This window comes from Kribbella sp. NPDC051770 (assembly GCF_040681455.1).
In the GTDB taxonomy this organism is placed as follows: Bacteria; Actinomycetota; Actinomycetes; order Propionibacteriales; family Kribbellaceae; genus Kribbella.
Genome location: NZ_JBFAYT010000007.1, coordinates 331595 through 386066, shown reverse-complemented (window position 1 = coordinate 386066; position 54472 = coordinate 331595). Strand labels below are relative to the sequence as shown.

The window sequence follows — 54472 nt, the reverse complement described above, 5'->3', positions numbered from 1 at the left end:
CGGGTAGTGGATCTCGACCCGGTTCGCCAGTACGCCGTTGATCTCCTGCCGCTCGTCGCCGTACGTCGGCTCGTTCTTCGACCAGCCGGTCACCGCGCCGTCGGCGCGCACCTTGCAGTGCTGCGGGCCCTCACCGGTGCACTTGGTCACCGGGGTCTCGTACGTCACGAACACATCGACCCGCGCCCCGCCCTTGCCGTCGTTGGCGACGTACGCCGCGCCGTTGAAGCCTTCCTCGCCGCCGCCCCAGGTCTCGGGCCTGGTGAGCTGGAGGTTCTTCGGCAGGACACTCTTCAAGGTCTGCAGCGTCTGCTGCAACGGCACGGCCGGCCTGCCATCACCCTGCTGGGGAGGCCGGGGAGCGGCCGGTGGCGCGGCCGGGTAGACCCAGGTGTTGCTGGTCGCGATGGTGGTCAGCTGGGCGACCGTGAGCAACGGGTCGGGCCTGGTGTGCTGGGTGATGCTCAGCGAGGCGTTGAAGTGCTGCAAGCTGATTGTTCGGCCGTCGGGGCGGTAGATCTCCACAGCGGAGCGCTTGATGCCCCCTGGGTTGCGCCGCGGGTCCTTGATCGACTGGTTCGCGAAGGACCGTACCACCGATCCGTCGGGCTGGACCTTGCAGTGATCCATGCCGTCGCAGCTCGTGATCGGCTTGCTGGTCGCGATCGTGAGCGAGAGCAGTGACTCGCCCTTGCCGTCGTTGAGCACCACATCGGCCCGGTACTGCCCGCCACCGTCGTTGTAGGACTTGGCTGCGCTCTGCTGGAGGTTCTCCGGCAGCAGGCCGCGCAGCGTGGCCAGTGTTCCGGCGGGTGTCGCCGGCTTGCTGACGGGCGGCTTGGCATTGGGAGCCGCTGCGGCCGTCGTACCGGCGACCGGTGCTTCCGGCGTACCGGCGAACACGTGGGTGCCGCCGACGATGATGCCGGCCGTGGCCAGCGCCGCACCGGCGCCGCTGAGGCTCAGCAACGCCGTACGGCGGCGGCGTAGCGTCACGCCGCGGCGGATGCCGCGTTCCACCAGGTCGTTCGACTCCGGCGCGAGGTCGTCGGTGGCCCGGCGCATCAGGTCGGGCAGGCTGTCGTTCAGGTTGTTCATCGGGTGTCTTCTCCTGCGTGTCAGAGAGCGATCAGGTGGACGTCGTCGCCGAGCACCGCGCGCAGGCGGTCCAGGGCTCTGGAGGTCCGGGTCCGGATCGCGCCGGCGTTCTTGCCCAGATCGAGCGCGACCTGTTCGACGCTGCGATCTTCGAAGAACCGCAGGACGAGCACCGCACGATCGAGGGGAGCGAGTTCGGCCAGGGCGTCGCGCAGGGCGACCCGCAGCTCGAGGTCACCGGAGTGGTGAACGGTCTCGGGCAGCGCGTCGGTCGGCTGCTCGCTCCAGCTCCGGCGGCGGCGTTGCGAGATGAAGGTCCGGGCCAGCACGGTCTGCGCGTACGCCGAGGGGTTCTCGACGCGCTGCATCCGCCACCAGGACCGGTACATCTTGGCCAGCGTCTCCTGGACCAGGTCCTCGGCGTGGTGCCGGTCCCCGGCGAGCAGCCAGGCCGTCCGGTACAGCTGCGGGGTCCGCGCTCTGGCGAACTCCTCGAAATCGTCCGTCGTCGATCCCATCACTGCCCTTCGTCGTGGTCTCACTGGGTACGACGCCACGAGGCGCAGGTTTGGTTACAGCGCACTCCCGCCCGCCGGTTTCTGCAACAAGCTGCAACCGGGGTGGACCCGTCCGTGAGCGGACAGTTACCGTCGGGCGGCCTTTGCCCAGCGGCTGGTTATCCACAGCCTGGGCGGATCGGGTTGGCGCGGGTGCCCTCCGGGTTGGGACAATGGTCGCGCAGGGTGACGAGACGGTCGCCGCCGGAGAACCGACGAACACGGGGAGACGATGACAGCGGACAGGGTCGCCGCGCGCCGCAACGGGTTCGACCGGGGCGGGGCGGTCGAGCTGATCGACGCGCAGGTCCGCGACGTCGTCCGGCGCGAGGGCATCGACCCGCTCCGCGACCCCGGTGCGGTCAGCACCATCGTCGCGACCGTCGTCCGCGAGTACGACGAGCGCAGCCTGACCGGGATCGTGCCGCCGATCGGCGACGTCGAGGCGGTCAGCCGCGAGGTGCACGACCGGGTGGCCGGCTTCGGCCCGCTCCAGCGGTACCTGGACGACCCGAAGGTCGAGGAGATCTGGATCAACGAGCCGTCCCGGGTGTTCATCGCCCGCGACGGCCGGCACGAGCTGACCACGACGGTGCTGACCGAGGAGGAGGTCGCCGACCTGGTCGAGCGGATGCTGAAGACGACCGGGCGGCGGATCGACGTCTCGCAGCCGTTCACCGACGCCCGGCTGCCCGACGGCAGCCGGGTGCACATCGTGCTCGGTGGTATCACCCAGCGGTACGCCGCGATCAACATCCGCAAGTTCACCGTCCGGGCCAGCAAACTCGCCGACCTGGTGTCGCTCGGTTCGCTGACGCCGCACGCGGCCGCCGTACTGGACGCGTCCGTTGCCGTCGGCCTCAACATCTTGGTTGCCGGAGGCACCCAGGCAGGCAAGACCACGATGCTGAACGCGCTGGCCGGGTCGATCCCGGGGCGGGAGCGGGTGATCAGCTGCGAGGAGGTCTTCGAGATCAAGCTGCCGATTCCCGACTGGGTGTCGATGCAGACCCGTCAGGCCGGCCTGGAGGGCACCGGCGAGGTGCGGCTGCGGGACCTGGTCAAGGAGTCGCTGCGGATGCGGCCGTCCCGGCTGATCGTCGGCGAGGTCCGTGGCGAGGAGTGCCTCGACCTGCTGCTCGCGTTGAACAGCGGTTTGCCCGGGATGTGCACGATCCACGCGAACTCGGCGCGCGAGGCGCTGACCAAGATGTGCACGCTCCCACTGCTCGCGGGCGAAAACATCGGGTCGAGGTTCGTGCTGCCGACGGTGGCCGGCTGCGTCGACCTGGTCGTGCACCTCGGGATCGGCAGCGACGGGCAGCGCCGGGTCCGCGAGATCGTCGCGGTCAGCGGCCGGATCGAGGACCAGACGATCGAGACCGAGACCCTCTTCAGCACGTACGACGGGACGCTGCGCCGCGCCGAAGGCCAGCTGCCGCATCCGGAGCGCTTCCAGCAGGCGGGGTACTCGCCGTCGGGTCTGCTCACCGAGCTGCCGCGCGGGGTGAACTGATGGGACTGCTGCTCGGGCTGTTCTTCGGGATCGGGCTGCTTTTGGTGGTCTGGTCGTTCGTCGCGCCGTACGAGGAGAAGCCGAAGACCGACGGCCGGTTGACGGCGCGGAGTCGCGACCTGCTGGCGCGGGCCGGGGTCGAGGGCGTGACGCCGGGTGCGTTCATCGGGGCGTGCGTGGTGACGGGGTTCTTGGCGTTCGTGCTGATGTTCCTGGTGTCGGCGGCGCTGCCGGTCGGGGTGGTGTTCGGCCTGATGGCCGGTGGGGTGCCGGTCGCGTTGCTGAAGAGCCGGGCGCGGAAGCGGCTGGCGGAGTTCCGGGAGCTGTGGCCGGACGTGGTGGACAACATCGCTTCCGCCGTACGGGCTGGGTTGTCGCTGTCGGAGGCATTGGCGCAGGTCGGGGAGCGTGGGCCTCTGCCGCTGCGGGACGCCTTTCGGCGGTTCGGAGCGGACTACGCGTCGACCGGGCGGTTCGCTGACTCGCTGGACCGGTTGAAGGCGCGGCTGGCGGATCCGGTCGGGGATCGGGTGGTGGAGGCGCTGCGGATCGCGCGTGAGGTGGGCGGTGGTGATCTCGGGCGGTTGCTGCGGTCGCTGTCGAGCTTCCTGCGGGACGACGCGCGGACGCGGTCCGAACTGGAGGCGCGGCAGTCGTGGTCCGTGAACGGTGCGCGGGTCGCCGTGGCGGCGCCTTGGCTGGTGCTTGGGTTGCTGTCGTTCCAGGGGGACGTGATCCAGCGGTACAACTCGCCGGTCGGGGCACTGATCATCGGGATCGGCGCGGTGGTGTGCGTGATCGCGTACCGGGTGATGCTGCGGATCGGTCGGCTGCCGGAGCCTGAGCGGGTGCTGCGATGAGTCCGGTGGTGGTTGGTGGGCTGCTCGGGGCGGTGTTCGGCGCCGGGCTGTTGCTCGTCGTACGGCGGTTGCCGTTCCTGCGGAAGCCGACGGTCGACGACCGGATCGGGCCGTACCTGCGGGATCTCGCCGGGGCGGACGTGTTCTCCGGAGTGGTCGACTCGGGGTCGCCGTTCCACGCGATCCTGCGGATGTTCGGGCCGTCGCTGCGCGCGGGGGCTGCTCGGTTGGAGCGACTGCTCGGGGGAGCCGCGTCGATTCGGCGGCGGCTGGCGCGGGCGGGGATCGAGCGGAGCGTGGAGGAGTTCCGGGTCGAGCAGGTGCTGTGGGGGACGGCTGGGTTCGGGGCGGGGTTGTTGTTCGCGCTCGTGGCGTTGTCGCTGGGGTACGGGAATCCGGTCGGGTTGTTGGTGTTGTGTGCGGTGCTTGGCGTCCTGGGAGTGCTCTCGCGGGATACCTATCTGAGTACTCAGGTGCGTAATCGCGAGCGGCGGTTGCTGGCCGAGCTGCCGACGGTGGCGGAGCTGCTGGCACTGTCGGTCGCGGCCGGGGAGGGACCGGCGGCGGCGCTCGACCGGGTGGCGCGGTCGTGCAAGGGGGAGCTGGCCGACGAGCTGCAGCGCGTGCTCGCGGAGACCCGGGCGGGGTCGACGCTGGTGCGCGCGCTCGACGGACTGGCGGATGGGACCGGGCTCGTGGCGCTGTCGCGGTTCGCCGACGGTCTGGCGGTCGCGCTCGATCGCGGGACGCCGCTGGCCGACGTACTGCGTGCGCAGGCCGGCGACATCCGCGAGGCCGGCCGGCGTGAACTGATCGAGTCGGGCGCCCGTCGCGAGGTCGCGATGATGGTGCCCGTCGTGTTCCTGGTGCTGCCTGTCACCATCGCGTTCGCCTTCTACCCGGGCGCAGTCGGCATCCGGCTGATCGCCGGATGAAACGAGGAGAAACCATGTCCCTGTTGATGACCAGACTCTTCCTGACGCTGGTGCTGAAGCCGCGTCCTGCTGAGCGAGAGCGGGGTGATGTGCCTGGGTGGGTGCTGATCACGGTGATGACCGCTGGGATGGTGGTCGGCATCTGGGTGCTCGCGGAGGAACAGCTGAAGGCGATGCTGCAACGCGCCCTGGATTCCGTCACGGGCAAGTGATCGGGGCCCAGGGCAACTTCAGCGCGGTCACCAGCAGGTCGACCTCGGCCGGTGACGCAGTCGGTCCGGAGAACGGCCACCACGACTCGACCACCGTGAAGCTGCGCCGGCCTGCTGCTGGCGGCATGCGGGCCGGACGAGGTCGGGCAGCGGTCGCCCGGCTCGGCTCGCCTGGGCTCGCCCGGCGAGAGTGGGCGCGCTCAGAGCAGGCGTGGCCAGAGCGGGCGCGGCCAGAGCAGGCGCGGCGAGAGCAAGCGCCGCGAGAGCAGGCGCCGCGCGTTGCTCGCTCGGCTGGTGGTGACGCGGTGGGTGAGCGATGCCGCTCGCGGGATCAGCGTGGGGCAGCGGTTGTCGACTTCGTACTGGTGTCGGTGATCGTGGTGCCGTTGTTCCTGGGGATCTTGCAGGTTGGGCTGTTTCTCTACATCCGGAACACGATGACGGCGGCGGCGTCCGAGGGAGCTTTGTACGCCGCTGTCCTCAACCGGGACGTCGCCGACGGGGAGGCTCGAACGCGGGAGCTGGTCGACGGGGTGGTGCGCGACGAGCTGGTCGAATCGGTGACGGCGGAGCAGACCGAGGTGAACGGGCAGCCGGTGGTGCGCGTGGTCGTGTCGGCACACATGCCGGCGCTCGGGTTGTGGGGACCGGGGATCGACTTCAGCGTCGAGGGCCACGCGGTGAAGGAGACCGGGGAGTGAGCGCGCGGTGGGCTCGGATGGTGTGGCGAGGGTCGGCCGCGGCCTGGGCTCCGGCGGTGCGGCGAAGGTCGGCCGCGACGCGGGCTCAGGTGGTGTGGGCCCGGGTGGTGCGGCACGGGTCGGTCGCGGCGCGGGCTCGCGGGGAGCATGGGAGTGCGGTGGTCGAGTTCTCTTGGTTGGCGCTCTTGTTGCTGGTGCCTTTGATCTACGTGATGTTGGGGGTGTTCGACGTGCAGCGGGCGTCGTACGGGGCGACGGCGGCGACTCGGGCGGCGGGGCGGGCGTTTGTGATCGTGCCGGCTGGGTTGACTGAGGATGACGCGCGGGCCCGGGCGTTCGAGGCGGCTCGGTTGGCGATGCAGGATCAGGGGATCGAGTTGGAGTCGGGGGATTTGCGGATCAGTTGTGAGCCGGAGTGTCTGCAGCCGGGGTCGACGGTGACGGTTCAGCTGGATTACCGGGTGCCGTTGCCGTTCATTCCGGAGGCGCTGGGTGGGGAGCGGCCGGCGGTGCATGTGTCTGCTTCGCACACGGAGCCTTACGGGGACTATCGGGAAGCGAAAGGTACGCCGTGAGGGGCGGGCGGCTTGAGGGCGCGGGCGGAGTGCGTGGACGGGGGGCGGACAAGTGCAGGCGGGTGCTGGACGAGCGCGCGCAGGTGGGTAACGGGCGCGGGCGGGTGGGAGACGAGCGCAGGGGGCTGCGGGACGAGCGCGCGCGGGCGGAAGATGAACGTGCACGGGTGGGGGACGAGCGCGGGCGGGTGCGAGGCGAGTGCGGACTCTTGCAGGGTGTGCGTGGGCGGGTGCGGGGCGAGCGTGGACTCCTGCGGGGTGTGCGTGGGCGGGTGTGGAACGAGTGCGGACTCCTGCGGGGTGAGCGCGGGCGAGTGCAGGAAGGGCGCCGGCGGGTTCGCGACGAGCGCGGGCAGATGACTGTGCTGATCATCGGGTTCGCGGCGGTGATCTTGCTGATGGTTGTGGTGGTGACTGACATCTCGAAGGTGTTTCTGGTGCGGCGGGATCTGGATTCGACGGCGGATGGAGCGGTGCTGGCGGCGGCCAATGGGCTGGCGGCGATCTATGCGCAGACCGGGGACGGTGGGAATGCGCAGATCGATCCGGAGGAGGCTCGGCGGTTGGCTGCTGACTATCTCGACACGGTGTCGGCGAGTGAGCGGTTCGACGGGTTGGACTGGTCGGCTGAGGTGAGCGGTACGACGGTGACGGTGGAGTTGTCGTCGAGTGTGGAGCTGCCGTTCACGCCGCCGGGGTGGCAGGAGGATGCGGAGATCGCGTCGAGCGCGTCGGCGATCGTGCCGGTGCGCTGAACCGAGCGGACCCGTGCGCTGAACGGCGAGATCCCGAGCGGTGATCCGAGCGCACACGCCCGTTCCGTGAGTGGCGAGCAGACTTGTGCGCTGAAAGGCGCGCTCACGCGTATGGTGATCGGCCGCTCACCCGTGCGGTGATCGGCGCGCGGGCCCGTGTGGTGAACGTTGTCTGGGGCAACCTCGGATGGGCACCATGAAGCCATGCAGATTGATCTGACGGGACGACGGGCTCTGGTGTCGGGATCGAGCCAGGGGATCGGGCAGGCGATTGCCACCGAGTTGGCGCGGGCCGGGGCGAGTGTGGTGGTGAACGGGCGGGACCAGGACAAGACCGAGCGGGCCGCCGCGGCGATCGCGGAGGAGGTGCCGGGGGCGGAGCTGGTCGCGGTCGGGGCCGATCTTGCGTCGGCTGAAGGTGCCGAGGTGCTGAAGGAGCGGGCGGGGGAGCTCGACATCCTGGTGAACAACCTCGGGATCTTCGGGGCGAAGCCGGTGCTGGAGATCGACGACGACGAGTGGCGGCGGTACTTCGAGGTCAACGTGCTGTCGGCGGTGCGGCTGATCCGGATGTACCTGCCGGGGATGATGGAGCGCGGGTTCGGGCGGGTGATGAACATCGCCAGCGACTCGGCCGTGGTGACGCCGTTGGAGATGGTGCACTACGGCGTGACCAAGACCGCGCTGCTGGCGGTGACGCGCGGGTTCGCGAAGGCGGCTGCCGGGACGGGGGTGACCGTCAACTCGGTGATGGCCGGGCCGACGCACACGCCGGGGGTCGAGGACTTCGTCGCCGAGCTGGTCGGGGACGACAAGCCGTGGGACGAGGCACAGCGGCAGTTCATGAAGGAGCACCGGCCGTACTCGCTGATCGAGCGGCTGATCGAGCCTGCGGAGATCGGCAACATGGTCGTGTACCTGAGCTCCGAGCAGGCCTCGGTCACCACCGGCGGAGCCGTTCGCGTGGATGGCGGCTACATCGACTCGATCCTGCCGTAGAAGAACCGGGAAGCGGGGAGGCTCAGAATGCGTCGGCGTGGTCGCGCAGCCACGTGCGGAACGTCCGACCCGGCTGTGCGGTCAGCTTTTCGACCGTTGGCTCGATCGGGTGTGGCGTGCCGACGCGTGAAGCCCAGTACGACAGCAGCGCTTCGAGCTGGGCCGGTCGGCGCATCACCGCGCCCATCTCGACGCGTGCCTCGGACGGCGTGAGGTCCACGGCCTCGAAGGCGACACCAGTGACCGACGCGACCTGCGCGAGCTGCGCGCGGCGCGTCATCGACTCCGGGCCGGTGAGCGGGTAGCCGCGGCCGTCGTGGTCGCCGCCGGGGCCGTCCAGCAGGACGCGCACAGCGACGTCGGCGATGTCCTGCTCGTGGATCGGCGCCTCTTCGGCGTCCAAGTAAGGCAGCCGGACCTGACCAGTCGCGCGGATCGCGTGCGACCAGAACAGCGCGTTCGACATGAACGCCCCCGGCTGCAGGTACGTCGTCGCGTACGCGCCGCTCCCGACGATCAGCTCGGTCTCCGCGTGCGGGTCTCCGGCCGCGTCGTCGTTGTCGGCGTGTGACGACATCGACGACAGCAGCACGACCTGCTGTACGCCGGCGGCGTCGGCTGCCGCGGCGAAGAGGCCGGCGGTCGACGGTTCGGCGTACAGGAAGACCTGGCTGATGCCGTCGAGGGCGGCGGCGACCGATGCGGGGTCGGTCGCGTCGAAGGCGACGGCGCCTGGGAGGTCCTGCGGGGACCGGCTCGCGATCCGGACGTCGCGGCCGGCCGACACCAGTCCAGTGGCGACGGCGCGGGCGATCTTGCCGCGGCCGCCGGTGATCAAGATGGTCATGGATTAACTCCAAAGATGTAGTGACTACAAGATTGGAAGAAGTAAAGCATGCCGCAGTAGAGTGCGTCCATGGAGATCGGCCGGCGGGAGCGCAAGAAGCAGCAGACCCGGCAGTTGATCTCGGACGTCGCGACGCGGCTGTTCCTGGAGCGTGGGTTCGACGCGGTGACGGTGGCCGAGGTCGCGAAGGCGGCGGACGTCGCGGTGCAGACCGTGTTCAACCACTTCCCGACGAAGGAAGATCTGTTCTTCGACGAGACCGGTTGGTGGGCGGGTCCGGCGCAGGCGATTCGTGAGGCGCCGGCCGGGCAGGACCCGATCACCACACTGGAGGAGCAGTACCTGACGGTGGTTAGGGGCCGGTTGGCGTCGGGGCACTTGGCGACTTGGCGGGAGTTCAGCCGGACGATGACGGAGAGTCAGGCATTGCTCGCGCGCCGTCGGCAGATCGCCGAGGAGATGGAGCAGACGATCGCGGCCGCGCTGCTCGAGCGGGACCCCGGGCTCACGTCGCTGCGGGCCCGCTTCGCGGCGGCGCAGTTCGCGGCGGCGCAGAAGGTGCTGGAGGACGAGCTGGCCCGGCTGATGCCTGCCGACGCGACCGAGGAGGAGCTGACGCAGGCCAACGCGGAGCTGGAGCGGGCCACCGCGGAGGTCTTCGACCTCGTACGCCGGGGATGGCCGGCGACGCACGGTGAGGACAGCCGCGGCTGATCGGACGGCAATGGATTCCCGGCGAAGCACCACGACCGGGTACGCTGCTTGGTTGTGGCTGGACTGGACTTTGACGCGGAGCTCAAGCAACTCGACACGACGTTGACCTCGATCGAGAAGGTGCTCGATCTGGACACGATGCGCCGGGAGATCGCCGACCTCGGAGAGGCGGTGGCCGCGCCCGACCTGTGGGACGACCAGGCGAACGCGCAGAAGGTGACGTCGCGGCTGTCCAGCCTGCAGGCCGACCTGGAGCGGGTGACCAAGCTGCGCAGCCGGATCGACGATCTCGGCGTGCTGATCGAGCTGTCCCGCGAGGAGAACGACGCCGACAGCCTGGCCGAGGCGGAGAAGGAGATCGCCTCGCTGGCCAAGTCGATCCAGTCGCTCGAGGTCCGCACCCTGCTGTCCGGCGAGTACGACGAGCGCGAGGCGCTGGTGACGATCCGTTCCGGCGCCGGCGGCGTCGACGCGGCCGACTTCGCCGAGATGCTGCAGCGGATGTACCTGCGCTGGGCCGAGCGCCACGGGTACCCGAGCGAGGTCTACGACACGTCGTACGCCGAAGAGGCCGGGATCAAGTCGACCACCTTCGCCGTCAAGGCGCCGTACGCCTACGGCACGCTGAGCGTCGAGTCCGGTACCCACCGGCTGGTCCGGATCTCGCCGTTCGACAACCAGGGCCGCCGGCAGACGTCCTTCGCCGCGGTCGAGGTCGTGCCGGTGCTCGAGCAGACCGACGAGATCGACGTACCGGACGAAGAGATCCGGGTCGACGTGTACCGGTCGTCCGGCCCCGGTGGGCAGAGCGTCAACACGACCGACTCCGCGGTCCGGCTCACCCACATCCCGACCGGCACGGTCGTCTCCTGCCAGAACGAGAAGTCGCAGCTGCAGAACAAGGCCAGCGCGATGGTGATCCTGAAGGCCAAGCTGCTGGCGCTGAAGAAGGCCGAGGAGCGGGCCCAGATCGACGCGCTGCGCGGTGACGTGCAGGGCTCGTGGGGTGACCAGATGCGCTCCTACGTGCTGCACCCGTACCAGATGGTGAAGGACCTGCGGACCCAGTTCGAGTCCGGCAACACCTCGGGGGTGTTCGACGGCGAGATCGACGAGTTCGTCGAGGCGGGTATCCGCTGGCGCCGGACCGGCCAGACGGTCGCCGACCAGAACTGACGTGCGGGACGGGCTCCGCGCGGACTGCGGTAGCTGCTTCGGGTTGTGCTGCGTCGCGCTGACGTTCGCCCGGTCGGCCGACTTCGCGATCGACAAGCCGGCCGGGGAGCCCTGCCCGAACCTGCAGCAGGACTTCCGGTGCGGCATCCACCAGAAGCTCAGGCCGTCGGGCTTTCAGGGGTGCACCGTCTACGACTGCTTCGGCGCCGGGCAGAAGATCTCGCAGCAGGCGGGGACGAGCTGGCGCGAGCAGCCCGGGCAGGAGATGTTCGCGGCGCTGCCGGTGATGCGGCAGCTGCACGAGCTGCTCTGGTACCTGTACGACGCCCTGGAGCGGCCCGAAGCGAGCTCGATCTCCGAAAGCCTCCGGCAGGCCGTACGCCGGATCGAAGCACTCACCGAGCAACCGGTCCTGAACGTTGACCTCGGCAACGAACGCGCGCAGGTCAACGAGCTCCTCCTGACCACCAGCGAGCTCGTCCGCGGCCGGCAGCCCAAGAAGAAGAACCGCCGCGGCGTCGACCTCGTCGGCGCCAAGCTGCGCAAGGCCGATCTGAGCCGGGCCAACCTCCGCGGCGCCTACCTGATCGCGGCCGACCTGGCCGGCGCCGACCTCCGCCAAGCGGATCTGATCGGCGCCGACCTGCGGGACTGCAACCTCACAGGAGCAGATCTGACCGGCGCGCTGTTCGTCACGCAGTCCCAGGTGAACGCGGCGCAGGGTGACAGCAGGACCAGGATCCCCAGCAGCCTGCTGCGCCCCACCCACTGGAGCTAGCGCAACGCCCGAGTCACCGGCGTCATCAGCAACGAGATCGCCGTGATAGCCAGCGCCACAGCCGCCAGCGACCCGCCCTGGCCCCACGACGTCCCCGACAGCGACAGGTACGCCGTACCAACCGTCGCCGCCCCCAGCGCCAGACAGGTCTGCTGGCTCGTCAGCAGGATCCCGCTACCGAGCCCAGCCTGAGCCGGCGGCACCTGCCCAACGACAACACCCATCAGCGGCACCATCACCAGCCCACCGCCAAACCCGGCGACCAGCATCGGCACAGCCAGCGTCCACGGAGTCACGTCCGGCCAGAGCGCCAGCGCAGCAGCTGCCAGTACGGCGTACCCGACGGCCTGGATCAGCCAGCCGCGCAGGATCACGCCAGCGCCGTACCGGGCCTGCAGCCGCGGGCCGTAGACAGAGGTGATCAGGAAGCCGACAGCCATCGGCAGCAGGCTCAGACCGCCTTCCAGCGGGGACATCCCGGCCTCGCCCTGCGTAGCCAGCGCGAAGACGAACATGAACCCACCGAACGTCGTGAAGAACCCCACGGCGAGCAGCAGCCCGATCCGCATCGCCTTCAGCCGCAGCACTGTCGGTGGGATGAGCGGAGCACGCCCAGCCTTCTCAGCTCGGTGCTGGTGGAGGCCAAGCAGCGCAACAGCCGGTACGACGGCCGCCAGCGACAGCCACGTCCACAGCGGCCAGCCCAGCGGTCGCCCCTCGGTCAGAGGCAGCAGCAGGAGCACCAGAGCGAGAGCCAGCAGCGCTGCTCCCACCAGGTCGACCCGGTGAGCCTGGGATGCCCGCGTCTCGGGCAGCAACCGCACCGCCAGAGCAAGAGCGATCAGCCCGACCGGCACGTTCACGAGGAACACCGCACGCCAGCCAAGCCCGAAGACATCTGCCTCGACCAGTACGCCGCCCAGGATCTGGCCGAGCGCAGCAGCAGCTCCACCGGCGACGCCGAACATGGCCATCGCCCGTCCCCGGTGCTGCCCGGAGAGCAGGCTGCTGATCGATGCCAGCACCTGCGGCGTCATGGCAGCAGCGGCAGCACCCTGCAGGACGCGGGCCGCGAGCAGCAGGCCGATCGAAGGAGCGATCGCACAGAGCAGGGACATCACGGTGAACCCGACCAGACCGGCCAGGAACAGCCGCTTGCGGCCGAAGCCGTCGCCGAGGCGGCCGCCGACGACGAGCAGTGTGGCGTTGGCGATGCCGTAGCTGCCGACGACCAGCTGGAGCTCGCCGGGCGTGGCGTGCAGGTCGGTCCCGATCGCCGGGAGCGCGACGTTGATGATGAAGAAGGAGAGCATCGGCAGGAAGGCGCCGAAGAGCAGGGTGGTGAGCGCCACCGGTCCGAGCGGCGACTTCGTCGGTACGCCGATCGGCGGAGCGGAGGTTTGGGTCATACGAACAGCGTGCCCGCGAGCGCATCCAGGTAGTGAGAGCCTGGTTATCCTGGTACCGACAGCACCTGGCACCAGCCTTTCGCGGGCTCCCGCGCCGGACCACCATGGAAAGGTGAGCGTCCTGAGCAGAATGCCGGCGGCCCGGCCCGACGAAGCTGTGTCCAACCACCGGCCCAACCGCCCCGACGAGCGCCGGCGCGAGCTGGCGATCTTCCTGCGCAGCCGCCGCGAGCGGATCCAGCCCGAAGAGGTCGGCTTCGCACCGGGCGGCCGCCGCCGTACGCCGGGCCTGCGACGCGAGGAGGTCGCGCAGCTCGCAGGCGTCGGCATCACCTGGTACACCTGGCTCGAGCAAGGCCGCGACATCAATGTCTCGGCGCAGGTCGTTGAAGCGATCGCCAGGACGCTGCGGCTGGACAGGTTGGAGCGCAACCACCTGTTCACGCTGACCGGCGTACCGATCGGCCCGGTGAGCGGTGACTGCGCTGACCTGCCGCCGTCGGTGCAGCGGATGCTCGACAACGTCTCGCCGTACCCGGCGCTCGTGCTGAACGCCCGGTACGACGTGCTGGCGTTCAACGACGCGTACTGCAAGGTGATGCTCGACCTGAGCCAGATCCCGGTCGAGGACCGCAACCTGCTCTGGCTGAGCTTCGTGTCGAACCGGTGGCAGTGCTCGTTCACCGACCAGGAGTCGATCAAGATGCACATGGTGGCGGGCTTCCGGGCCGCGTCTGCCGACCACCTGGGCGAGCCGAGCTGGCACGACCTGATCCAGCAGTTGCTGACCCACTCGACGGAGTTCGCCGAGCTCTGGAACCGGTACGACGTGGCCGCGCCCAGCAACAAGGTGAAGCTGGTCGACCACCCGCGGGCCGGGCTGATGCGGATCGAGCCGGTGAACCTGTGGCTGACCCGCTCGGGCCAGGGCCGGGCGACCGTCTACACCCCCGTGGACGACGAGACCGAGGCGAAGTTCCGGCTGCTGGTCGGCCAGTAGGTTGCCGGGGGCGTCCAGGGCGCCCCCGGCAACTCAGCTCACTGGATGGCGGACCGGAGCAGCCGGTCGCCGTTGGTGTTCGAGGTGCTGATCCAGATCGCGTTCGCGCCCGGCACCTTCACGATCGACCGGAGCCGGCCGAAGGTGTTGGTGAAGTACGCCTGGGTCGCGCCGGCGCTCTCGCCGTTCAGCTCGACCCGCCACAGCCGCTGGCCGCGCAGCGCGGCGACGTACGCCGTGTCGTTGACGATCGCGAGGCTGCTCGGTGAGGCCTCGGCCGTCGTCCAGGTGCGCTTGGGGTTGTCCATGCCGGGCGTGCTGCAGTTGCCCTGGCAGGTCGGCCAGCCGTAGTTGTGGCCGCTGACGATCAGGTTGAGCTCGTCGAACTGGGTGTCACCCAGCTCGGCGGACCACATCCGGCCGGCGGAGTCCCAGGCCAGTCCCTGCGGGTTGCGGTGGCCCTTGCTGTAGACCAGGTTGCCGAAGGGGTTGCCCGGCGCGGCCTGGCCGCTGGTGGTGAACCGCAGGATCTTGCCGTTCAGCGAGTTGTTGTTCTGCGACGTCGAGGTGTCCTGGGCGTCGCCGGTCCCGGCGTACAGGAAGCCGTCGGGGCCGAACTTGAGCTGACCGCCGTTGTGGAAGGTGTTGCTGCGGATCCCCGACACGATCACCGTCCGGTTGGACAGGGTGGTGCCGTTGAAGTTCATCCGGACGATGCGGTTCTGGGTCTGACCGCCGTCGTTGGAGGTGTGGAAGATGTAGACGGCCTGGTCGCTGGTGCCGTTCCAGGTCGGGGAGACCGCGATCCCCATCAGGCCGCCCTCACCGTTGGTGGTGACGGAGTTGGGGACGGTACCGACCGTCGTCCGGGTCCCGTTCAGCGTGACCCGGGAGACCCGGAAGCTGTTCCGCTCGGTCATCAGGGCGGATTGACCGTCGGGCAGGAACGAGGTGGCCCAGGGCAACGACAGGCCGGTGACCAGGTCGGTCGGCTGCTGCGGTACCCCGCGCACCGGCGCGGGCGCGGTGTCCACGTCGACGGCGTCCAGGTTGGGCAGGCCGTCGGCGGTCGCCGAGGTGGCGCGGATGGTGTTGGTCCCGGCGGTCAGGTTGACGGTGATCACCCGGTCCTGCCAGGTGGTCCACGCACCGGTACCGGTGAACGACAGGTTGTCGGAGACCAGCGCGCCGTTCACCGTGATGTCGGCGGCCCGGTTGGCCGCCGTACCGTTGGCGAAGCGGAACGAGACGCGGGCCTGGCCCGCGGCGGAGACCGGGACGCTCCACTGGACGTAGCTGCCGACGACGTTGTCGCCGTTGACGAAGCCGCTGCCGGTGAAGCCGGCGTGGTTGGACTCGACCACGCCCTGGGAGATGGTTGCCGACTCGGCCTGGTAGCGGACCGGGGCGGCGGCCGCCTGGGTCGCGGGCACCAGGCCGGCGACGAGGGCGATCGGGAGTGCTGCTCGGAACAGGCGTCCCATCATGCGTGTCCTTTCGAGGGGGCGGTCAGGACGCAGGGGAAGGACCCGGGCCGGTCCTAGGGGGCGCAAGAACCGGCCCGGGCGTGTGTCAGCTGGTCGGGAAGTCGTCCGCGGAACGGATCCGGTCCCGGATCCAGACCCCGGCCGGCTTCAGCACCGACGTACCGGAGAAGTTGTTCCCGGCGCAGGTGCCCTCCTTGAAGACGGCGCCGGAGCGGAAGTCGTCGGAGAAGTTCCAGTTGGTCCAGCCGATCTTCTTGCTGGCCAGGAAGTCCAGGTACTTCTGCGAGTTGGTGAAGTCGTTGCCGCCGTCACCGCTGGCGGTCTGGGTGCCGAACTCGGTGATGAACAGCGGGATCCGGTCGGCGGCCCGGGAGAGGGCGTTGAAGTACTCGTTCTTGTGCGAGGCGGCGTAGAAGTGGAACGTGTACATGAAGTTCGTCGCGTTGATCGGGTTGTTGATCACGTCGGCCTCGGAACCGCCGTCGGAGATCCCGAGCGAGGCCCAGCCGTGGGTGCCGACGAAGACGACGCCGTCCGGGTCCTGCGCGCGGATCACCGGGATCATCTGCTCGGCGTACGACTTGATCCGCGACCAGGAGACGTTGTTCGGCTCGTTGGCGATGTCGTAGATGATGTTGTTCTTGTTCTTGTGCCGCTGCGCGATCTCGGTGAAGAACGTCTTGGCCCGGGCCAGGTTCGCGTTCGGGTCACCGGGGGTCAGCTGGTGCCAGTCGACCAAGGCGTACATGCCCCGCCGGGTGGCCTCCTCGATGTAGTTGTGCACCATGTCGGTGAAGCGCCGCGGGTCGGTCTCGTAGCCACCCTCCTGGATGTACATCGAGATCCGCAGGACGTCGGCCTTCCAGTCGTTGGCCAGAGCGTCCAGCGAAGCGGTCTTGACGCACTGGCTGTACCACTGGATGCCGTGCGTGCTCATGCCGCGGAGCTGGATCGGCTTGCCGTACTGGTTGCACAGCTTCACGCCGCAGACGCGGAGCTGGCCGTTGATCGAGACCGGGGTGGCGGCGGCGTTGACCGTGTCGACGGTCAGCGAGTCGGCGTTCGGGCCGCCGTCGGCGATCACCGACGTGGTCTTGATCTTGTTGCTGCCGGCACTGAGGTTCGCCGTGGTGGTGACGGTCTGGTACGACGTCCAGGCGCCGGTCCCGGGGAAGCCGAGGTCGTTGGCGACCTGCGTGCCGTTCACGGAGACGTCGAGCGGGCGGTTGGTGGCGGTGCCGTTGGCATACCGGAACGCCAGCGAGTACGCGCCGGCCGATGGCACGGTCACGGTGTACTCGAGCGAGCTGGTGGTGTTGTTGTCGTAGTTGACGAATCCGGAGCCGGTGAACCCGGCGTGGTTGGACTCGACGACGCCTTGGGAGATCGTGGCGTTCTCGGACTCGTAGCGGACGGGGGCGGCCGAGCTGGTGCTCGCGCCTGTGGTGACCAGGGCAGTGGCGGCCAGTGCGGTACTGGCGGCCAGCGCTGACCAGCGGCGGGTACGCGTCATCGCGAATTGCCTCCTACTTCGCCGGGGGCGGTGGACGGAGTGGGGGATTACATCGGAACCTAATAGGAAGGTTTCCTAACGGTTCCGGGGAACCTAGCGAGGATGCCGCCCGCTGTCAATCGGTCGCTGTCAGTTACCGGTGAGAGTTCCACTGGGAGCGGTCAAGCGGTACTGCGGTCCCGCCAGGCGGTCTTCAGAGCGCCCAGAGTGACGGCCACGGCGGGCCGCCGGGCGGTCGCCGTCCGCCAGACGGCGTACAGGCGGCGGCTCACGACGGGCTGCAGCGGTACGGCGGTGACGCCGGCCGGGAGCGGGCCGCGGCCGAGCCGCGGGATCATGCCGATGCCCAGGCCGCGGTCGAGCATCGCGATCTGGGTCTGGTACTCCGCGACGGAGTAGACGACGTCGGGCTCGACACCGGCCTTGCGCATCGTCCGGATCAGCCAGTCGTGGCAGATCGTGCCCGGCGGCTGGCAGATCCAGCGCTCGCCGACCAGGTCGGTCGGGCGGACGGACTCCTTGCCGGCCAGGCGATGCGTGGTCGGGACGAGTACGTCGGCCGGGTCGGTGCCCAGCTTGACGCGGGACAGGTCCTCGGTGAGCGTCAGCGGCGTGTTGTGCCAGTCGTGCACCACGGCGATGTGGACCTCACCGCGCTGTACGGCGGCGACACCGTCGAACGGGTCCATCTCGACCACCCGTACGTCGAGCGCCGGGTTGGCGTCGATCAGGCCGGGCAGCGCGATCGGGAGCAGGCCGCGGGCGGCGGTCGGGAAGGCGGCGACGACCAGCTCGCCGATCGCCTGGCCGCGCTGCTCCTCGAGCCGCAGCTCGGCGTCCTCGACGAGCTCCAGGACCTTCGACGCGGTGGCCGCGAGCTCCTGCGCGGCGTCGGTGAGGACGACGCCGCGGCCGCGCTTCTCGAGCAGCGTCGTACGGGTCTCGCGCTCGAGCTTCGCGAGCTGCTGGGAGACCGCGGACGGCGTGTAGCCGAGTGCGTCGGCGGCCGAACCGACCGATCCGTAGAGCGCGACGGCGTGCAGGGCGCGCAGACGGCCGAGATCGATCATGTAGCACTCCTACATCGTGCGCGGTAGCAATCCGTGCTGGTCCTTAACTGTAGCCGGTCCCATCCTGGAGCGTATGAACCCTCGTCACGTCCTGCTCGCGCTCGCCGTCGTCCTCATCTGGGGGATCAACTTCGTGGTCATCGAGGTCGGGCTGGAGGAGTTCCCGCCGCTGCTGTTCTCGGCGCTGCGGTTCTTCTTCGCGGCGGTGCCGGCGATCTTCCTGCTCGGGAAGCCGCGGGTGGCGTGGCGGTACGTGATCGCGGTCGGGCTGGCGCTGGGGGTGGCGAAGTTCGGGCTGCTGTTCGTGGCGATGGACCACGGCGTACCGGCCGGTCTGGCGTCGCTGGTGCTGCAGTCACAGGTGATCTTCACGGTGCTGTTCGCCGTACTGGTGCTGCGGGAGCGGCCGCGGCGTACGCAGTTGGCAGGGATCGGCGTTGCCTGCTTGGGGTTGCTGCTGATCGTGCTGGACCGGGGGCTGGCGACACCGGTCGGGGCGCTGTTCCTGGTGATCGCTGCTGGAGCCTGCTGGGGTGTGTCGAACACGGTGACTCGCTACGCTAAGCCGCAGGACACGCTGCGGTTCATGGTGTGGGTCAGTGCGGTCGCCGTACTGCCACTGACCGGGCTGTCGCTGCTGGTGGAGGGGCCTGCTGCTGACTTGGCCGCCTTGCGAAGCATTGATGTGGGAGGGGTCGCCGCACTGGCCTACCTGGCTGCTGTCGCCACACTGTTCGGCTTCGGCGCCTGGGGCTTCCTCCTGGGCCGGTACGACGCCAGCACCGTCGCGCCATTCTCGCTGCTGGTCCCGGTGGTCGGCATGGGCGCCGCCTGGTTGTTGCGGGGAGAGGCGGTCGGGCTGCAGCAGGCGGTGGCCGCCGTACTGATCATGGGTGGGATGGCGTGCACTGTGGTCCGGCCCCGGGCTGCCGTCGTGGATCAGACGCCGGTGTTGTCGGCCAGGTGAGCGCGGGCTCGCATCAGGGCGAAGCCGAGCAGGTTGAGGCCGCGCCACTGGGCCGGGTGCTCGGCGCGGTCGTCGGCCGCGGCCAGGCCGATACCCCAGATCCGGTCGACCGGGCTGGCCTCGACCAGGACCCGGTCGCCGGTGCCGAGCAGGTAGGCGCGCAGCGCGTCGTTCTGGGCGAACTTGTGGATGTTGCCCTCGACAACCAGGTCGAGGCGGTGCCGCTGCCAGGTCTCGGTGTCGAAGCCGTGCACCTCGCGCCCGATCGCCTTCGCCCGCTGCGGGTGACCCGCGGCGATCACCGCCTGCTCCGCGTCGTGGTCGCCGAACAGCCTGGCCTTGCCGGCCATCATCCAGTGCTCGGCCGTCCGGTACCGGACGTCGTCCACGGTGAACGGCGCGTGGAACCACTGGCTCAGGCAGCTGGCGTCGACCTGCCCGTCGCGGCGTGGGGTGTCGCCCCAGAAGAAGACGTACTTGTAGCGCTTCTTGCGGGACAGGCCGTCGAGCAGGTCGGCGGTGGACAGCGGTGTGGTCATCTCACTCGTACGGGTTGGCCGGTGCGGTCACGTTCTTCACCTCGGTGACGGTCAGCGCGGCGACGTCGCCGTCGGAGCGCTTGGTCGGCTCGGCCCACTCACCGGTCACGGTCACCCACTGGTTCTTCGGCGGGGCCGCCTGGCCGCGGGCCTCGACCATGAACGCCGTACCGTCGGCGACGCAGCAGGTCAGGCCGATCCGGGACACGTACCAGTCGCCGTTCTTGCCGGGCGTGACGAAACCGGTGAGCTGGAAGTCGCGACCCTTCATGCTCTCCTTCTCCCACACGGCCCAGACGGCGTAGTCCCTGACCGCCAACGGTACCGGGCCGGTCTGCTGCCCGGCGAGCCAGCTGTTGCCCTTCGGGGCAACGGGTTTGGCCGCGACCGGGGACTGGCGCTGGGCGGCGTCGGCGCCGAGCGCGGGCGGGTCGACGACGAGCAGGGCGAAGACGGGGATCAGCATCAGCCAGGCGGCTCGGGGGAGGCCGTGGTGGTTGTGGCCGTCGTCCGCGGGTTGTTTGGCTCGGGTGTCGGCCAGGACGTCGGCGACGGCGAGCAGGATCAGGATGATCCCGGCGGCCAGCAGCATCCAGCGCATGCCGGGTTTCACGTACCGCAGATAGGTGTTGGAGATCGCCAGCTGGACGATCGCCGCCCCGACGAAGACGACCACGAGCCCTGCGACGTTGCGCTTCACAGCAACCACCATCCGACTCCGAGACTGGCAATGATCGCGACGACGAACGTGGCCGGCGCGAACCGTGCGGCGAACTTCGGGCCGAACGTTCCGGCCTGCAGCGCGACCAGCTTCACGTCCACGATCGGCCCGACCACCATGAACGCGAGCCGCGCCGTCAGCGAGAACTGGGTCAGGCTGGCCGCGACGAACGCGTCCGCCTCGGAGCAGATCGCCAGCAGCACCGCGAGCAGACCCAGTACGACGACCGAGAGCAGCAGGTTGCTCGCGACGTGATCGAGCCACTCCCGCGGTACGACGACGTTGAGCGTGGCCGCGGCGGCCGCGCCGATCACCAGGAAACCGCCGGCGTGCAGGAAGTCGTGCAGCATCGACGAGCGGAAGACCTCCAGCTTGCCGGTGCCTTCGGCGTGCCGGTTCTTCGGCATCCGGAGCCAGGAGCCGCCCTTGCCGGTCGCCAGCCAGAGCCAGCCGAGGGCCATGCTCACCGCGAGTGAGGTGACGGCTCTGGCGACGACGACCTTCGGCTGACCTGGGAAGGCGACTGCTGTCGAGGCGAGCACGACCGGGTTGATCGCGGGCGCCGAGAGGAGGAACGCGATCGCTGCCGCGGGGGTGACGCCGCGGGCCATCAGTGCGGCGGAGACCGGGACCGAGGCGCACTCGCAGCCGGGGAGGATCACACCGGACGCGCTGGCGACCGGTACGGCGAGGGCCGGGTGCTTGGGGAGTGCCTTGGCGAAGAACGACGCCGGGACGAACGCGGTGAGCGCCGCGGACAGGAGCACGCCGAGCACGAGGAACGGCAGCGCCTGGACGGTCACTCCGACGAACATGGTCGCCCAGGTGCGCACGCCGTCGTCGGTGAACAGGCCGGCGAAGAGTTTGCGGCCGAACAGGGCGAGGCCGACCAGGACGACGAGCGTGATCGTGAAGGCGATCGAGGAGCCGGTGGGCTCCTTGGGGTCGGTCGGCTGGTGGCCGTGCTCGTGGCCCGTCGTGGCGTCCTTCTCGGGGGTCTCGGGTGGTGGCGGGGACGGCGTCAGCTCGGCGTTTTCCGTCACTTCGGGCGTGCTCATGGGCGGCATCCTGACACAGCAGACCGGAGGTGCTCGACTACCCTGCGTGTCCGCAAATGAAAATCACCGTCGTTCCGCCGAATACTGGGTGGTCCGGCAGAGGGCCAGTAAAGGGCCGGTCGAGTTCCTGTTGGGGTCCTCGGTGACATGGCAGGGTGGAACGCATGGATGCCAACGTCGTGACCGCGGTCAACAGCCTCACCTCACGCTGGGCGCGCACGCTCGCGCCGGGCAACACCGTGATCTCCGGCCTGGGGGTCTGGCCACTGCTGGCGCTGCTCAGCACAGCCGCTGACGAACCAGGGCGCTCCGAGCTGGCGGAAGCGGCCGGTGTGGACCCAACTGCCGCCGCCGCGCAGGCGGTGGAGCTGATCGGCGCCCTCGACAGCTCGGCGGATTTGCACGCCGCCCTCGGGTTGTGGGTGCACCAGCAGCTCAAGCTGAGCGAGTCCTTCGACAGCGTCCTGCCCACCGAGCTGACCGGGATCCTCACCGGCGACCCGTCGGTCGACAAGCTGAACCTGGACACCTGGGCCGCCGAGCACACCGGCGACCTGATCCGCGAGATGCCGCTCGAGTTCACTCCCGACCTCGCGCTGGTCCTGGCTTCGGCGCTGTCGCTGCGGCTGACCTGGGCGCGGCCGTTCCGCGAGCAGATCAAGCGGATCCACGAGGGCGACTGGGCCGGCGCGTGGCACTGGCTCGACCGCACCGACCGCGACCTGGACTCGCTCCGCGTCCACGACGACCCGGTCGCGGGGCCGCTCACCGTCATCACCGTCGCGGGTGATGCCGACGTCGATGTTCTGCTGGGCATCGCGTCACCCGAGACCCCGCAGCCCGACGTACTGGCTGCTCTGTTGGCTGCTGTTGGTTCCGAAGGTGGCAGGCCCGGTAGTGCTCTCCTTGTCGGCGCCGAACGAGGCGACCAGTTGGCGCCCGCGGTGACTCTCGCGCAGAGCACCGCCGCGGTCCCCGATCTGACCCTCGCGCTGCCGTCGTTCTCGGTTTCCGTCGAGCACGACCTGCTCGCGCTGCGCTCGCTCTTCGGCCTCGCCGCGGTCAGCACGGACCCAGGGGAGCAGGGGCACTTCTCCGCGATCAGCCCCGACCCACTGGCGGTCGGGCAGGCCAAGCAGTCGGTCCTGGCACGCTTCTACGCAACCGGCTTCGAAGCCGCCGCGATCACAGCCTTCGGCATGACCAGAGCCGCCGCCGTGCTCCCTCAGTCACCACGTCTGGCGGTCACCCTCGACCGCCCGTTCGCCTTCACGGCCATCCACCGCCCCACCGGCCTGCCAGTGGTCACCGGCTGGATCCAAACCCCCACGGAGCCCGAGTAGCCGCCGCCCGGTCATCGCGTGCCAACCTTCACGCGGTGCAAGGACCACCCCATCCGCAGGACCCCCTGGACCCCACGCCCTCGGCCGGCCGATCGCCCAGTTCACGCCGCCACCGCGGCGCCGTCGGACCTGGCAACTCACAGCGGCAGCGCTGCGTGTGCCCAACCGATGCCAGCCGATCCCGGCCGACCCCGGCCGAGCCAGGGGGTGCTGGCCGAGCCAGCGGGTGCTGGCCGAGCCCAGCGGGTGCTGGCCGAGCCCAGCGGGTGCTGGCCGAGCCCAGCGGGTGCTGGCCGAGCCGGCCGCGAAGTTGTCGCCGGATGTCAGAGTGACGGGAGCAGCCGGGCCGACATCGACGGTGCCGGCCCAGGTGCAGGCATCCGCGCCGTCGTCGAGCCTCCACCCATGCACCGTTGTGTGGTCAGCTCGGTGAGCTGAGTCGTGTCCACTGCACGCGGGTCTGCCAGGGCAGCACATACGCTTCGGCAGTTAGTTGAGCCGTCAGGGCGTCAATCAGCGGCAGTCGCTGGTCGTCCGGAAGGTTTGCGATCCAGCCCATCGAGCCGAAGTAGGCGACGAGCCCTGATGCGTCGACGGTCTGAGGATTCGCCAGCCGCGCTTCGTGGATCTCGGTGAACGTCTTCTTGGCGAAGGGCAGCTTCCAGGCACTGGGTGCCCAATCGCCACTCATCATGTCGAGCGGGAACCCGGAGTCTCGAGGCCAGATGGGGGCGAGCAGCTCTTCGACAGCCGTAATGGACGGGACGGCTGATCCGCTGGCCACGTTCCACATCACCACGAGAGCCCCGCCCGGTCGCAGGACTCGGGCGATCTCCCGCACCGCGGGTTCGGTGTCGAACCAGTGGAAGGCCTGGGCCACGAAGACCGCGTCGACCGCGCCGTCCGCGAGCGGAATCTGTTCCGCGGTACCGTCGATCACCTCGACGCCAGGACAGCCCGAGACGAGCCGACGGCGCATGCCGGAGTCCGGCTCGACAGTCACCACGTGCGCGATCCTCGAGACCAGCTGCCGGGTGAACTTGCCCGTCCCGGCGGCAAGCTCCAGCGCCGTCCCCGACGGCGTGAGCTCGGCGAGATCAACGACCTGAGCTGGGTAGCCGGGCCGACCACGCTCGTAGTCCTCGTACCAGTGCCCGGGCATGTCGTCTGTCACCACGCATCCATCCTGGCTGGAGGACAGTGAAAGGCACAGCGAATATCGCGCGGCCGAAGCGCGAGGGCTCGTCCCGTCGCCGCGGACGGGACGGTCGCGTTCAACCCCGCGGGCGGATGCTCGCGAAGCGCGTGGGCCGATCCGGAGCGTTCCGTGTCCTCGGTCCAGGTGGTGGCTGCTCCGTGGGCTGCTGGAGCGGCTACCTGCCGAAGGCCCACTCGACCATCAGTGGGAATTCCTCTGCCCAGAAAGGATCGCCGTGGTCGCCGGCTCTTTCCGTCAGTACGACGTCTGCGTCGGCTTCGCGGAGTGCATCGGCCCAGCGGGTCGCGTTCTCCAGGAACCAGGGCTCCAGCGTGCCGGCGACCAGGTAGGTGCGGGGTAGTGGACTCGGTAGCGTCTCCGGTGGTTTAAAGCCGCCACCTGGTGAGGCGGAGAAGATCACGCCGTAGAGGTCCGGGTGCCGGAGCCCCAGCGCCAAGGAGAGTTCGCCGCTCGCCGACACTCCGCACACCGCTGTCCGTTCCCCGGTCAGCGCGAGGCCGAAGTGCCTCGTGGCCCACTCGCGGACGTCCTCGACGAAGAACTTCTCGTGGGCCGCGAAGCGTTGCTCGTCGAAGGAGGGGGAGTACTCCTTGATCCGGTCCAGCTCGTCCTCGGAGTGTGTCCGATGGACGCCCACGATCATCGTGGGCGGTCCGTCGGCGGCTTCGAGGTGTCCGCCCCACTGGGAGATGAGCTGGCCGTCCCCGGCGTAGACGACCGCCTCGGGTGGATCCGGTGGCACGTAGACGGTGACCTGCCGGCCGCCGTCGTACTCGAAGATCTCGGTGACGAGCTCGCCTGCTGCTGGGGTCATCAGTCCCACCTCCGAGTCGAACCTACTGCGGTGATCGTGTCAGCGGAGGGTGAAGAGGTGGTTGAGCAGCGCCGAGGCTTCGTCGACGCCTGCGCGATCGCCGGTCAGCAGGAGGTCGAAGAGCAGTCCACGCGAGGACGCCAGACCCAGGCGGGCGTACGCCGGTGCTTGGTCCTCGGGGATTCCGGCCTTCACGCAGAGCCTGATCAGCGGGGGAAGCCAGACGTTGATCAGGTCGGCCTTCAGGGCCTCGGTGTGCGGGAGGTCCTGCATCGCGTGGGCGGAGAGCTCGAAGAAGAGCGGGCCGTAGATCAGCGTCGCCTCGGTGACGCGGCGCCAGAACTCCTCGGCTTGCTGTTCGAGGGGAAGGTCCTCGAGCTCCGCGAGCAGATCGCGCTGCTGCTGCTCGACCGTCCGGACAACCTCAGCGAGCAGACCCTCGCGCGAACCGAAGTGGTAGATCAGCATCCGGTGGCTCGTACCGATCGACGTCGCGATCGCTCGCAGGCTGGCATCCCCGATGCCGTTCTTCGCGAAGTGCTCGACAGCGTCGGTGAGCAAGGACTCCCGGCTCACCGGCCGGGGACCCGGTCGTCCGCGGCCGGTCCCGTCGCGTTGTCCTCGGGGGCAGCCTTCGGATGGTTGCTCACGCCTCGCTGACTCTCTTCAGGTTCTCGGTTTCGAGCTGGATGTAGTTCCTGGTCAGCTTGGCGTAGAGCTTGCCGAACAGCCAGCCGAGCGGGCCCTCCTGGATGATCGTCGCGGTCGCGACCGTGCCTTCCGGCGTGCTGATCACCCGGTGGCCGCCGGTGGTCTTGATGCCCGGTGCGCGGGAGACCCATTCGAAGTACTCGCCGTCCTTCAGTTCGGTCACCTCCCAGACGGCGACCGGGAGTTTCGGCTGGCGGATCCGGGTCCGGGAACCGACCCGCAGGGCGCCCTCGTCGAGGCGTTCGACCGCGTCGACGGTCGGCGTCCAGTCGGGCCAGTGGGCGACATCGCTGAAGACCGCCCAGACCCGTTCGGGTGGGGCGTTCACGGTGGTGGAGTGATCGAAGCGCATGTACCAAATGGTACATGCGCGATCCGTGGCCGTCGATCAGCCGAACGTGGACGCTGCGTGTACGGACGGTAAGAGTCGGGTCAGATCGGCGATTGCAGTGTGCTGACGCCGCGGTGCCGCCGGTAGGGTCGGGCCCATGGCTGACCAGAACACGAACCACGCCACCGAGAACGAGCAGGACCCGGGCGCGAGCACCCAGATGTTCCGCGCCTTCGTCAGCGAGGGCGAGGTCCACGCCAAGGAAGAGCCGAAGATGAACGGCCGGATGCTGGCCGCCGTCGGCGCCGGCGTCGTCCTGATCGCCGTCATCGCCGCGATCCTCGTCCTCTGACCGAGCACCCGGGTACGCCGGTCGGCGGTCCGAGCCAATCCCGCGTGCGCCGTACGCCAGCAGGCAAGGTGTTCTGAACCGATGACCACCGTGGACGTTCACGTCGTACGGGTCTTCGTCGACCCATCCGGTGCCTTCGGCAACCCGCTCGGGATCGTCGACGGGGCGCTGGTGCCTGCCGATCAGCGGCAGCGGATGGCGGCCCGGCTCGGGTACAGCGAGACCGTCTTCGTCGATGATCCCGCGACCGGGGCGATCCAGATCTTCAGCCAGACCGGCGAGATGCCGTTTGCCGGGCACCCGACGGTCGGCGTCGCCTGGTGGTTGCACGCGCAGGGGCAGTCGACCGACGTGCTGCGCGTTCCCGCCGGTGAGGTCCCGGTTGTCCGCAGCAACGGCATCACCGCCGTGCGCGCGAACGCCTCCTGGGGCAGCACCTTCGACTGGCAGCAGCTCGACACCCCCGCGGACGTTCTCGCCGCCACCCCAGCGGCGTACTCAGCCGGTCACACCTATCTGTGGGCCTGGGAGGACGAAACCCAAGGCCGCATCCGCGCTCGGGTCTTCGCCCCGGCGATGGGTGTGCCCGAAGACGAAGCCACCGGCTCCGCCGCCACCCAACTCACCGCCCGCCTCGGCCGCTCCCTCCACATCACCCAAGGCGCCGGCTCCCAGCTGATCACCACCAACCTCTCGGGCGGCTGGACGACGGTCGGCGGCCGGGTCCTCCCGTCACCCACCCGGACGATCACGTTCTGAGCCAGTGAAAAGCGCGCACCTCGTCACGTACGAACCGGACCTCGCCATCACGTGTGTCCAAGCCCTCGCCGAGCTGGGCGCAGAGCACCACTTCCGAGACGGTGGCTGGGCTCGGCTCACCGACCCCGAGGGGCATCTCTTCACCCTCGACAGCAACGCCTTCGCCTCGGATGCGCGCGGGCCGTCGATCCGGCGCGGATCACGCTCTGAGACGGCTTTCTTGACCCGGGTTTTGCATCGTTGTAAATTTACAGCGCTGTAAAAGTCGAGGTTGGGAGATGGCTCGTGGGTTCTGGCGTCCGGCAGGGCGGGTTGAGTCGGCGGGCGGTTCTCCAGCTGGGTGGCGTTGCGGCGCTGGCCGCGCTGGGCGTGGGGTGCTCGCCGGGAGCCGGGAAGGATGCGCGCACGCTGCGGTTCTTCGAGCAGAAGCAGGAAGTGATCGCGTACTTCGACCGGCTGCTGCGGGCGTTCGAGAAGGAGCATCCGGGGATCAGCGTGGTGCACGACACCACCTCCTCGATCGCGCCGCAGTTCGTGCGGAACGAGCCGGCGGACGTCGGGTGCTTCAACGACAACCTCGAGCTGGCGCGGTACATCAAGCGGGGGCAGCTGAGCGACCTGTCACACCTGCCGTCGGCGCAGCGCATCCGGAGTGACATCGGCGGGCTGACCGATCAGTACGCGACCTACCCAGGCCGTACGGCGGTGCTGCCGTACTCACTGGCCGCCGCGGGAGTCATCTACAACAAGAAGATCTTCGCCGATCACCAGCTGCCGGTGCCGACGACCTGGAGCGAGTTCGTTGCCGTGTGCACCGAGCTCAGGAAGGCGAAGATCACCCCGGTCTACGCCACCGGGCGAACCACCTGGACGATCTGGCAGGGGCTGTTCGACTACTCCGTGGGCAGCCTGGTCGACACCGCGGACTTCTTCGCGAAGATGAACGAGATCGGCGAGAACGTCGGGCCGGACTCCGAGGTGTCGTTCCAGAAGACGTTCGCGGTCGCGATGGAACGGGCCAAGACGATCTCGACGTTCTTCAACCCCGACCACGCGGTCCGCTCCTACGAGGACGGGAACCTTGCCTTCGGCAAAGGCCAGGCCGCGATGTACCTGCAGGGACCGTGGGCGATCGGCCAGATCGCGCTCGTCGACCCGAAGCTCGAGATCGGGACCTTCGCGCTGCCGGTCAGCGAGAACGCCGCCGACCGCAGGGCCCGGGTGAACGTCGACCTCGGCCTCTACATCCCGCAGCGCTCGGCGAAGGTGCAGGCGGCCGGCGACCTGGTCGAGTTCCTGATGCGGCCCGAGATCATCAACGCCTACAACCAGGACAACCTGGCCTACGCGACCACCAAGGACGCGCCGGCACAGAAAGACCCGCGCCTGACCGGCCTCCAGCCGTACGTCGACAGCGGCGCGTTCTACCAGGGTGCCGGCACCTTCATCCCGACCTCGGTCCCGCTCGGCAACTACCTGCAGTCGGCGATCGGCAGCGGGAATTTCGACAAGCTGCTGACCGACCTCGACGCCGACTGGCGCCGGCTCGCCAAGCGAGGAGCAACCACGTGAGCACCCGCAAACCGGCCCGGCGCAGCGTCGAACCGGTCTACTACCTCTTCCTCGTCCCGACCCTGATCCTGTTCACCGCCTTCGTCGTCGGTCCCGCGCTGGTCGGCATCTTCTACAGCTTCACCGACTACATCGGCGTCGGCGACTGGTCGTTCCTCGGCCTGCGCAACTACCAGGCACTGTTCGACGACCCGGCGATCCTCGAGTCGTACACGTTCACGATCGGCTTCGCCGCGGTCACCGTGGTGATCGCGCAGCTGATCGCGCTCGCCCTCGCGGTCGGCCTGTCGGCGAAGATCCGCGCCGCTGCCGCGCTGCGCAGCGTGTTCGTGCTGCCGATGGTCCTGTCCGGCATCGTCGTCGCGTACGTGTTCAGCTTCCTGTTCTCCAACACGCTCCCGGCGATCGCGACGTCGGCCGGGTTCGCGCCGCTGGAGCAGAGCATCCTCGGCGACCCCGACCTGGCCTGGTTGTCGATCGTGATCGTCTCGGCCTGGCAGACGATCCCCGGCGCGATGCTGGTCTACCTCGGCGGCCTGACCGCGATCCCGGGTGAGCTGTACGAGGTGAGCGCGCTCGACGGCGCCGGCCCGTGGCGGCAGTTCCGCTCGATCACGGTCCCGCTGATCAGCGGGTTCATCGTGATCAACACGATCCTCGGGGTGAAGGGCTACCTCGGTGCGTACGACGTGATCGTCGGCCTCACCGGCGGCGGTCCCGGCACGGCGACCCGGAGCGTCGCGATCACCATCTTCGGCGGCTTCACCGGCGGCGACTACGCCTACCAGATGACCAACGCGACCGTGTTCTTCGTCCTCACCGTGCTGATCTCGATCGTCCAGCTGGTCGCCACCCGAGGAAGGATGGTCCGCCTGTGACCACGCTGCAGTCCACGGCCGTCGCGCCGCGCCGGCGCCGGCAGCGCCGTACCAACTGGCCGATCACGATCGTCCTGGCGCTCGCGTCGCTGACCGTGCTCGCGCCGCTGTACGTGACGCTGTCGATGGCGTTCAAGACCAGCGGCCAGTCGGTCGACGGCAACGCGTTCGCGCTGCCGAAGCCGTTCAACCTGAGCAGCTTCTCCGACGCCTGGGAGCTGACCCGCTTCCCGGTCGCGTTCTCGGTGTCGCTCGCGGTCGCGGTCATCACGGTCGTGCTGACGCTGCTGCTCAGCTCGCTGGCGGCGTACGCGATCGCCAAGAACTGGAACCGCCGGTTCTTCCGCTGGTCGTTCATCTACTTGCTGGCGGCAATGTTCCTGCCGTTCCCGGTGGTCGCGCTGCCGCAGATCAAGCTGACCGCGCTGACCGGCCTCGACAACCCGGTCGGGGTCGGTGTGCTGCACGCGATGTTCCAGCTGTCGTTCAGCGTGCTGCTCTACACGGCGTACCTGCGCACGGTCCCCGCCGAGCTCGAGGAGAGCGCCCGGATCGACGGCGCCTCGACCTGGCAGATCTTCCGCCGGATCGTGCTGCCGCTGCTCGGCCCGATGAACGCGACGGTCGGGATCTTCGCCTTCCTGGCATCCTGGAACGACTTCATGCTGCCGTCGCTGATCACCGCCGACCCGAAACTGCAGACCCTCCCGGTCGTGCAGAACATCTTCCAGAGCGACTTCGGCACCGACTACAACGTTGCCTTCGCCTCCTACCTGATGACGATGGCCCCGACCATCATCGTGTACCTGTTCGCCCAGCGCTGGGTGATCAGCGGTGTCACCCAGGGCGCCGTCAAGAGCTGACCGAGGAGATCCATGACCGACCTGCCCGTCGTCCGGCCGTTGCCCGGGGCATCACCGCGAGCGCGCGCCGACCACCAGGTCAGCGGCGAGCACTGGCGGGTCTCGGTGCTCGGCAGCGGGCTGTTCCGGATCGAGTGGTCCGAGGACGGTGCGTTCGAGGACCGCGTCTCGACCTTCGCCGTACGCCGGGACGTCGCGCCGGTGGAGTTCACCGTCGAGCGCGACGAGCGCGGTGTCGTGATCACCACCGAGCGGGCCCGCCTCCGGTACGACGGACAGCCGTTCTCGACGCACGGCCTGCTCGTCGAGTGCCTCGGGCGCGACAGCGGCCGCTGGCGGTACGGCGAACCGTCGCGCGACCTCGGCGGCACGACCCGCACCCTCGACGACGTCGACGGTCGCGCCGAGCTCGGGCCGGGAGTCGTGGCGCCGAGCGGCGTCGCCGTACTGGACGACTCGGAGTCGTTCCTGTTCGAGGACGACGGCTGGATCGGGACGCGGGTCGACGGCCGGCGGGACCTGTACGTGTTCGCGTACGGGCGCGAGTACGCGGCGGCGGTCGAGGCGTTCTACGCCGTGTCGGGTGCGCCGACACGGCTGCCGCGGTGGGCGCTCGGGAACTGGTGGAGCCGGTACCACCCGTACACGAGCGACTCCTACCTCGCGCTGATGGATCGGTTCGCCGACGAGGCGCTGCCGTTCTCGGTCGCGGTGATCGACATGGACTGGCACCGGGTGGACTCGGTGCCGCCGGAGTACGGGAACGGCTGGACGGGGTACTCGTGGGAGCGGTCGCTGATCCCTGACCCGCCGGCGTTTCTGAAGGGCCTGCACGAGCGCGGGCTGCGGACGACGCTCAACCTGCACCCGGCGGACGGCGTACGGGCTTTTGAGGATGCGTACCCCGCGGTGGCGCGGGCGGTCGGGGTCGATCCGGAGAGTGGAGCGGCGATTCCGTTCGACCCGACGGATCAGACGTTCCTGCGCGCGTACTTCGAGCAGCTGCATCACCCGCTCGAGGCCGAGGGCGTCGACTTCTGGTGGATCGACTGGCAGCAGGGGTCGAGCTCGAACGCCGTCGGCGTCGATCCGTTGTGGTTGCTGAACCACTTCCACACGCTCGACGCGGCGCGCGACGGGCGGCCGGGGATGACGTTCTCGCGGTACGCCGGGCCGGGCAGTCACCGGTACGCCGTGGGGTTCTCGGGGGACGCGGTCGTGTCGTGGGCCTCGCTGGCGTTCCAGCCGGAGTTCACGGCGACCGCGGCGAACATCGGGTACTGCTGGTGGAGCCACGACATCGGCGGGCACACGCGGGGTGTTCGCGACGACGAGCTGGCGACGCGGTGGGTGCAGTTCGGGGTGTTCTCACCGATCTCGCGGCTGCACTCGGCGAACAACCCGTTCATCCGGAAGGAGCCTTGGGCGTTTCCGTCCGAGCACCGGTCGGCGATGGGGGAGGCGTTGCGGTTCCGGCACCGGATGGTGCCTTACCTGCACTCGATGAACCATCTCGCGGCGGCTGGTACGCCGTTGGTGCGGCCGATGTATCACCTGGAGCCGCGGCGGGCGGAGGCGTACGGCGTACCGAATCAGTATGCGTTCGGGACGGAGCTGGTGGTCGCGCCGATCACGTCGCCGCGGTCGCCGGAGTCGTTGCGCGGGCGGGTGCGGGCCTGGTTGCCTTCCGGCGTGTGGACTGACGTCTTCACCGGGACGGTCTACCGGGGCGACCGGGCGGTGGAGCTGCACCGATCGGTGGAGTCGATTCCGGTGCTGCTGAAGGCCGGCGGGATTCTGCCGCTGACGGACGAGCTGGATGCGACGCGGAACCCGGGGTCGTTCGAGGTACTGGTGGCGCCGGCGGCGTCCGGTGAGTTCGAGTTGCTGGAGGACGCCGAGGACGACCGGGTGAGTGATGCTCCGGTGCGGACGGCGCTCGGTTGGGATGCTGAGCACGGTGCGTTCCGGGTCGGGGCGGTTGACCGGGCTGACGTCGTGCCGGAGGTGCGGGAGTGGACGATCACGTTCCTCGCGACGCTGCCGTCCGGCGCGGTGAGTGTGGACGGGAAGCCGGTCGAGGTGGTCGGGGTCGACGGGCGGTGGAGTGTGTCGTTCAGCGCCCGGGCGGACTCGGAGAGCGTCGTACGGGTCGAGGGTGAGCTGCGGGTGGGGGTCGATCAGTCGGAGGCGATCCTGGAGCTGCTGGAGCGTTCTCAGTGCGGCAATCCGGAGAAGCTGGAGGCTTGGGAGATCATCACCGCCGATCGCCCCGCGGCCGAACGGATTGCGGAGCTGGCGGCGGTGGAGCTACCTGAGTCCGTGCGGGCCGCCGTGATCGAGCTCCTGGGCGCTGTCGTGGGCTGACGGCGCGGGCTGCTGGTCAGCGCGCGAGTGCTGGAGCGCTCTCCCGGTAGACCAGACGATGCCCCACCGTCGCCTGGTGGCCGGGGGAGTCGGGCGTTTCCATGCGGTCGAGGAGCAGGTCCAGGGCCCGCTCGACCAGCGCGTGGGTGTCGGGCTCGACGCTGGTCAGGCTGGGCGTCGTACTGGCGCCCAGCTCGATCGCGTCCCAGCCGATGACGGCGACATCGGTCGGTACGGCGTACCCGTGCTGGGTGAGCGCGCGGAGAGCGCCGATGGCGGCCAGGTCGTCGCGACAGAGGAGGGCATCGACGCGGAGGCCGGAGTCTAGCGCGGAGTTCAGAGCGGTCTCGGCGCCGAGGGCGTCGCCTTCGGCGCGGGTGACGAGGAGCGATTCGTCGTACGGGAGCCCGGCGGCGGTCAGCGCCCGGCGGTAGCCGGTCAGGCGGAGCTCGGACGGGTTGGAGAGCGCGCCGGCCTCGTGCCCGATGAAGCCGATCCGGCGCCGGCCGAGTGCGACCAGGTGCGCGACCGCCTCGGCCGCGGCGGCGACGTTGTCGATCGCGACCTGATCGGCCGTCGGCGGCCGCGGGTCCTCGCCGAGGAAGACCAGCGGCGTGTCGTGCCGCAGCACCTCCAGCTCGGCGGCGGTCAGCGCCTGCGGATGGATCACCATCCCCGCCACGACCCCCACCTCGAGATCGCGCAGCACCGCGCGCTCGCCCTCCGCCGTACCGCCGGTCTCCTCCAGCAGCAGCCGGTACCCACGCTCGGTGCTCACCCGGGCGAAGACGTGCGCCAGCTCCCCGAAGTACGGCCGCCGAAGATCCGGTACGGCGAGCGCCAGCATGCTCGACCGCCCGGTCGCGAGACTCCGCCCACTCAGGTTCGGCCGGTACCCGAGCTCGTCGAGCGCCGCCTGCACCCGCTCCCGCATCCGAGGGCTCACGTGCTGGTACCCGCGCACCACGTTCGACACGGTCTTCATCGAAACCCCGGCCCGCGCGGCAACGTCTCGCAACGTAACCCTCTCCACAGCAAGACCTTACCGGCGATCCTGCGCCGACCAGGCTGCGTCGACCCCCGAGGAGGAACCCGCCGTGCAACTGATCCCGACCTGCCGCCGGTCCGCCGGCAGCAAGCTGCTGGCGTTCGCCGACCATTGGATCGTGCTGTCGGAGGGGGTGTCGGAGCTGCGGTTCGGGGCGTTCAGCGTGGTGCACGAGGAGCACGGTTGCCACGTGTACCTGGCGGCGTACAAGTAGCAGGGTCGTTGACGCCGGGTGGTGATCGGGCGGAGCATGGGTGCTCGGCTAGCGGGAGGTTCGCGATGGCGGAGATCGTGCGGGCGGCGTTGGTGCAGACGGGGTGGACCGGGGACCAGGAGTCGATGGTCAAGGCGCATGAGGGGTATGCGCGGGAGGCGGCCGCTCAGGGGGCGAAGGTGATCTGCTTCCAGGAGCTGTTCTACGGGCCCTACTTCTGCCAGGTGCAGGATCCGGAGTTCTACGCGTACGCCGAGAGTGTGCCGGGGCCGACGACCGAGCGGTTCCAGGCGCTGGCGGCGGAGCTCGGGATGGTGATGGTGCTGCCCATGTACGAGCAGGAGCAGGCGGGGGTGCTGTACAACACCGCGGCCGTGATCGATGCTGACGGCAAGTACCTGGGGAAGTACCGGAAGAACCACATCCCGCAGGTGAAGGGGTTCTGGGAGAAGTTCTACTTCCGGCCGGGGAACCTGGGGTATCCGGTGTTCGACACCGCGGTCGGGCGGATCGGGGTCTACATCTGTTACGACCGGCACTTCCCGGAGGGGTGGCGGGCGCTGGGGCTGGCGGGGGCGAAGATCGTGTTCAACCCCTCGGCAACCTCGAGGGGACTCTCGTCGTACCTGTGGAAGTTGGAGCAGCCGGCGTCCGCCGTCGCCAACGAGTACTTCATCGGGGCGATCAACCGGGTCGGGGTCGAGGAGTACGGGGAGAACGACTTCTACGGGACGTCGTACTTCGTGGACCCGGAAGGCAAGTTCGTCGGGGAGGTCGGCGACGACCACAACCCGGAGCTGATCGTCCGGGACCTGGACCTGGGGCTGCTCGATACCGTGCGGGACCGCTGGCAGTTCTACCGGGACCGGCGGCCGGACGCCTACGGAGACCTGACCAAGCCCTAGCACCAACCCCCTAGCACCAACCCCCTAGCACCAACCCCCTAGCACCAACCCCCTAGCACCAACCCCCTAGCGGAGGAGCGTCGAGGATGTCGTTGCTGGTCAAGGGCGGGACGGTGGTCGGACCGACCGGGACGCACCCGGCGGACGTGCTGATCGTCGGCGAGAAGATCGCGGCGGTCTTCGACCCGGAGCACAGCGCGCAGGTGCAGGCCGACGAGGTGATCGATGCGGCCGGCAAGTACGTGATCCCGGGCGGGATCGACGCGCACACGCACATGGAGCTGCCGTTCGGCGGTACGGCGGCCAGCGACACCTTCGACACCGGGACCCGGGCGGCGGCCTGGGGCGGGACGACGACGATCATCGACTTCGCCGTGCAGCGCACCGGTGAGGTGGTCCAGGACGGGCTCGCCGCCTGGCACGCGAAGGCCGAGGGCAACTGTCACGTCGACTACGCGTTCCACATGATCCTCGGCGGCGTGGACACCGACGCACTGAAGGCGATGGACCAGCTCGTCGCCGACGAGGGGATCACCAGCTTCAAGCTGTTCATGGCCTACCCGGGCGTCTTCTACTCCGACGACGGCCAGATCCTGCGCGCGATGCAGACCGCGCGGGCCAACGGCGCGATGGTGATGATGCACGCCGAGAACGGGATCGCGATCGACGTCCTGGTCCAGCAGGCGCTGGCCCGCGGCGAGACCGACCCGATCTACCACGGCATCACCCGGCCGCCGGCGCTGGAGACGGAGGCGACCAGTCGCGCGATCGCCCTCGCCGAGGTCGCGGAGGACTGTCCGCTGTACATCGTGCACCTGTCGGCCAGCGGCGCGCTCGAAGCGGTCGCCGCCGCGCGCGACCGGGGCCGCAACGTATTCGCCGAGACCTGCCCGCAGTACCTGTACCTGACGCTCGAGGACCAGCTGGGCGCGCCCGGGTTCGAGGGCGCGAAGTGGGTCTGCTCGACGCCGCTGCGCAGCAAGCACGAGAACCACGCGCGCGACCTCTGGAAAGGGCTCCGGAGCAACGATCTGGCGATCGTGTCGACCGACCACTGCCCGTTCTGCATGAAGGACCAGAAGGAGCTCGGGATCGGCGACTTCTCCAAGATCCCGAACGGGATCGGCGGCGTCGAGCACCGGGTCGACCTGGTGTACCAGGGTGTCGTCGACGGGCAGCTGTCGCTGGAGCGCTGGGTCGAGACGATCGCGACGACACCGGCCCGGATGTTCGGGCTGTATCCGCAGAAGGGCGTGATTCAGCCAGGTTCGGACGGCGACGTGGTGGTCTACGACCCGAACGGGCAGACTCGGATCGGCGTGGAGACCCACCACATGAACATGGACCACTCGGCGTACGAGGGGTTCGAGGTCAGGGGACATGTCGACACGGTGACCTCGCGCGGCCGGGTGATCGTGGCCGACGGCAACTACCATGGCCGGAAGGGACACGGTCGGTACCTGCGCCGCGGCCTGTCGTCGTACCTGGTCTGAAGGAGGAGCCCGGTGGACTTCGGAGTGGTGTTCCAGTGCGATCCGCCGGCCTCGGCAGTCGTCGACCTGGCCGTGAAGGCCGAGCAGGCCGGCTTCAGCCACATCTGGACGTTCGACTCGCACCTGCTCTGGCAGGAGCCGTTCGTGATCTACCCGCAGATCCTGGCCGCCACGCAGAACGTGATCGTCGGCCCGATGGTGACCAACCCCGGCACCCGGGACTGGACCGTGATCGCCTCCCAGTTCGCGACGCTGAACGAGATGTTCGGGAACCGGACGATCTGCGGCATCGGCCGCGGCGACTCCGCGCTGCGCACGCTCGGCGCGAAGCCGGGCACGATCGCGGAGCTGAAGCAGTGCGTCGAGGTGGTCCGCGAGCTGGCCTGCGGGCGGACGGTCGAGTACCGCGGGCAGCAGCTCAAGTTCGCCTGGGTCGAGAACGGTGCGCTCGAGGTCTGGGTGGCGGCGTACGGGCCGAAGGCGCTGGCCGCGACCGGGCAGGTCGGCGACGGGTACATCCTGCAGCTCGCCGACCCGGACATCGCGGCCTGGATGATCTCAGCCGTCCGCGGCGCGGCCGAGGAGGCCGGGCGCGACCCGGCGGCGATCAAGTTCTGCGTCGCGGCACCGGCGTACGTCGGTGACGATCTGGAGCACCAGCGCGAGCAGACCCGCTGGTTCGGCGGGATGGTCGGCAACCACGTCGCCGACATCGTCGCCCGGTACGGCGCGAGCGGGACCGTCCCGCCCGCGCTGACCGACTACATCAAGGGCCGCGAGGGCTACGACTACGCCGAGCACGGCCGGGCCGGCAACACCCACACCGCGTTCGTGCCGGACGAGGTGGTCGACCGGTTCTGCATCCTCGGCCCGGTCGAGAACCACCTCACCCGGCTGCGCGAGCTGCGCGACCTCGGCGTGGACCAGTTCGCGCTCTACCTCCAGCACGACGCCAAGGAGGAGACCTTGGCGTCGTACGGGCGGGACGTCATCCCTGCGCTGTAGGCGGACCGTAGGGGAACAGCACGTTCGGGTCGTAGGTCTTGCGGATCTCGGCGAGGCGCTGGAAAGTCTCGGCCGGCCAGCAGGCCTCGTAGGAGCCGGGGACGGTCAAGCCGCCGGCGTAGTTGACGTTGTGCTCGGGGGAGCGCCACGGCTCCAGCGGTGCCAGCACCGCCTCGGCGGCCGGGGGAAGGACCGTGGCGAACAGCGACGGGTCCGGGGCGCCGATCAGGATCAGCGTGTACGCCGCACCGCGGCCGCCGACGGCCGAGCCCTCGGGCACGTCCCGGGCGACCGCGCCGCCGAGGTGGCGGATCTCGACGGCCACGAACGGGATCTGCTGCTCAGGGCCCGCCACGCCGAGAAACGCCGAGGCGAACGAGGCGTCGATGTCGGCGAGCAGGTGCCCGCGATCCCAGCCCGGACCAGGGTCGCGCGGGTCGTTGTGGATGTCCGCGATCCGTGACGCCGGCATCTCCTGGACGCCGTCCATCAGCGCCGTCCCGGCGTCGCGCATCGGCTGCAGCAGCCGCTCGCCCTCGGCGACGTCGACCTTCGGCGACCGCCCGCCCGCCGGGTCGCCGACGTACGCGAACCGCAGGCTGAGCACCGTCTTGCCGCGCAGCGGCTCGGGGATGAACTCCAGCGGCGGCAGCCGCAGGATCACCACCGACGTGGTCGCCTCCCGCGGCAGCGTCTTGGTCCAGTCGACCCAGGCGCTGAAGACCGGCGCGATCTGGTCGGCGTCGTAGATCAGCGAGCCGCCGTACAGGGTGCTCAGCTCGACCAGCTCGAAGTCCATCGAGGTGACGATGCCGAAGCCGGACTTGCCGCCGCGCAGCGCCCAGAACAGGTCCGGGTTCTCGTCAGCCGACGCCGTCCGGACGGTGCCGTCGGCGGTGACGAGGCGGAAGCTGCGCGCCCAGTCGGAAGAGAAGCCGAAGTTGCGCGCCAGCGGGCCGAGGCCGCCGCCGGTGGTGTAGCCGATCACGCCGACGTTGTCGGACGCGCCCGCGATCGGTGCGAGCCCGTGCTCGGCGCCTGCGGCGATCACCTCGGCCCAGCGCACGCCGGCGCCGATGGTCGCGACCCGGGTCTCGGGGTCGATGCTCACTCCGCCGAGCCGCCGCGTGGTGACGAGGATCCCGTCCGTGACCGGTACGGCGGAACCGTGGCCGGTGGCCAGCACCCGGACCGGCGTACCGGTGGCAGCGGCGATCCGTACGACGGCCGCCGCGTCCTCCTCGGACTCGATGCCGACGGCAACTTCCGGCGTGTGCACGATCGCGGTGTTCTGCGCGGCCACCTCGGCCGCGAAGCCCTCGTCGCCCCGGGCGAGAACCGGTCCGGAGACTTCCTTGCGTAACTGGTCGATCATGGTGCCCCCTCCAAGAGACTATTCACTGATCCCCGAGCGCTCGACGCCTTCGACGATCCAGCGCTGCAGGAAGACGAACATCACCACCAGCGGCACGATCGCGACACTGGCGGCGACGAAGAGTTGCGGCAGGTTGACGGTCTGCGCGGTCAGGAACGTCGACAGCGCGACCTGCACCGTCCAGGCGCTCTGGTCCGGTGCGATCACCAGCGGCCACAGGAACGCGTTCCACGACCCGATGAACGTGATGGTGCCGATCGCGGCGATGAACCCGGTCGAGTTCGGCACCACGATCCGCCAGAACGTCCCCCAGTACGCCGTACCGTCGAGCTGCGCCGCTTCCTCCAGCTCGCGCGGGAAGTTCAGGAAGTACTGCCGGAACAGGAACGTCGCGAACGCCTGGAACAGCCCGGGCACGATCAGCCCGCGCAGCGTGCTCACCCAGCCGAGCGTCGAGACCAGCACGAAGCTCGGCACGAAGGTGACCGCGGCCGGGATCAGCAGCGTCGCGACGATGAAGTAGAAGACCGCGTTGGCGTACCGGAACGGGATCCGGGCCAGCCCGTAGCCGGCCAGGCCGGAGATCACCAGGACGCCGATCGTCTGCACGACCGAGATCACCAGCGAGTTGAGCAGCGCCCGCCCGATCGGGACCAGCGGATCGTTGAAGAGGTCAACGATGTTGTGCCACTGCAGCGACGACGGGAAGAGCTTCCAGTCCGGTGACGTGATGTCCTGCTCGGTCGACAGGCCGTTGCGGACCAGCAGGTAGAACGGCAGCAGGAACAGCAGCGCGAGGACCGCCAGTACGACGTACCGGACGACCGAGCCGGCCCGGTCAGCGCTGGATCGCTGGATCGCCATCTCAGTCCTCCCGCTTGCCGAGGCCAAGGAACCTGCCCTGCACCAGCGCGACCAGCGCGATCAGGAGCGTCAGCAGTACGGCGCCGGCGCTGCCGTGGCCGAAGTCCTGGCCCTGGCCGAGCGCCGCGTAGTACAGGTAGACCAGCGGCGGTCGCGCGTACGGCGGGTAGCCGCTGGCGCTCGAGAGCAGGTTGTAGAACTCGTCGAACGCCTGGAACGCGTTGATCAGGAGCAGCAGCAGTACGGCGGTCGACGTGGCGCGCAGCTGCGGCAGGGTGATGTAGCGCAGCACCTTCCAGCCGGTCGCGCCGTCGATCGCGGCTGCTTCGTACAGCGCCGGCGCGATCCGCTGCAGACCGGCCAGGAACAGGATCATGTAGAACCCGGTCTGCAGCCACATCCGCGCGGACACGATCACCAGCCAGTACCAGGGCGGCTGGGTGACCGAGAGCCAGGCGACAGGCTCCGCGCCGAACCAGCCGAGCACGGTGTTGGCCAGGCCGAAGCGGACGCCGTTGAAGATCGACAGCTTCCAGATCAGCGACGCCACGACGTACGAGCAGGCGGTCGGCAGGAAGAACACCGAGCGGAAGAACGTCTTGGCGACCCGGGTCCTGTTGACCAGTAGGGCCAGGCCGAGCGAGAAGACGAACGTGGTCGGGACGATGAACAGCGCGAACAGCAGGAAGGTGAGCAGGCTGGACCGGAACGCGGCGTCCCGGAGCATGTCCAGGTAGTTGCCCAGGCCCACGAACTCGGTCGGCGTGACGGTGTTGCGCGCGTCGAAGAAGCTCAGCACCACCGACCAGACGATCGGTATGTAGACGAAGACCAGCAGACCGAGCACGAACGGGCCGACGAAGACCGCGAACCACAGGTTGCGGTCGTAGCGGCCGCGCAGCCGCGTGGCGAGCGCCGGCATCAGCCGGCGATGCGCTCGAGCTCAGCCTCCACGACGGCCTTGACCGCCTTGATCTCGGTGGCCGGGTCGCTGCCGTTCTTGACGATCCGGCTGACCGCGTCCGAGTACGCCGTACCGGACTTCGGGGTCCACAGCAACGGGGTCTGGGCGTGCCCGTTCTCGTTGACGAACTTGACCGCGTCGGCGGCCGGGCCGGACTTCAGCTTGTCGGCCTTCTCGGCCAGCGATTTGCGGGCCGGGATGTGGAAGCCGTAGCTCTGCGCCCAGTCGAGCTGCTTGTCGGTCTGGTCGACCCACAGCCACTTGACGAACTTCTTGGCCGCGTCGACGTTCTTCGACTTGGTGCTGACCGAGGCGCCGTACGCGCCGACCGGGACGCTCGGGGCGCCGGTGGTCGCGTTCAGCTTCGGCCAGGGCAGGACGCCGAAGTCGTCCGCGAACGCCTTCTGGATCACCGGGAACGTCCACAGGCCGGTGAACTGCATCGCGGTCAGGCCCTGGGTGAACGCCGACGGGTCCGACCAGTCGGTCGGTGCCCCGAGCAACAACGCCTTGGAGGTGAACAGCTCACGCAACTTGCGCAGCGACTCGGCCGCGGCCGGGCTGTCGAAGCCGAACTTGCCGTCCTCGGTCAGGTAGTCGACGCCGGCCGCCCAGAGCGCCGGGCCGCCGAGGATCCCGACGCCGCCGTCGTTGCCGACGAACAGGCCCTTCACCTTGTCGGTGGTCAGCTTCTTCGCGGCGGCGATCAGCTCGTCGACAGTCGTCGGCGGCTGGACGCCGGCCTGCTGCAGCAGGCTCTTGCGGTAGACCAGCAGCTGCATGTCGGTGGCCTGCGGGATCGCGTAGAGCTTGCCCTGGTAGGTCACGCGAGCCAGCAGCGACGGCGTGAAGTCGCTCTTCGCGTCGCCGAGCAGATCGGTCAGGTCGGCGACCTGGCCGCCCTTGATCATGTCGATCGACGGGCCGTTGCCGTACTCGAAGACGTCCGGCCCGCCGTCGGTGAGCAGTGCGGCCGCGGTCTTCTTGTCGTAGTCGCCGGGCGACCACTGGACCGTGACGGTCGCGTCCGGGTACTCCTTGGCGTAGCGCTCGACGGCCTGCTGGGTGCCGGCTTCGCCGTACTGGTGGTACCACTGGGCGAGCGCCGGTTTGTCGCCGGAGGCGCCACCACCGCTGGAGTCGCCGCGGCCGGTGTTCGACCCGCAGCCGGCGACGGCCATCGCGGCCAGCCCGCCTCCGAGGGCGAGGAAGCTCCTGCGGTTGAACCCGTCAGCACCCGGCATCTCGTCGTACCTCCAGCTCTGGCGCGGTCCCACAGCCCGCGCGCCCTGGATCGACCCTACGGCCGACCGGGTTCCCTGGTGCCCCATTTCCGGCCGCCGGAAAACCAGTGGCGTGGCCTGCTGCGCGTTGTAGGGTGTGCCGCATGTCCCGCCTGCCGCACTAGAGAGGGCTCGCTACCGAGCCCATCTGTCGTCCCCCGTCTCTGTCTGAGGCCGGGGCTCTCTAGGAGCGCCTTCTCATGTCCAGCACCACGCGTGCTGGGAGCTACCGTGCTGTCCTGCTGCTGCCGTCCGCGCTGCGCACCTTCGTGCCCGCGCTGTTCGGCCGGCTGGCGTACGGTCTGCTCCCGCTGTCCATCCTCTTCACCGTCCACGCAGCAACCGGCTCCTTCGCCGTTGCCGGAGCCGCTGGAGCCGGCTTCGGCCTGTCTTCGTTGTCGATGCCGTTCAAAGCTCGACTGGTCGACCGCTACAGCCAGCGCGTCGTCCTGCCGCCACTGGCTCTCGTCTGCGCACTGGGCCTGGTCGTAGCCACTCAGCTCACGACGCCGGCTCTCCTGGTTGCCCTGGTCACTGTGACCGGCCTCTTCGCCCCACCGCTCGGCCCGTCGATGCGCGCCAACTGGCGGCTCATCACCGACGACACCGGTCTCAAGGAGCGCGCCTACGCGCTCGACGCGATCTGTGAGGAGTCCCTCTACCTGGCCGGGCCGTTGCTGGCCGGTCTGCTGATCAGCTTCTGGTCAGCACCCGCATCACTCATCTGTACGGCGGCGCTGCTGGCCGCTGGTACCTGTCTGATGGTCACCGCGCCGCTGACCCGCCGGACCAGTCCGCCGAGCCCGGCCCGGCACCCGCTGGGCCCGCTGACCAACAGGGGACTGCGCCGGATCCTGCTGGTCATCCTGGTGACAGCAGCCGGAGTCAGTACGGCGTACCTGTGCATCGCCGGTGCAGCCCAGGCGGAGGGGCGGCCGGGAGCGGCCGGCTTCGTCGAGGCGGGCATCGGGCTGGGCAGCGTGGTCGGGGGACTGGCGTGGGGGCGCCGGAAGCACACGCGGCCCGCTGAGACGCAGCTGGCGGGACTGATCGGCGTACTGGCTGTTGGGCTGCTCGCTGCTTCGCTGGTCAGCCACCTGGTGGTGCTGGGCGTGGTGATGGCCGCGTTCGGCCTGGCGGTGTCGCCGCTGTTCGTGGTGTCGTACGTCGCGGCCGACGAGCTCACGCCGCCGGACCAGCGCACCGAGGCGAGCACCTGGATCAACACGGCCAACAACCTCGGCAGCGCCGCCGGGGCGTCGCTGACCGGGCTGCTGATCGACCGGGCCGGGCCGTCGTACGGGTTCGTCGCCGGGGGAGTGCTGCTGGTGCTGGTGTCGGTGACGCTGCTCAGGCGTCCGACAGCCGGGCGATGGTCGCGCCGGCCCGGCGGACGATCGGGACCGGGCCCTCGGGCAGGACGTCGCCGATGAAGGTGTAGTGCCGCAGGATCTCGGGATCGACGCCGCCCGGGCGAGTACGGCTGTGGTCGCGGACCCAGTCGATGATGTCGCCCCAGCCGGGCGCCGCCAGCGAGCCGCCGAAGTGCTGCACCGACAGCCCGGCGCACAGGTTGCCGAACGCGAGCCTGTGCGCCAGCGGCCAGCCGCGCAGCGTGCCGAGCACCAGCGAGGCCAGGAACACGTCCCCCGCACCGGTCGGGTCGTACGACCGCACCGGGAGCGCGGGGATGTGCTCCTCCTCGCCGGTGGCCGAGTCGATCGCCAGTACGCCGTCCGAACCGTTCGTGACGACCGCCAGCGGTACCCGCTCGGCCAGCTTGTGCAGCGCGGCCTTCGGGGTGTCGGTCCGGGTGTAGGCCATCGCCTCACCGGCGTTCGGGGTGAAGGCGTGGAAGCCCTCCAGCACGTCCAGCACCGCCGGCGACCAGGTGTCGGTCGGGTCCCAGCCGACGTCGCCGAACAGCAGCGCGCCGGACTCGCGGGCCTCGGCCGTCCAGCCCGGGAGCTCCTCGGCGACCGGCACGATCGCCGAGCGGGTCTTCAGCCCGGGGCCGACCAGCTTGCTCGGGTCGCCGGGCGCCTCGTGCGCGTGGGTGACCATCGCCCGGTCCCGGTCGATCGACATCGAGACCGTGACCGGGGAGTGCCAGTGGCCGATCCGGCGCGAGTGCGACAGGTCGACCTTCTCCTGGTCGGCCAGCGTCCGCCAGCAGAAGTCGGCGTACACGTCGTCGCCGAAGACCGCGGCCAGGCCGCTGCGCAGGCCCAGCCGGCTGGCGGCGATCGCGAAGTTGGCGACCCCGCCCGGGCAGGAACCCATCCCCTCGGCGAAGATCTCGGTCCCCGTGGTCGGGGCGGTCTCCAGTCCGGTGAGCACGATGTCCAGGAACACGGTGCCCTGCACGAACACGTCGTAGCAGTCCGGATCTTCCACGTGACGTCCTTGTCGGTGGTGAGTGGTTTGCTGTCCTTCGTAACATCATCGACCGGTCATCACCAGCAATTTGGGAGGACAGCCATGGCTGTGGGGGTGTGTCCGTGATCCCGACCTGGATCTCGGTGGTCGGGGTGGTGATGACCGTGCTGAGCCCGTTGCTGGCGCTCGGCGGCGTCGCCCTGGGCGCGTACCTGACCCGCAAGTCCGACCGCGAGCTGGACACCTGGCGGCACCGCGAGGAGACGATGCGGATGGTCCGCTGGGCGGTCGAGCAGATCATGAACGACGACGACACCGGGACCGACGCCGGTGTGGTCACGCTGCGTTCACTGATGCGGTCGGAACTGTTGCAGCCCGAGGACTACGAGCTGGTCGCCGCGCTGACCGCCGCCGTCGCGATCGACCGCGTCGGCGAGTCGACGTACGCTGAACTTGCCGATGCCGACATCGAGGTGGTCGAGGAAGAAGGAGCCCGCCGATGGCTGAGAAGAAGACCGTGAAGGTCTCCCGGCAGGCCGTGGAGCTGGCCCGGCTGCACGTCGAGGCGGCCCGCCGCGCGGGCCGCAAACCCGAGCCCGGCGTCGCCCGGATTGCGGACGCCCGGCCGGAGAACGGCAGCGGTACGGCGCCCGCTCCCGCCTGAGCGCGTCGAGAGGGCGGCACGCCTGACCGGAACACCGCCCGGATGCCCCTAGACTGATCGGCGGCCGCTCCCGGTGGCGTACGGTGCTTTCGTGGTTACCGACACGTCACTCCCTGTTCCCGACCACGGCCGGAATGTCCCGTGATCCGCTTCGAGAATGTTTCCAAGACGTACGAGGGTCAGTCCAAGGCTGCCCTGCTGAACGTGAACGTCGAGATCGAGAAGGGCGAGTTCGTCTTCCTGGTCGGCACCTCCGGGTCCGGCAAGTCGACGTTCCTTCGTCTCGTGCTGCGTGAGCACCGGACCTCCAAGGGCCACATCATGGTCGCCGGCAAGGACCTGAACCGGCTGGCCAGCTGGCGGATCCCGCAGATGCGCCGGCAGATCGGCACCGTCTTCCAGGACTTCCGGCTGCTGCCGAACAAGACCGTCGCCGAGAACGTCGCGTTCGCGCTGCAGGTGATCGGCAAGCCGCGCTCGCACATCCGCAAGACCGTGCCCGAGGTGCTCGAGCTGGTCGGTCTGGACGGCAAGGAGGACCGGCTCCCCGACGAGCTGTCCGGCGGTGAGCAGCAGCGGGTCGCGATCGCCCGCGCGTTCGTGAACCGGCCGATGATCCTGATCGCCGACGAGCCGACCGGAAACCTCGACCCCGGGACGTCGGTCGGCATCATGAAGCTGCTGGACCGGATCAACCGGACCGGGACGACCGTGGTGATGGCCACCCACGACGTCTCGATCGTCGACCAGATGCGCAAGCGCGTGATCGAGCTGGAGAACGGCCACGTCGTCCGCGACGAGTCGCGCGGCGTCTACGGCTACCAGCACTGAGACTGCGTTGATCTTAGGGACTGACTTGTTATGCGATTGAACTACATTCTCTCGGACCTGGGCATCGGTCTGAAGCGGAACCTGTCGATGACGATCGCGGTCGTCGTCACCATCTGGGTCTCGCTGTCGCTGTTCGGCAGCGCGCTGCTCGCCCGCGAGCAGGTCGACCTGATGAAGGGCAACTGGTACGACAAGATCCAGATCTCGATCTTCATGTGCACCAAGGACTCCGGCGGCCGCGGCTGCACCGGCGCCGAGGTGACCACGGAGCAGAAGAACCGGATCAAGCAGGTGATCGAGGCCAGCCCCGACACCGCGCCCGAGGGCGTCTTCGGCGAGTCGAAGAAGGAAGCCTTCGAGCAGTTCAAGAAGCTGTACAAGGACTCGCCGATCGTCTCCACGGTCACCGAGGACCAGATGCAGGAGTCGTACCGGGTCAAGCTGAAGGACCCACAGCGCTACCAGAACCTGGTCAGCGCCGTGGCCGGCCTGCCCGGGGTCGACACCGTGCAGGACCTGAGACAGTACCTCGATCCACTCTTCAAGGCGCTGAACGGCTTGCAAGTCGGAGCCCTGGTCGCCGCAGCCCTGCTGCTGGTCGCCGCGCTGATGCAGATCTCCAACACGATCCGCCTGGCGGCGTACGCCCGGCGGCGGGAGATAGGCATCATGCGCCTGGTGGGCGCCTCGAACTTCTACATCCAGCTACCGTTCCTGCTCGAAGCGGTGCTGGCGGCCCTGATCGGCGCGGTCCTTGCCTGCGGCACCCTCTGGGTCGGCGTGTACTTCGTCGTCATGCAGCGGGCCCAGGAGACGTTCCGGGTCTGGCAGTGGGTCGGCGCGGCCGAAACCTTCCAGGCGACCCTGATCATGGTGGTCGTCGGCCTGGTGCTCGCCGTGGTCCCGACATTCCTGACGACGCGGAAATACCTCAAAGTCTGACCTCGGTGACTTATCGTGCAGTAGCACGACAACTCAACCCAGAGCAAGGGGTCGACTGTGGTCCCGCACTTCCCCGGTGCGAACCCGCGTGAGCGGGGACGCATCAAGCGAGACGACAGCATCGGCGCCACCGCCACATCGAGCGACCGGTCACGCAAGCGACCGGCCGCCCGGCAGACGGTTGTCGCCGCTTGCTGCGTTGTCCTGTCCATGACCGCCGGAGCGCTGGCGGTGGTTCCGTCTGCCCAGGCGGACCCACCCGATCCGAACGCGCAGAAGAAGCAGCTCGACAGCCAGATCAACCAGTCCAAGGCCGATCTGCACGAGTCGTACGACCAGCTGTCCAAGTCCGTTGCCGCCTACAACCAGGCGGAGACGCAGTACCAGGCCGTCCAGGCCCGGTACGCCGCCGTGCAGGGCAAGCTGGCCGCGGCGAAGGCCGCCGATGTGGTGGCCGCGAGCAAGCTTCGTGCCGCCGAGCAGGCGCTGACCACCGCGCGGACGAACGTTGCCGCGGGCCAGAAGGAGATCGCCGCCAAGCAGGCGCTCGCCGGGCGGGCCGTGCGGTCGGCGTACCAGCAGCAGAACCCGCTGGTCGGGCTGTCGATCGTGCTCCGCGGCGCCTCGCCGGCCGACCTGGCCAGCGGGATGCAGGTGCAGCGCAACGTCTTCGGGATCACCGGGAACGCGATCACCAACCTGAACAACGCCCAGGCCCAGCTCGCGAACAAGCAGGCCAAGCTGGCCGAGGCGGAGCGGATCGTCGCGGCGCAGAAGGCCGAGGCGGCGCGGACCGTCCAGGAGGTCACCACGCTGACCCAGCAGGTCGCGACGGAGAAGGCCGCCGCGGCCGCCGTCACCGCGACCCGGCTGGTCGCTCAGCAGGCGGCCGAGAAGGACAAGAACTCCGAGCTCGCGCACTACCAGTCGCTGGTCGCCGAGCGGTCCCGGGTCGAGCAGATCCTGATCGCGCGGGCGCGGGCCGGGAAGGCCGCCGCGGCCCGGCGGAAGGCCGCCGCGGAGGCGGCGGAGCGGGCGAAGGCGAAGAAGGAGCACCGGCCGCCGCGCGACGTACCGGACGAGCCGGACAACGACGGTGGGCTCAGCTTCCCGATCAACACCTACATCACGTCGCCGTACGGGATGAGGTTCCACCCGATCCTGCACTACTGGAAGCTGCACGACGGCACCGACTTCGGCGCCGGCTGCGGTACGCCGATCCACGCTGCGGCCAGCGGAGTGGTCACCGACCGTTACTACAACGGCGGCTACGGGAACCGGATCTTCGTCAATCACGGCGTCATCGGCGGCGACTCGATCACCACCGTCTACAACCACCTGTCCCGCTACAAGGCCCGCGTCGGCCAGCACGTGAAGAAGGGCCAGGTGATCGGGTACGTCGGGACCACCGGCTACTCGACCGGCTGCCACCTGCACTTCATGGTCTACCGCGACGGTCGCGTGACAAACCCGATGAAGTACCTGTGAGTGAAGTGGGATACTGGCCGGATGGTGAAAGAGACCGGCCAGAAGCCGATCGCGCAGAACCGTAAGGCGCGACACGACTACCACATCGACGACGTGGTCGAGGCCGGCCTGGTGCTGACGGGGACCGAGGTGAAGTCCCTGCGGCTGGGCCGGGCCTCGCTCGTCGACGCCTTCGGCTCCGTCCGCGGCAACGAGCTGTGGCTGCAGAACCTGCACATCCCGGAGTACACGCACGGGACGTGGACCAACCACGACCCGCGGCGGACCCGCAAGCTGCTGCTGCACCGCGACGAGATGGAGAAGCTGATCCGCGCGGTCGAGCAGCAGGGCGTGACGCTGGTGCCGCTGTCGCTGTACTTCAAGGACGGCTACGCGAAGGTCGAGCTGGCCACGGCGCGCGGCAAGAAGGACTACGACAAGCGGCACGCGCTGGCCGAGCGGCAGGCGAACCGGGAGGCGCAGCGGGCGCTGTCGGACCGCAGCCGGCGCTGAGACCTCGCGTACGGCGACCCGGCCCGCGGCCGGCCGGCGTACGGGCTCGGCCGTTCGTCGTACGGCGGTCCCTGGGGTCGGCTCAGGGGTGGCTCCGGGCGGCACCCGATGGGGCGGACGGCGTTTCGGCAGCAGAGTGGGGGCATGTCCACTTCAGAGCTGCTGGTGACGCCGGCCCAACGGGACCGTGCGGTCGAGATCCTGCAAGAGATGTACGCCGACGGCCGGCTGACCCACCTCGAGTTCGACACCCGGCTCGAGCTGGCGCTGAAGGCCAAGACCCGGGCCGAGCTGAACGGCTCCTTCGACGGGCTGCTGGCCCGCCCGGTCCCCACCTACGCACCGGCCGCGTTCACCCGCCCGGCGCCGCTGCAGCCCTACCAGAGCTCCGGCCGCGGGATGGGCACGATCTCGCACTGGCTCGGGTACCCGACGTTCTTCGTCGGCCCGGCGCTGGTCGTCGCGACCGCCGGCAAGACCAACCCGGTCGTCCGCAAGCACGCCGTCGAGGCGGTGAACTTCCAGATCAGCGCGCTCGCGGTGTTCACGCTGCTCGGGATCGTCACCGGGATCACCGACGGGTTCACCGGGTTCCTGTTCCCGATCGTCGGGCTGGTCTGGTTCGTGCTGACCGGCATCGGCGGCCTGGCCGCGCTGCTCGGGTCGGACTTCAAGTACCCGTTCACGCTGCGGCTGCTCAAGTAGGGAATCCCTGGTGCGGTTCCGGGGTTGGACTTGGTAGTGTTGGTCTTCTGCTGGTCCGAGGACCGGTAGGAGTTTGACAACTCAACAGGGGGTGAACGGTTTCGACTTTGGACGTACGTTCCAAGAGAAGCGGGCCGAGGATCCAGGGTTATCTCGTTAACGATCTCTGGAAAACAATAACTGCCGCTAATACGCGTCAGAGCTTCGCTCTCGCTGCCTGACAGCCTGAGCACTTAAAGAAGCGGTCAGCCCGGGAGTGCTTCCGACCCGGTTCCTGGCCTCAGCTAGGAAGCTTGCTGTGCTAGCCCGGTCACGGGGTGGGCATGGGACATTTACAGTGACTGAGTCCGTCAGCGACGTGTCTGTGCGAGCGCTGGGACTGAGAAAACACTAATTCAGACTGCGCCCGGAGAAGTCTTGGGTCGGCGCCGAAGGACGCGGGTTCGATTCCCGCCACCTCCACCACCCCTTGCGAGTTTGAGAAGGCCGGTCCCTCGGGACCGGCCTTCTTGCGTTGTGTGGGAAGAGTTTGCGGGGTCGGCGGGTTGCCGGTTGGTATGACGATCGAGCTGGGGTTGTTCCTACCGACTGCCGAGGCCGGGCGGGAGGTGGCGGAGGCTGCGCGGGTGGCCGAGGCGGCTGGAGCCGGGTCGGTGTGGGCGACTGATCATCTGGTGGCCAGCGGGCCGATGGTCGACAGCACGGTCGCGCTGACGACGGCGGCCGCGGTGACTTCGCGCGTGAAGGTCGGGTACGGCGTGATGCTGCTCGCGCTGCGGCCCGCGGCCTGGGCCGCCAAGCAGGTGGCGTCGCTGCAGCAGGTGTCGGGGGATCGCGTGGTGCTCGGAGTGGGGACGGGGAACCCGGCGCACGGGGACGTGGGGTGGCGCGCTGCGAGGGTTTCGTACGCCGACCGGGGGAGGCTGACCGACGAGGCGCTGGAGGTGCTCCCGGACCTGGTCGCTGGGCGCGCTGCTGTGGTGGAAGACGTTGAGGTGACGCTCGCACCTGGGGCAGCGGTACCGCCGATTCTCGTGGCGGGAGCTGGCACCAAGGCGCTCGAGCGTGCCGCGCGGTTCGGCGACGGGTGGGTGCCGATCGGACTGCCGCTCGGGGAGGTTGCCGGCCGATTGGAGTTGCTGGGGGAGCTCGCGGCGAAGCACGGGCGCCCGCGACCGACGATCAGCATCGTGGCTCCGGCGTTGGACGCCGACCTGGCCAAGGCAGCCGACCAGGTGGCGGCGTACGAGCAAGCGGGAGTGGAACGGCTCATCCTGGCGCCGACCGGGCAGGGCTGGAAGCAGGACTACGGCTGGGCAGGCGAGCTGATCACTTCCTGGTGATCAACCCGAACACCAGGCTGACGGCACCGAGCCCACCGACCGTGGCGCTCGTCAGGAGGAAGCCTCGGGCGACCGGCGCGAACCTGGCGCTGTCTCCGCCCCCGCCGAGCACGAACAGCAGCGCGAGAACGAGCAGCACGATCACAGCGAGCGCCAGCAGCACACCGCCGAGGATGAGGCCGGTCATGCTGAGCCTCCGCTTCCGTGAGTCGTCACCGCGGTACGCCGTCTGGTGCGGGAACGCCCCTGGCTCGTGCTGACTGGGCTGCGACATGCCTGGACACTATCGGCCGCCTGGTCCGCCGGGCCGAAACCGATCAGGTTGAGCGGCGGCCGGGGGCGGCCGCCGCTCAGAGCTGGTTCAGTTCAGCGTCATCCGCGGCTCGCCGCCGGCCAGGCCGGTGCCTGCGATCGCGCAGGTGCCGCCGCGGTTCTGGAGGTAGGTCTGGCGGACGCACGAGCGGAGGGCGAGCTGGCCCCAGTAGTTCGGGTGGATGGATTCCTGGATGTAGTAGTTGGAGCCGATGGTGGTGACCGTGCGGATCTGGTTGACCCATTCGGTGCGGTCGACGGCGGTCGGCTGGGTCCAGGAGGTCAGGCCGACTTCCTCGTACAGGCCGACGGTCTTCTCGCAGAGGCGGCGGCCGTTGAAGGTCGACTGGAGCTCCAGGAGGCGGGTGTTGGTGAGGCCGGACTGGCCGATCGCGGCGCGGACGGTGTTGTTGATCGTGGTCAGCGCGGTGGCGTTGGCCCAGTCGGCGTCGGCGTTCCAGAAGCCGCAGCCGCCGATGTTCTGGCGGGTGTAGCCGGTCTGGCCGTAGCGGAAGCCGCTGCCGGCGGGGATCGGCGACGGGTAGGTCTGGACGACCAGCGACCAGGCGTTGTCGGCGTACCCGGCGTTGCGCATCGCGGTGCGGAGGTTCTGGAACGACGTCGCGATCCGGCCGCGGACGGTGCTGACGTTGGCGGCGGTGAAGTTCGCGACCACCGACGAGTCGTCCTTGCAGTAGTCGGGGAACCAGGACGGTGAGAGCAGGAAGTCGGTCACGCAGGACTGCACGATCGAGGCGAAGTTGAAGTCGTTGCCGCCGACCGACACGACCACCTGCTTCACGTTGTGCGAGGTCGCGAACTGCTGCAGCAGCTTGGCCTGGCCGACCCGGCCGGCGCCGTTGTCGAAGAAGTCGAGGCCGGGCTTGAAGTCGTCGCCGTTCGAGGTCGCCGTCCGGGCGCCGGAGCAGGCCAGGTTGAGGCCGCCGACGCCGCCGCCGATGTAGGCCTCGGCGGACTTGCTGCGGTGGCACTTGGCGATCTGCTCGCCGGTACCGGTCGCGTTGTCGTGGTAGGCGTGCGCGCCGAGCGCGTCGGCGGGGGCCTCGGAGTTGTTCGAGCTGCCGGCCCAGCGGCCGGCCTCGCCCGAGATGTAGGAGTCGCCGACGGTCACGACGTACGGCGTACCGCTGCCCGGCCCGTCGGCACGGGCGGGGGCGGTGGTGATCACGGTGGTCAGCAGGGCGGTGGTCAGAGCGACACACAGACGAAGGCGCATGGGCGGACGGCCTTTCTCGCCGGAGGGCCGGCGGCCGCTCGTCGCGGCCGCCGTTGCAGCGAGAATGTACTCTCCGGTAACCCCTCAGAACAGACCGAGCGTGCTGACACCTTTGCGCGCTGTCACCGTTGCGTCAGATTTCAACCGGCGGTCGGCGCCGGGTAGTGACTCGTCCACCAGTCGTTCCAGCGCTTGTCGATCTCGGCGCGGGCCGCGTCGTCGACGCCGTACAGGCTGAGCACGGCCATCGCGGCGCCCGCGGGCTTCTGCTCGTTCGGGCCGAGGTGGCTGAGGACGAGCAGGCCGTCGCCCCAGCTGTCGACGGTCAGGCCGCGCTGGTGCTCGGAGACGAAGAAGACCGTGCCGGTCACCTGCTCGCCGAGCAGGTCCAGCTCGTACGGCGTACCGGCGGGCAGGTCCGCGAGGTTGAACTGATCCACGCCTGTGCCCGAGTAGAAGAGCGTGCGGCGCGGGTCGCCCGGGTGCCGCTCGAGTGCGAAGCGGAGCTGGTGCAGGAACGTCGTCCAACCCTCGGTGATGTCGTCGTAGTACGCCTCCCAGTCGGGGTTGTCGCCGTGCGCCGCCCGGGTCAACGTGATCTTCGCGCCGCCCTCGTGCGGCTCGACCACGAACTTGTCCCCGCCCTGGATGTCCAGCACGTGCGCCTCGGCGTCCTCGACCGCGACGTGGTCGAAGTAGATCAGGTCGATCTCCTGGTCGAGCGTTCCCTCGGCGCCCTCGTACTCCCAGCCGTGCCAGTGCCGGATCTTGTCCTTGTCGCGCAGCGCGTCCCACACCGCCTCGACCGGTGCGGCGATGGTGACCACGATCTGCGGGGTCGGCTCGGTCATCTGTCTTCTCCTTCGGTACGGCGGACGGCGGGGTGCCCGCCGGCGATCAGGCGGTACGGGCGGCCGTCGGCGGTGTCGAACGACTCGACGACCTGCCGGACGGCCTCGGTCAGGGCATCGGTGAAGCGGTGCACGTCACCGGGCTCGGCGAACCGGACCTCGGTCTCCAGCGTGAAGGTGAGCAGCCGCTGGCCCGCGGCGTCGGCCTTGCGCTGCATCCCGGCCACGTCCCGAACGGTGCCGGCGGCAACTTCGACCAGGTGCTCGGCGGCGTACTGGTCGTGGATCGCGGTGAACGCGCTGCCCATCACGCCGGGGTCGACGACGATCGTCGCCGAGGCCTTGAGGATGCGCTCGACGAACCCACGGCGCTGTCGCTCCTCGACGAGCTCGACCAGGCCGGCCTTCTCGAGCTCTTTCAGGTGGTAGTTCACCCGCTGCCGCGGCAGCTCGAGCGCGGCCGCCAGCTGGGTCGCGGAGGACGGCTCCCGGAGCAGGTCCAGCAGTTGCCGGCGGATCGGCGAGAGCGCGATCCGGACGGCGTCCGGTTCGTCGAGGTAGTGCTGCATGCGGACCAGCGTCGTATTGACAGAATTATTTGTCAATAGTCTGCGAGAGGATGTCGGCCATGGCGATCGAGGGACCGCAGCTGCCGGTGGGGACGCAGGTGGTGTTGCGGGTGGCCGGGGCGGATGACGCCGGCGGGACCGCGCAGCGTGGGGCGACCGGGCGGATCAACGGGGTGACGGCCGATGGCCGGTACGACGTACGCCTGGTCGACGGGCGCGCGACGACGGCGCGGCGGGATCAGCTGAGCTTGCGTACGGCGTACCAGGACGAAGCGATCGGGATCGAGGCGCCGGACGGCGACGTGCTGGTGCGGGAGCGGACGATCTACGCGGCGGTGGTCGGGTCGCGGGCGTTCGGGCTCGACACGGACACCTCGGACACCGACACCCGCGGCGTGTATGTCGCGCCGACCGCGGCGTTCTGGTCGCTGGCGAAACCGCCGACGCATGTGGACGGGCCGGAGCCGGAGTGGTTCTCGTGGGAGGTCGAGCGCTTCTGCGAGCTGGCACTCAAGGCGAACCCGAACCTGCTCGAGGTGCTGCACTCGCCGCTCGTCGTTTCCTGTACGCCGCTCGGCGAGGAGCTGCTCGACCTGCGCGAGGCGTTCCTCTCGCAGCTGGCGTATCAGACCTACTCGGGCTACGTGCTGAGTCAGTTCAAGAAGCTGGAGGCGGACTTCCGGCGGGACGGGTCGCCGAAGTGGAAGCACGTCATGCACCTGATCCGGTTGTTGCTGTCGGCCCGGACTCTGCTGGCCGAGGGCAAGCTGGTCGTGGACGTCGGCGACGATCGCGAGCGGCTGCTCGCGGTG

The 54472-nt window shown here is 69.3% G+C and carries 59 protein-coding genes and 1 other RNA gene (2 of these 60 cut by a window edge); 35 read left to right on the top strand and 25 right to left on the bottom strand.

Annotation, left to right across the window (positions count from 1 at the left end):
* Positions 1-1098, bottom strand: partial view of a hypothetical protein gene (locus AB0M01_RS24720; protein ID WP_363673310.1) — the 5' portion only. Its footprint begins 150 nt before the window's first position; the window shows 1098 of its 1248 coding nt (coding positions 1-1098); its start codon is at positions 1096-1098; its stop codon lies off the left edge, out of view.
* Positions 1099-1118: 20 nt separating this feature from the next.
* Positions 1119-1616, bottom strand: a complete 498-nt coding sequence (locus AB0M01_RS24715; protein ID WP_363673308.1) for a SigE family RNA polymerase sigma factor — start codon at positions 1614-1616, stop codon at positions 1119-1121.
* Between the two features lie 271 nt (positions 1617-1887).
* Between AB0M01_RS24715 and AB0M01_RS24710 the strand changes: the two genes are divergently transcribed.
* From AB0M01_RS24710 to AB0M01_RS24695, 4 genes are read left to right on the top strand one after another with little or no spacing between them, the layout of a single operon-like run.
* Positions 1888-3171, top strand: a complete 1284-nt coding sequence (locus AB0M01_RS24710; protein ID WP_363673306.1) for an ATPase, T2SS/T4P/T4SS family — start codon at positions 1888-1890, stop codon at positions 3169-3171.
* Positions 3171-4031 carry a type II secretion system F family protein gene (locus tag AB0M01_RS24705; protein ID WP_363673304.1) on the top strand — a complete coding sequence of 287 codons (861 nt, stop codon included), beginning with the start codon at positions 3171-3173 and terminating at the stop codon, positions 4029-4031. Before AB0M01_RS24710 ends, AB0M01_RS24705 begins: the two co-directional genes overlap by 1 nt.
* Positions 4028-4966 carry a type II secretion system F family protein gene (locus tag AB0M01_RS24700; protein ID WP_363673302.1) on the top strand — a complete coding sequence of 313 codons (939 nt, stop codon included), beginning with the start codon at positions 4028-4030 and terminating at the stop codon, positions 4964-4966. Before AB0M01_RS24705 ends, AB0M01_RS24700 begins: the two co-directional genes overlap by 4 nt.
* 14 nt (positions 4967-4980) lie before the next feature.
* Complete coding sequence (locus AB0M01_RS24695; protein ID WP_363673300.1) at positions 4981-5178, top strand: hypothetical protein; 198 nt, start codon at positions 4981-4983, stop codon at positions 5176-5178.
* Here the strand turns inward: AB0M01_RS24695 and AB0M01_RS24690 are convergent.
* Complete coding sequence (locus AB0M01_RS24690; RefSeq protein ID WP_363673298.1) at positions 5165-5305, bottom strand: hypothetical protein; 141 nt, start codon at positions 5303-5305, stop codon at positions 5165-5167. The genes AB0M01_RS24695 and AB0M01_RS24690 overlap by 14 nt on opposite strands.
* Positions 5306-5483: 178 nt before the next feature.
* Here AB0M01_RS24690 and AB0M01_RS24685 point away from each other — a divergent pair, with 178 nt between their 5' ends.
* The 4 genes from AB0M01_RS24685 to AB0M01_RS24670 all read left to right on the top strand — a co-directional run bounded on the left by AB0M01_RS24685 (position 5484) and on the right by AB0M01_RS24670 (position 8208).
* Entirely contained in the window at positions 5484-5879 is a 396-nt protein-coding gene (locus tag AB0M01_RS24685) for a TadE family protein (RefSeq protein ID WP_363673296.1), read from the top strand.
* A 158-nt stretch (positions 5880-6037) separates the two neighbouring features.
* Positions 6038-6454, top strand: a complete 417-nt coding sequence (locus AB0M01_RS24680; RefSeq protein ID WP_363673294.1) for a hypothetical protein — start codon at positions 6038-6040, stop codon at positions 6452-6454.
* 62 nt (positions 6455-6516) lie between these two features.
* The gene (locus AB0M01_RS24675; protein ID WP_363673292.1) at positions 6517-7209 is read left to right on the top strand and encodes a pilus assembly protein TadG-related protein; all 693 of its coding nucleotides are present in this window, start codon (positions 6517-6519) and stop codon (positions 7207-7209) included.
* 204 nt (positions 7210-7413) lie between these two features.
* Positions 7414-8208 (top strand): SDR family oxidoreductase, encoded by a 795-nt coding sequence (locus tag AB0M01_RS24670; protein ID WP_363673290.1) that lies wholly within the window; start codon positions 7414-7416, stop codon positions 8206-8208.
* Positions 8209-8230: 22 nt separating this feature from the next.
* Here AB0M01_RS24670 and AB0M01_RS24665 read toward each other — a convergent pair whose 3' ends face one another.
* Positions 8231-9055 carry an NAD(P)H-binding protein gene (locus tag AB0M01_RS24665; protein WP_363673288.1) on the bottom strand — a complete coding sequence of 275 codons (825 nt, stop codon included), beginning with the start codon at positions 9053-9055 and terminating at the stop codon, positions 8231-8233.
* 69 nt (positions 9056-9124) lie between these two features.
* On the opposite strand from AB0M01_RS24665, the gene AB0M01_RS24660 reads away from it, so the two are divergent.
* From AB0M01_RS24660 to AB0M01_RS24650, 3 genes are read left to right on the top strand one after another with little or no spacing between them, the layout of a single operon-like run.
* On the top strand, positions 9125-9769 hold the full coding sequence (locus tag AB0M01_RS24660; protein ID WP_363673286.1) for a helix-turn-helix domain-containing protein: 645 nt from the start codon (positions 9125-9127) through the stop codon (positions 9767-9769).
* A gap of 54 nt (positions 9770-9823) precedes the next feature.
* A complete protein-coding gene (prfB, locus tag AB0M01_RS24655) occupies positions 9824-10945 on the top strand; it encodes a peptide chain release factor 2 (protein WP_363673284.1) in 1122 nt (373 codons plus the stop codon).
* Between the two features lies 1 nt (position 10946).
* Positions 10947-11723, top strand: a complete 777-nt coding sequence (locus tag AB0M01_RS24650; protein ID WP_363673282.1) for a pentapeptide repeat-containing protein — start codon at positions 10947-10949, stop codon at positions 11721-11723.
* Here AB0M01_RS24650 and AB0M01_RS24645 read toward each other — a convergent pair.
* Positions 11720-13132 (bottom strand): MFS transporter, encoded by a 1413-nt coding sequence (locus AB0M01_RS24645; protein WP_363673280.1) that lies wholly within the window; start codon positions 13130-13132, stop codon positions 11720-11722. The two genes, AB0M01_RS24650 and AB0M01_RS24645, sit on opposite strands and share 4 nt — an antisense overlap.
* Positions 13133-13244: 112 nt before the next feature.
* Here AB0M01_RS24645 and AB0M01_RS24640 point away from each other — a divergent pair, with 112 nt between their 5' ends.
* Positions 13245-14132 carry a helix-turn-helix transcriptional regulator gene (locus AB0M01_RS24640; protein WP_363673278.1) on the top strand — a complete coding sequence of 296 codons (888 nt, stop codon included), beginning with the start codon at positions 13245-13247 and terminating at the stop codon, positions 14130-14132.
* A 38-nt stretch (positions 14133-14170) separates the two neighbouring features.
* Here the strand turns inward: AB0M01_RS24640 and AB0M01_RS24635 are convergent, their stop codons facing one another.
* From AB0M01_RS24635 to AB0M01_RS24625, 3 genes are all read right to left on the bottom strand, one after another.
* Positions 14171-15616: a PQQ-dependent sugar dehydrogenase gene (locus tag AB0M01_RS24635; RefSeq protein ID WP_363673276.1), complete on the bottom strand. Its 1446-nt coding sequence runs from the start codon at positions 15614-15616 to the stop codon at positions 14171-14173.
* 88 nt (positions 15617-15704) lie between these two features.
* Positions 15705-17132 carry a cellulase family glycosylhydrolase gene (locus AB0M01_RS24630; protein WP_363673274.1) on the bottom strand — a complete coding sequence of 476 codons (1428 nt, stop codon included), beginning with the start codon at positions 17130-17132 and terminating at the stop codon, positions 15705-15707.
* Positions 17133-17293: 161 nt separating this feature from the next.
* Positions 17294-18202: a LysR family transcriptional regulator gene (locus AB0M01_RS24625; protein WP_363673272.1), complete on the bottom strand. Its 909-nt coding sequence runs from the start codon at positions 18200-18202 to the stop codon at positions 17294-17296.
* 73 nt (positions 18203-18275) lie between these two features.
* Between AB0M01_RS24625 and AB0M01_RS24620 the strand changes: the two genes are divergently transcribed.
* Complete coding sequence (locus AB0M01_RS24620; RefSeq protein WP_363673270.1) at positions 18276-19169, top strand: EamA family transporter; 894 nt, start codon at positions 18276-18278, stop codon at positions 19167-19169.
* Here the strand turns inward: AB0M01_RS24620 and AB0M01_RS24615 are convergent.
* Genes AB0M01_RS24615 through AB0M01_RS24605 form a run of 3 tightly spaced genes read right to left on the bottom strand, consistent with a single transcriptional unit; the run spans position 19142 to position 21487 of the window.
* Complete coding sequence (locus AB0M01_RS24615; protein WP_363673268.1) at positions 19142-19708, bottom strand: NADAR family protein; 567 nt, start codon at positions 19706-19708, stop codon at positions 19142-19144. The genes AB0M01_RS24620 and AB0M01_RS24615 overlap by 28 nt on opposite strands.
* A gap of 1 nt (position 19709) precedes the next feature.
* A complete protein-coding gene (locus AB0M01_RS24610) occupies positions 19710-20408 on the bottom strand; it encodes a TIGR03943 family protein (protein WP_363673266.1) in 699 nt (232 codons plus the stop codon).
* Positions 20405-21487, bottom strand: coding sequence for a permease (locus AB0M01_RS24605; RefSeq protein WP_363673264.1), 1083 nt, complete (start codon positions 21485-21487; stop codon positions 20405-20407). The genes AB0M01_RS24610 and AB0M01_RS24605 overlap by 4 nt, the downstream gene beginning before the upstream one ends.
* Positions 21488-21651: 164 nt before the next feature.
* On the opposite strand from AB0M01_RS24605, the gene AB0M01_RS24600 reads away from it, so the two are divergent.
* Positions 21652-22830: a serpin family protein gene (locus AB0M01_RS24600; RefSeq protein ID WP_363673262.1), complete on the top strand. Its 1179-nt coding sequence runs from the start codon at positions 21652-21654 to the stop codon at positions 22828-22830.
* A gap of 421 nt (positions 22831-23251) precedes the next feature.
* Here the strand turns inward: AB0M01_RS24600 and AB0M01_RS24595 are convergent, their stop codons facing one another.
* The 4 genes from AB0M01_RS24595 to AB0M01_RS24580 all read right to left on the bottom strand — a co-directional run bounded on the left by AB0M01_RS24595 (position 23252) and on the right by AB0M01_RS24580 (position 25926).
* Entirely contained in the window at positions 23252-24007 is a 756-nt protein-coding gene (locus tag AB0M01_RS24595; protein ID WP_363673260.1) for a class I SAM-dependent methyltransferase, read from the bottom strand.
* A 196-nt stretch (positions 24008-24203) separates the two neighbouring features.
* A complete protein-coding gene (locus AB0M01_RS24590) occupies positions 24204-24863 on the bottom strand; it encodes an alpha/beta hydrolase-fold protein (protein WP_363673258.1) in 660 nt (219 codons plus the stop codon).
* Positions 24864-24902: 39 nt separating this feature from the next.
* Complete coding sequence (locus AB0M01_RS24585) at positions 24903-25439, bottom strand: helix-turn-helix domain-containing protein (protein WP_363673256.1); 537 nt, start codon at positions 25437-25439, stop codon at positions 24903-24905.
* Between the two features lie 70 nt (positions 25440-25509).
* Positions 25510-25926, bottom strand: a complete 417-nt coding sequence (locus AB0M01_RS24580) for an SRPBCC family protein (RefSeq protein WP_363673254.1) — start codon at positions 25924-25926, stop codon at positions 25510-25512.
* A gap of 136 nt (positions 25927-26062) precedes the next feature.
* On the opposite strand from AB0M01_RS24580, the gene AB0M01_RS24575 reads away from it, so the two are divergent.
* From AB0M01_RS24575 to AB0M01_RS24550, 6 genes are all read left to right on the top strand, one after another.
* Positions 26063-26257 (top strand): hypothetical protein, encoded by a 195-nt coding sequence (locus AB0M01_RS24575; protein ID WP_363673252.1) that lies wholly within the window; start codon positions 26063-26065, stop codon positions 26255-26257.
* A gap of 81 nt (positions 26258-26338) precedes the next feature.
* Positions 26339-27016 (top strand): PhzF family phenazine biosynthesis protein, encoded by a 678-nt coding sequence (locus tag AB0M01_RS24570; RefSeq protein WP_363673250.1) that lies wholly within the window; start codon positions 26339-26341, stop codon positions 27014-27016.
* A gap of 285 nt (positions 27017-27301) precedes the next feature.
* On the top strand, positions 27302-28588 hold the full coding sequence (locus AB0M01_RS24565; RefSeq protein WP_363673248.1) for an extracellular solute-binding protein: 1287 nt from the start codon (positions 27302-27304) through the stop codon (positions 28586-28588).
* Entirely contained in the window at positions 28585-29466 is an 882-nt protein-coding gene (locus AB0M01_RS24560) for a sugar ABC transporter permease (RefSeq protein ID WP_363673246.1), read from the top strand. Before AB0M01_RS24565 ends, AB0M01_RS24560 begins: the two co-directional genes overlap by 4 nt.
* Positions 29463-30329 (top strand): carbohydrate ABC transporter permease, encoded by an 867-nt coding sequence (locus AB0M01_RS24555; RefSeq protein WP_363673244.1) that lies wholly within the window; start codon positions 29463-29465, stop codon positions 30327-30329. The genes AB0M01_RS24560 and AB0M01_RS24555 overlap by 4 nt, the downstream gene beginning before the upstream one ends.
* Before the next feature lie 12 nt (positions 30330-30341).
* Positions 30342-32696: a TIM-barrel domain-containing protein gene (locus AB0M01_RS24550; protein ID WP_363673242.1), complete on the top strand. Its 2355-nt coding sequence runs from the start codon at positions 30342-30344 to the stop codon at positions 32694-32696.
* A gap of 16 nt (positions 32697-32712) precedes the next feature.
* On the opposite strand, the gene AB0M01_RS24545 is transcribed toward AB0M01_RS24550, so the two are convergent.
* Positions 32713-33714 (bottom strand): LacI family DNA-binding transcriptional regulator, encoded by a 1002-nt coding sequence (locus AB0M01_RS24545; protein WP_363673241.1) that lies wholly within the window; start codon positions 33712-33714, stop codon positions 32713-32715.
* Between the two features lie 79 nt (positions 33715-33793).
* On the opposite strand from AB0M01_RS24545, the gene AB0M01_RS24540 reads away from it, so the two are divergent.
* From AB0M01_RS24540 to AB0M01_RS24525, 4 genes are all read left to right on the top strand, one after another.
* Positions 33794-33958, top strand: coding sequence for a hypothetical protein (locus tag AB0M01_RS24540; RefSeq protein WP_363673239.1), 165 nt, complete (start codon positions 33794-33796; stop codon positions 33956-33958).
* 65 nt (positions 33959-34023) lie between these two features.
* Positions 34024-34863, top strand: a complete 840-nt coding sequence (locus AB0M01_RS24535) for a nitrilase-related carbon-nitrogen hydrolase (protein WP_363673237.1) — start codon at positions 34024-34026, stop codon at positions 34861-34863.
* Between the two features lie 86 nt (positions 34864-34949).
* On the top strand, positions 34950-36356 hold the full coding sequence (gene hydA / locus AB0M01_RS24530; protein WP_363673235.1) for a dihydropyrimidinase: 1407 nt from the start codon (positions 34950-34952) through the stop codon (positions 36354-36356).
* A gap of 12 nt (positions 36357-36368) precedes the next feature.
* Positions 36369-37361 carry a TIGR03842 family LLM class F420-dependent oxidoreductase gene (locus AB0M01_RS24525; RefSeq protein WP_363673233.1) on the top strand — a complete coding sequence of 331 codons (993 nt, stop codon included), beginning with the start codon at positions 36369-36371 and terminating at the stop codon, positions 37359-37361.
* Here the strand turns inward: AB0M01_RS24525 and AB0M01_RS24520 are convergent.
* The 4 genes from AB0M01_RS24520 to AB0M01_RS24505 are packed head-to-tail and all read right to left on the bottom strand — an operon-like array spanning position 37345 to position 41808.
* The gene (locus AB0M01_RS24520; RefSeq protein WP_363673231.1) at positions 37345-38736 is read right to left on the bottom strand and encodes an FAD-binding oxidoreductase; all 1392 of its coding nucleotides are present in this window, start codon (positions 38734-38736) and stop codon (positions 37345-37347) included. The genes AB0M01_RS24525 and AB0M01_RS24520 overlap by 17 nt on opposite strands.
* Before the next feature lie 18 nt (positions 38737-38754).
* Positions 38755-39600 carry a carbohydrate ABC transporter permease gene (locus AB0M01_RS24515; RefSeq protein ID WP_363673229.1) on the bottom strand — a complete coding sequence of 282 codons (846 nt, stop codon included), beginning with the start codon at positions 39598-39600 and terminating at the stop codon, positions 38755-38757.
* Position 39601: 1 nt separating this feature from the next.
* Positions 39602-40522: a sugar ABC transporter permease gene (locus AB0M01_RS24510; protein ID WP_363673227.1), complete on the bottom strand. Its 921-nt coding sequence runs from the start codon at positions 40520-40522 to the stop codon at positions 39602-39604.
* Positions 40522-41808: a sugar ABC transporter substrate-binding protein gene (locus AB0M01_RS24505; RefSeq protein WP_363673225.1), complete on the bottom strand. Its 1287-nt coding sequence runs from the start codon at positions 41806-41808 to the stop codon at positions 40522-40524. Before AB0M01_RS24505 ends, AB0M01_RS24510 begins: the two co-directional genes overlap by 1 nt.
* 239 nt (positions 41809-42047) lie before the next feature.
* Between AB0M01_RS24505 and AB0M01_RS24500 the strand changes: the two genes are divergently transcribed.
* Complete coding sequence (locus AB0M01_RS24500) at positions 42048-43280, top strand: MFS transporter (RefSeq protein WP_363673223.1); 1233 nt, start codon at positions 42048-42050, stop codon at positions 43278-43280.
* Here AB0M01_RS24500 and AB0M01_RS24495 read toward each other — a convergent pair.
* Positions 43198-44244 carry a PfkB family carbohydrate kinase gene (locus AB0M01_RS24495; RefSeq protein WP_363673221.1) on the bottom strand — a complete coding sequence of 349 codons (1047 nt, stop codon included), beginning with the start codon at positions 44242-44244 and terminating at the stop codon, positions 43198-43200. The two genes, AB0M01_RS24500 and AB0M01_RS24495, sit on opposite strands and share 83 nt — an antisense overlap.
* A gap of 104 nt (positions 44245-44348) precedes the next feature.
* Between AB0M01_RS24495 and AB0M01_RS24490 the strand changes: the two genes are divergently transcribed.
* From AB0M01_RS24490 to AB0M01_RS24450, 9 genes are all read left to right on the top strand, one after another.
* The gene (locus tag AB0M01_RS24490) at positions 44349-44747 is read left to right on the top strand and encodes a hypothetical protein (protein WP_363673219.1); all 399 of its coding nucleotides are present in this window, start codon (positions 44349-44351) and stop codon (positions 44745-44747) included.
* A complete protein-coding gene (locus AB0M01_RS24485; protein WP_344174524.1) occupies positions 44726-44890 on the top strand; it encodes a hypothetical protein in 165 nt (54 codons plus the stop codon). Before AB0M01_RS24490 ends, AB0M01_RS24485 begins: the two co-directional genes overlap by 22 nt.
* A gap of 141 nt (positions 44891-45031) precedes the next feature.
* Positions 45032-45721 (top strand): cell division ATP-binding protein FtsE, encoded by a 690-nt coding sequence (ftsE, locus tag AB0M01_RS24480; RefSeq protein ID WP_077013482.1) that lies wholly within the window; start codon positions 45032-45034, stop codon positions 45719-45721.
* A 30-nt stretch (positions 45722-45751) separates the two neighbouring features.
* Positions 45752-46663 (top strand): permease-like cell division protein FtsX, encoded by a 912-nt coding sequence (ftsX, locus tag AB0M01_RS24475; RefSeq protein WP_363673216.1) that lies wholly within the window; start codon positions 45752-45754, stop codon positions 46661-46663.
* A gap of 210 nt (positions 46664-46873) precedes the next feature.
* Positions 46874-48151 (top strand): peptidoglycan DD-metalloendopeptidase family protein, encoded by a 1278-nt coding sequence (locus tag AB0M01_RS24470; protein WP_363673214.1) that lies wholly within the window; start codon positions 46874-46876, stop codon positions 48149-48151.
* A gap of 21 nt (positions 48152-48172) precedes the next feature.
* The gene (gene smpB / locus AB0M01_RS24465; protein ID WP_363673212.1) at positions 48173-48643 is read left to right on the top strand and encodes an SsrA-binding protein SmpB; all 471 of its coding nucleotides are present in this window, start codon (positions 48173-48175) and stop codon (positions 48641-48643) included.
* Positions 48644-48787: 144 nt separating this feature from the next.
* A complete protein-coding gene (locus AB0M01_RS24460) occupies positions 48788-49348 on the top strand; it encodes a DUF1707 and DUF4870 domain-containing protein (protein ID WP_363673210.1) in 561 nt (186 codons plus the stop codon).
* An 87-nt stretch (positions 49349-49435) separates the two neighbouring features.
* Positions 49436-49813: a transfer-messenger RNA gene (gene ssrA / locus AB0M01_RS24455) on the top strand.
* A gap of 92 nt (positions 49814-49905) precedes the next feature.
* Entirely contained in the window at positions 49906-50691 is a 786-nt protein-coding gene (locus AB0M01_RS24450) for an LLM class flavin-dependent oxidoreductase (RefSeq protein ID WP_363673208.1), read from the top strand.
* On the opposite strand, the gene AB0M01_RS24445 is transcribed toward AB0M01_RS24450, so the two are convergent.
* The 4 genes from AB0M01_RS24445 to AB0M01_RS24430 all read right to left on the bottom strand — a co-directional run bounded on the left by AB0M01_RS24445 (position 50678) and on the right by AB0M01_RS24430 (position 53660).
* Positions 50678-50965: a hypothetical protein gene (locus tag AB0M01_RS24445; protein ID WP_363673206.1), complete on the bottom strand. Its 288-nt coding sequence runs from the start codon at positions 50963-50965 to the stop codon at positions 50678-50680. The genes AB0M01_RS24450 and AB0M01_RS24445 overlap by 14 nt on opposite strands.
* Before the next feature lie 87 nt (positions 50966-51052).
* Positions 51053-52240 carry a hypothetical protein gene (locus AB0M01_RS24440; protein WP_363673204.1) on the bottom strand — a complete coding sequence of 396 codons (1188 nt, stop codon included), beginning with the start codon at positions 52238-52240 and terminating at the stop codon, positions 51053-51055.
* A gap of 140 nt (positions 52241-52380) precedes the next feature.
* Positions 52381-53091 carry a hypothetical protein gene (locus AB0M01_RS24435; protein ID WP_363673202.1) on the bottom strand — a complete coding sequence of 237 codons (711 nt, stop codon included), beginning with the start codon at positions 53089-53091 and terminating at the stop codon, positions 52381-52383.
* Positions 53088-53660, bottom strand: a complete 573-nt coding sequence (locus AB0M01_RS24430; RefSeq protein WP_363673200.1) for a winged helix-turn-helix domain-containing protein — start codon at positions 53658-53660, stop codon at positions 53088-53090. Before AB0M01_RS24430 ends, AB0M01_RS24435 begins: the two co-directional genes overlap by 4 nt.
* Before the next feature lie 59 nt (positions 53661-53719).
* Between AB0M01_RS24430 and AB0M01_RS24425 the strand changes: the two genes are divergently transcribed.
* Positions 53720-54472, top strand: partial view of a nucleotidyltransferase domain-containing protein gene (locus AB0M01_RS24425; RefSeq protein ID WP_363673198.1) — the 5' portion only. 165 nt of this gene lie beyond the right edge of the window; only the first 753 of its 918 coding nucleotides appear in the window; the start codon lies at positions 53720-53722; its stop codon lies beyond the right edge, outside the window.

Excerpts from the sequence above, each read along its gene's own strand:
- AB0M01_RS24715 (WP_363673308.1), bottom strand. The coding sequence starts at position 1,616 with ATGGGATCGACGACGGACGATTTCGAGGAGTTCGCCAGAGCGCGGACC.
- AB0M01_RS24710 (WP_363673306.1), top strand. The coding sequence starts at position 1,888 with ATGACAGCGGACAGGGTCGCCGCGCGCCGCAACGGGTTCGACCGGGGC.
- AB0M01_RS24705 (WP_363673304.1), top strand. The coding sequence starts at position 3,171 with ATGGGACTGCTGCTCGGGCTGTTCTTCGGGATCGGGCTGCTTTTGGTG.
- AB0M01_RS24700 (WP_363673302.1), top strand. The coding sequence starts at position 4,028 with ATGAGTCCGGTGGTGGTTGGTGGGCTGCTCGGGGCGGTGTTCGGCGCC.
- AB0M01_RS24695 (WP_363673300.1), top strand. The coding sequence starts at position 4,981 with ATGTCCCTGTTGATGACCAGACTCTTCCTGACGCTGGTGCTGAAGCCG.
- AB0M01_RS24690 (WP_363673298.1), bottom strand. The coding sequence starts at position 5,305 with ATGCCGCCAGCAGCAGGCCGGCGCAGCTTCACGGTGGTCGAGTCGTGG.
- AB0M01_RS24670 (WP_363673290.1), top strand. The coding sequence starts at position 7,414 with ATGCAGATTGATCTGACGGGACGACGGGCTCTGGTGTCGGGATCGAGC.
- AB0M01_RS24665 (WP_363673288.1), bottom strand. The coding sequence starts at position 9,055 with ATGACCATCTTGATCACCGGCGGCCGCGGCAAGATCGCCCGCGCCGTC.
- AB0M01_RS24660 (WP_363673286.1), top strand. The coding sequence starts at position 9,125 with ATGGAGATCGGCCGGCGGGAGCGCAAGAAGCAGCAGACCCGGCAGTTG.
- AB0M01_RS24645 (WP_363673280.1), bottom strand. The coding sequence starts at position 13,132 with ATGACCCAAACCTCCGCTCCGCCGATCGGCGTACCGACGAAGTCGCCG.
- AB0M01_RS24635 (WP_363673276.1), bottom strand. The coding sequence starts at position 15,616 with ATGGGACGCCTGTTCCGAGCAGCACTCCCGATCGCCCTCGTCGCCGGC.
- AB0M01_RS24630 (WP_363673274.1), bottom strand. The coding sequence starts at position 17,132 with ATGACGCGTACCCGCCGCTGGTCAGCGCTGGCCGCCAGTACCGCACTG.
- AB0M01_RS24625 (WP_363673272.1), bottom strand. The coding sequence starts at position 18,202 with ATGATCGATCTCGGCCGTCTGCGCGCCCTGCACGCCGTCGCGCTCTAC.
- AB0M01_RS24620 (WP_363673270.1), top strand. The coding sequence starts at position 18,276 with ATGAACCCTCGTCACGTCCTGCTCGCGCTCGCCGTCGTCCTCATCTGG.
- AB0M01_RS24615 (WP_363673268.1), bottom strand. The coding sequence starts at position 19,708 with ATGACCACACCGCTGTCCACCGCCGACCTGCTCGACGGCCTGTCCCGC.
- AB0M01_RS24605 (WP_363673264.1), bottom strand. The coding sequence starts at position 21,487 with ATGAGCACGCCCGAAGTGACGGAAAACGCCGAGCTGACGCCGTCCCCG.
- AB0M01_RS24600 (WP_363673262.1), top strand. The coding sequence starts at position 21,652 with ATGGATGCCAACGTCGTGACCGCGGTCAACAGCCTCACCTCACGCTGG.
- AB0M01_RS24590 (WP_363673258.1), bottom strand. The coding sequence starts at position 24,863 with ATGACCCCAGCAGCAGGCGAGCTCGTCACCGAGATCTTCGAGTACGAC.
- AB0M01_RS24580 (WP_363673254.1), bottom strand. The coding sequence starts at position 25,926 with ATGCGCTTCGATCACTCCACCACCGTGAACGCCCCACCCGAACGGGTC.
- AB0M01_RS24575 (WP_363673252.1), top strand. The coding sequence starts at position 26,063 with ATGGCTGACCAGAACACGAACCACGCCACCGAGAACGAGCAGGACCCG.
- AB0M01_RS24570 (WP_363673250.1), top strand. The coding sequence starts at position 26,339 with ATGACCACCGTGGACGTTCACGTCGTACGGGTCTTCGTCGACCCATCC.
- AB0M01_RS24550 (WP_363673242.1), top strand. The coding sequence starts at position 30,342 with ATGACCGACCTGCCCGTCGTCCGGCCGTTGCCCGGGGCATCACCGCGA.
- AB0M01_RS24535 (WP_363673237.1), top strand. The coding sequence starts at position 34,024 with ATGGCGGAGATCGTGCGGGCGGCGTTGGTGCAGACGGGGTGGACCGGG.
- hydA (WP_363673235.1), top strand. The coding sequence starts at position 34,950 with ATGTCGTTGCTGGTCAAGGGCGGGACGGTGGTCGGACCGACCGGGACG.
- AB0M01_RS24520 (WP_363673231.1), bottom strand. The coding sequence starts at position 38,736 with ATGATCGACCAGTTACGCAAGGAAGTCTCCGGACCGGTTCTCGCCCGG.
- AB0M01_RS24515 (WP_363673229.1), bottom strand. The coding sequence starts at position 39,600 with ATGGCGATCCAGCGATCCAGCGCTGACCGGGCCGGCTCGGTCGTCCGG.
- AB0M01_RS24510 (WP_363673227.1), bottom strand. The coding sequence starts at position 40,522 with ATGCCGGCGCTCGCCACGCGGCTGCGCGGCCGCTACGACCGCAACCTG.
- AB0M01_RS24505 (WP_363673225.1), bottom strand. The coding sequence starts at position 41,808 with ATGCCGGGTGCTGACGGGTTCAACCGCAGGAGCTTCCTCGCCCTCGGA.
- AB0M01_RS24500 (WP_363673223.1), top strand. The coding sequence starts at position 42,048 with ATGTCCAGCACCACGCGTGCTGGGAGCTACCGTGCTGTCCTGCTGCTG.
- AB0M01_RS24485 (WP_344174524.1), top strand. The coding sequence starts at position 44,726 with ATGGCTGAGAAGAAGACCGTGAAGGTCTCCCGGCAGGCCGTGGAGCTG.
- ftsX (WP_363673216.1), top strand. The coding sequence starts at position 45,752 with ATGCGATTGAACTACATTCTCTCGGACCTGGGCATCGGTCTGAAGCGG.
- AB0M01_RS24470 (WP_363673214.1), top strand. The coding sequence starts at position 46,874 with ATGACCGCCGGAGCGCTGGCGGTGGTTCCGTCTGCCCAGGCGGACCCA.
- smpB (WP_363673212.1), top strand. The coding sequence starts at position 48,173 with ATGGTGAAAGAGACCGGCCAGAAGCCGATCGCGCAGAACCGTAAGGCG.
- AB0M01_RS24460 (WP_363673210.1), top strand. The coding sequence starts at position 48,788 with ATGTCCACTTCAGAGCTGCTGGTGACGCCGGCCCAACGGGACCGTGCG.
- AB0M01_RS24450 (WP_363673208.1), top strand. The coding sequence starts at position 49,906 with ATGACGATCGAGCTGGGGTTGTTCCTACCGACTGCCGAGGCCGGGCGG.
- AB0M01_RS24445 (WP_363673206.1), bottom strand. The coding sequence starts at position 50,965 with ATGTCGCAGCCCAGTCAGCACGAGCCAGGGGCGTTCCCGCACCAGACG.
- AB0M01_RS24440 (WP_363673204.1), bottom strand. The coding sequence starts at position 52,240 with ATGCGCCTTCGTCTGTGTGTCGCTCTGACCACCGCCCTGCTGACCACC.
- AB0M01_RS24435 (WP_363673202.1), bottom strand. The coding sequence starts at position 53,091 with ATGACCGAGCCGACCCCGCAGATCGTGGTCACCATCGCCGCACCGGTC.
- AB0M01_RS24430 (WP_363673200.1), bottom strand. The coding sequence starts at position 53,660 with ATGCAGCACTACCTCGACGAACCGGACGCCGTCCGGATCGCGCTCTCG.